The organism is Spongiibacter marinus (genome assembly GCF_016906995.1).
In the GTDB taxonomy this organism is placed as follows: domain Bacteria; phylum Pseudomonadota; class Gammaproteobacteria; order Pseudomonadales; family Spongiibacteraceae; genus Spongiibacter; species Spongiibacter marinus.
In genome coordinates, this window is the sequence record NZ_JAFBBD010000004.1 from 346,030 (window position 1) to 392,873 (window position 46,844).

Consider the following 46,844-nt stretch of genomic DNA (forward strand, 5'->3'; position numbering starts at 1 on the left):
TACATTCTGCCCGAACAGGGCGGCAACCGGGGCAGCGTGATCAGCATACAGTGCCCGCTCCAGTACGTGCCGCTTCTCCTCACCGCAGATTTGCAGCACCAATTCGCTGCAATTGAGTAAACGCGGCAGTGTCAAGCTCAATCGCGGGTAGGGGCTCGCGGCGGTTTCCAGCGCCATACACGGCAGTGCAGAAGCCATATCCAAAGCCGCGTCGAGCTGCGGGCTGTCGGGAAACAATGAGGCGCAGTGTCCGTCACTACCCATGCCCAATACGACGCGATCAAAGCTGGGCATGGCGCCTAAGGTTAGGTTCGCAAGGGCAGCGTCTTGTTCGGCTGACTCAGTGTGCGGCGACTTAAGTGGTACGAAGTGCGCCGCAGCCGCTGGCCCGCGAAACAGCCGCTCCCGCAATAGCCGTTCATTACTATCGCGGTTATCACTATCGACCCAGCGCTCATCGGAGAGCGTCACGGTCACTTTCGACCACTCCACAGCCTCATCGGCCAGCAGTTCCAGCAGACGCTCGGGCGTGGTGCCGCCGGGCAGGACGAGGCTTGCCGCCCCGCTAACGCGAATACCCGCCGCCAGCGCCAGACTGAGGTCGTCACACAATGCCGCGGCCTGAGACTCACGGCAGCTGAAGCTCAACAGCCTTGCCCCTACTTGATTGAGGCGCCGCTCTAACAGGTGCTCATTCATGCCAGCTCCGTCCATCTCTCTCGATCAGCAGCTCGGCCTTAGCGGGCCCCCACGACCCAGCATGGTAGTGCGATACTGGCATGGCCTGGCTCTGCCACGCCTGGATCAGTGCATCACACCACTGCCAGGCCTCCTCAACCTCTTCGCGGCCGACAAAAAGCGAAGGGTCGCCATTAATGACATCCAAAAACAGCCGCTCGTAGGCATCGGGGATACGGTTCATGCCCGACGACCCGAGGAAATCCAAGTTCAAATTTTGGCGAGCCAGGGCCATTTTATTCTTGAGGCTATGCATCTTGGATACCATCTGCATCTCAATCCCTTCATTCGGCTGAAGGCGGATCACCAGTCGATTGGGGATATTTTCGCCAGTGGAAAAGATATTGTGCGGCAGGCTTTTGTAGGTAATCACGATCTCCGTCAATTTTTCCGGCATCCGTTTACCCGTGCGCAGATAAAATGGCACCCCGGCCCATCGCCAATTATCGATATGCGCTTTAATTGCTACGAAGGTTTCGGTATCGCTTTCCGCCCCATCACTATCGGTTTCCTCCATGTAGGCGGGCACCGCCTCTCCACGGTACCAGCCCTGAGCATACTGGCCACGCACCGCGTGCGCGCCGACGCTGGCAGCATCGATGCGGCGCAATGCGCGCATAATTTTGACCTTTTCGTCGCGGATGCTCTCCGCCGTCATGGCATTTGGCGGCTCCATCGCCACTAAACAGAGCAATTGCATCAAATGGTTTTGCACCATATCGCGCAGCTGCCCGACACCGTCGTAGTAGGACCAACGCCCCTCTATGCCGACGGTTTCCGCCACCGTAATCTGGATATGATCGATACAGCTTTGGTCCCACTGGGCATTGATAAAACGGTTCGCAAAGCGCAGCACCAGCAGGTTCTGCACCGTTTCTTTGCCGAGGTAATGATCAATGCGATAGATATTCTCTTCACTGAAAAACTGCGCAACCGTCTCGTTTACGGCCTGGCAACTGGCAAGGTCCTGGCCAACGGGCTTTTCAAGTACCAGACGGCTTTGCGGGTCGATAAGCGCATTGGCGCCGAGCTTCTCGCATATCGGGCCAAACAAACTGGGTGGCGTTGCCAGATAAAATATGGCGCGCCGCCCCGGCGACAGTTGCGCCGCCAACTGCTGGTATTCTTCGCTCTTACCGAAGTCGATACAACAGTAGTCCAAGCGCTGACAAAAGCCCGCCCACTGTTCGGCGGCAGGATCGCCCTCACTGGCCTGGGCCACACGATGTTTGATCGCCTCCAGAAATTGCTGCCGATCCTGGTGGCGCCTCGCTAAACCGATAATGCGCATATCAGCAGGCAACAGATCCGCGCAGTGCAGCTGAAAAAGTGCTGGATAGAGCTTACGCCCCGAGAGGTCGCCAGCGGCACCGAATATCAGCAAGTCGCAATCATTACTCACCATTCACCCCCATCGATGCCCGCAAGGTCTGTGCACGCTTGGCTGCCACAGTCGCTCGCTCGCGAATGGCCGGCCAGTTTTCCTCTGCCTGAAGCGCTGGCGGCGCGATCCACGACCCTCCCATACAGGCCACTGATGGCAGGGCCAGGTAGTCCGCCATATTGTCCAGACTGACACCGCCCGTTGGACAAAAACGCATCATTGGCAGCGGCCCGGCAAGCGCCTGCAAAACCTTCGCTCCGCCCATCGCCTCGGCGGGGAAAAACTTCACAAGATCTATGCCCTGCTCCAGACAGCGTATCGCCTCCGTCGCGGTGGCGACCCCAGGCATATAGGGCAAGTCACTGTCGGCACAGCAAGCCATCAACGCCTCGGTCGCGCCGGGCGTAACAAGAAACTCACTCCCCGCCGCGCGCGCCCGCTTTACATCGTGCGCGTTCAACAGCGTTCCGGCACCAACGCACACGCCGTCGACCCGCTGTCGAATCACATCTATCGCTTCCAGCGCCGCCGATGTTCGCAGCGTCACTTCCAGTACCGGCAGGCCACCATCACGCAAGGCGATAGCCAACGGCTCTGCGTATTCCGGGCGGGGCACGCTCAATACCGGAATAATCGGCGCGCGGCTGACAATCTGCATCATTGTGTTACTCATGGCTACGCCCCTCTTCGCTTGTAAATAGCACCGAGGCTCCCATTTCCGCGCTGGTCACCTGCTGGCGTACCCCGGCAAACATTTCCCGGCCGACCCCGTCCGTCGCCACCGTAGATGCCAGCGGCGTACGCGAGGCCCACTCGTGCTCGTCGACCAGGCAATTCAATTCGCCTGCGTCGGCATCGATGACGACCTCATCGCCATCGCGCAGCCGCGCAATCGCTCCACCGGCTGCCGCTTCGGGCGAAAGGTGAATCGCAGCTGGCACCTTGCCCGAGGCGCCAGACATCCTGCCGTCGGTAAGCAACGCCACGCGGTGACCGCGGTCCTGCAAAACGCCAAGCAGCGGCGTGAGTTTGTGCAATTCAGGCATACCATTGGAACGTGGCCCTTGATAAGGCAGCACGACCACACAGTCTTTGTCTAATTCCCCGGCACGAAAGCGGCTTTGCAAGTCATCCTGGCTTTGAATAACCAGCGCCGGCGCGCGAATCTTGCGCCGTGAAGAGGGTACCGCTGACACTTTGATTAACGCGCGCCCGAGATTCCCTGTTACCAGCCTGAGCCCGCCCTCGGCATCGAATGGCGAACTCATCGACGCAATAACGTCGGTGTCCAAGCTTTTCTCGGCAGCCTGCCGCCAGCGCAGCTCGCCCTGTTCCAGGTAGGGCTCACATACATAATCGCTCAGCGTCTCCGCCCACATCGTTCTGGCATCGCCATGCAATAAGCCGGCGTTTAACAGCTCAGAGAACAGCAGCCCGCTGCCCCCCGCGGCGTGAAAATGATTGATATCCGCCTCACCGTTTGGGTAGGCGCGCACCAACAGCGGGACAAGCCGCGACAGCGCATCCAAGTCATCCCAATTCACTAACACGCCGGCCGCTCGCGCTATCGCCGGTATATGTATGCCGTGATTGGTCGATCCACCAGAGGCGAGTAAAACCACCATGGCATTAACGATCGAGCGCTCATCAATCACCTCGGCCAGCGGGCGGCATCGCGGGCCAGCGCGGCTTATTTTGCAGATATGCTGAGCGGCCTCGCCGGTAAGCGCTTCGCGCAGCGCCGACCCCGGGTTGACGAAAGACCCGCCCGGCAATTGCAAGCCAAGGGCCTCAAGTATTAGCTGGTTACTATTGGCAGTACCGTAAAAGGTGCAGGTGCCGGCGCTGTGATAAGACGCAGCCTCGGCGTCGAGCAGGGCCTCGCGATCTATTTTGCCCTCGGCAAATAACTGGCGAACGCGCTGCTTCTCGCTATTTGGAATACCGCTGGGCATCGGGCCAGCCGGAATAAACAGGGTCGGCAAATGGCCAAAATGCAAGGCACCGATAAGCATACCGGGGACAATTTTGTCGCAAATGCCCAGGCACAATACGGCGTCAAACATCTGATGGGAAAGCGCCACCGCCGTTGCCTGGGCAATCACATCACGACTGAACAAGCTCAGTTCCATGCCCGCCTGCCCCTGGGTGACACCGTCACACATCGCCGGCACACCACCGGCCACCTGGGCGGTGCAACCGAGCTCTCGAACGTAGTTTTTTATGCGCTCTGGGTAATCGCGAAAGGGTTGGTGAGCCGACAACATATCGTTGTAGGCCGTGACAATACCGACATTGGCCGACTCCATCAGCCGAATGCGCGCTTTGTCAGTACTGTCGCAGGCGGCAAAACCGTGGGCAAGGTTGCCACAACTGAGCTGCTGGCGATCGGGCTGTTGCCCCCCTGTCCGACGCTGACGACTCAGGTACGCTGCACGGCAATCGCGACTGCGGTGTGCAATCGCATCAGTAATGCGCAGCAATTCCGGGTGTATGGAAACCATTGCGGCCTCTCCTGTGGCGCTGGCAAGCGCCCGGCACAGCGTATCAAAAGCCCGTTGATACGGGCCGAACAGCCAGCTGTCTATTCACTATAGATGCCATGCGAGAAGCATACCAGCCCCAATATTCGGGCCTGCAGGAGAGCAGCAATACCTATGACTCCGGCGTGCTTAGGTCAATACGCCTTCCGCTCGCAACGCCGCCAATTGCGCCCGATCATAACCGGCCTCGGCCAGTACTTCGTCGGTGTGCTGCCCTTGGCGCGGCGCTGGCTGGGGGACCTCAGGGCGGGAGCGGCTAAACTTCGGTGCAGGACCGGGCTGAACATGGCCGCCGACCTCGACAAAACTTTCCCTGGCTTTATTGTGAGGGTGCAGCGGGGCCTCGCGCATCGATAATACCGGCGCGACACAGGCATCTGTGCCCTCCAATAGTTCACACCAGGCATCGCGCGTACGCGTCTTGAACACCGCCGCCAGTTTTTCCTTCAGTTCCGGCCAGCGGGCCACATCAAACTGACCGCCAAAGGTATCCTCGTCCAGGCCGATCTTTTCTTTGAACAGTTGATAGAACTGTGGCTCGATGGGCCCCACCGACAGATATTTACCATCTTGGGTTTCATACACCTCATAGAAATGCGCCCCAGTATCCAGCACATTCACGCCGCGCTCGTCCTGCCAGTTGAAGGCCTCGGTATTCAAATAGCTGTACATCATATGCATCAGCGCCGCGGAGCCCTCAACCATCGACACATCCACCACTTGGCCAGCACCGCTGCGCTGTGCTTCGAGCATGGCCGACACCACGCCAAACGCCAAAAACATGCCGCCGCCACCAAAGTCGCCTACAAGGTTTAAGGGGGGGACCGGTTTGTCACCCGCACGACCAATCCCGTGCAGGGCGCCGGATAAAGAAATGTAATTGATATCGTGGCCAGCTGCCTGAGAGAGAGGCCCGGTCTGCCCCCAGCCCGTCATGCGGCCGTATACCAGCTTGGGGTTGCGAGCCATACACTCCTCGGGGCCGATACCCAAGCGCTCGGCGACACCGGGGCGAAAGCCTTCAATTAAGGCATCGGCCGTTTCACATAAATTCAGCAGGGCCTCAACCGCCCGCGGATCTTTCAGATTCAAGGCGATCGATTTTTTGCCCCGCTCGCTAATGCTGTTTTGAGGCTGGACGCCTTCAGCCAATGACCGTCGCGTAACCGAGATAACTTCAGCCCCCATGTCGGCAAACATCATCCCCGCGAAGGGGGCAGGCCCTAAACCTTCTATCTCGATAATACGCAGCCCGTGAAGCGGTCCCATTGTTATCCCTCTTAGTATGTGAAACACGTAACGAGCCACCAATAAAAAGGCGGCTAAAGCCGCCCATTATTGCCCCATTTCCACTGCCCTGCCAACACATCATGCGACGAGCATACGGTGCACACTGTCGATAGTTGCCTTAGCCGTGGCGGCCTCGCCACCGTCTCTCTCGGGAGAGTACGAACAGCCAAAGCGCTGAGAAATGGTGTCTAATGCATTGTGCAGCGCCGCGCCAAGCAACAAGTAGGCAATGGCGCGAGCATTCACCTGTCGGGCAATGCGCCCATCCTCCTGCAGACGCTGCAGGCGCTGACACAGCGCATAGTGGACAAGGAAAAGATTATCGGTGGGTGCACCGCCGTTGTTATCGCGATGACTACCCGTCCAAAACGAGGCCGTCAGCGGCGCGCCGGTAATATAAAATCGCTCAGCATGGTGATAAACCAACTCCAGCCACTGGCGCAGATCTTCGGTGGATCCATGCTCAACACAGTCTTTTGCTTCCACCAGCTCCGGTAGACGTTCGTTGATCAGCGCCCGCAACATCCCGGCTTTATCACCAAAATTATTGAATACGCTGGCTTCTGTGGTACCCGCTTTTGCAGCAACGCCGCGCGTGGTCAGCGCTCCCGCCCCCTCATCGCGCAGTAGCATATAGGCCGCGTCCAGCAGCCTTTCTCTTACTCTAGGTCTAGCCACCTTTAATCACTCCATTGATATAGGCTGGCGTTATTACACCCGAGCCATCGCGCAATGTACAAGTCGCTGCGCTAATATCTGGCTGAAATTTCAATAAAAATGCAGGAAACCGCCAATATGAGTATTACCGCGCCCGTTTCATCTCACACTGATGGAGATATTTGCCACATCCGTATACGGCGACCCGCCCACCGCAATGCGGTAGATGGTCCTACTGCCAGAGCCCTGGCCCTGGCAATGCGCAATTTCGACAATGACCCCGAGAGCAAAGTGGCAATTCTCAGCGGCGAAGGCAGCCACTTTTGTGCCGGAGCGGACCTGAAAGCCTTCTCCAGTGAGGACCCTGAGCGGTACAACCCATTAGACGACGACGGCGACGGCCCTATGGGCCCCAGTCGCATGCAGCTACAAAAACCCGTAATCGCCGCCATTGATGGCTATTGCGTGGCGGGTGGCCTGGAGCTGGCCCTGTGGTGTGACCTGAGAGTCGCCACCGAGGACGCCATATTCGGGGTGTTCTGCCGACGGTTCGGCGTGCCGCTCATTGACGGGGGCACCGTTAGACTGCCACGACTGATTGGCCACAGCCGCGCAATGGACATGATTTTAACCGGAAGGCCTGTCGATGCTAATGAGGCGCTGGCCTTCGGCTTGGCCAATCGGGTTGTCCCAAAAAATCAGCTGTTAGACAGTGCCAAGGCACTGGCGCAACAAATCGCTCAAACTCCCCAGCAATGCATGCGTAACGACCGTCGCAGCGCTTTAGAGCAGTGGAGCATGGCCGAAACTGACGCGCTGAAAAATGAATTTGCACTGGGGAAAGCCAGCTTAGCGGCCGGTGAAGCACTGAGCGGCGCAAAGGCTTTTAGTCAGGGTGCGGGTCGCCACGGTCAGTCACGAGAGTGAGCTCGGCAAGGCGGACTCAGGCAGCGGCACTAATGCATCGCCCACAGCAACGCGACCGCCACGCACCACCCGCAGGCAAAGACCTCCGTAGCCGAGCATGGCCACTACGGCGCCGTCTCCTAAGGCCTGTTCCATCCGCGAGCAGGGCTGGCAAAGGGCATTGGCTTGGAAAATTGCCTCGCCAATTTGAAAATACTGATACCGCAGAGCATTGAGATTGATACCTGAGACAACCAAGTTGCGGCGCAGCAGGGCCGGGTCGACACTGTCTCTCCCCAAATGCGCTGCGATACTACGCATAAATTCTCGGCTGATTAGTGACACCTGGCGACCGGAACCGGCGCGGCCGCGCAAACGGCGGTCGCCCTGTAAGCCCATGCCCTCAAGCGCCTGGCACTGTTCCACCACGACCATCGGTGCCTTGCGCTCCGGGCGCACGCCGATCCACTCCAAGCGCCCCTGCGGAAGGTCGGCCAAGTATCGAGATAACAACCGTCCCTGCGCGTTCATGTGTTACTCCTCGGCCCATTACTTTCCCGACGAAACGGCAGAATAAGCAGCGCGAGCAACTGCCCCGCCCGCTGCTGCGCGCCGGGCAGACCCAAACGCACCGCCGCATCCCCCTCTCGGGCGTGCGCCCGAAAACTCCCAAACAACCGGTCCCACCAGGGCACGCTAAAACCGAAATTACTGTTGGTTTCCTCAACGCGCTGAGAATGGTGAATGCGGTGCAGAGTGGGCGTTATCAATACCCGGCGCAGGCTGTGTTCCAACGTGTTGGGTAGGGCGATATTGCTGTGGTTGAACATAGAGCAGGCATTTAGCACCACCTCAAAGATCAGCACAGCCAAGGCCGGAGCGCCAAGCGCCACAATGAAAACGCTTTTTATCACCATGGAAAGCAGCAGCTCGATGGGGTGAAACCGCAGCCCGGTTGTCACATCCAAGGCCGTATCGGCGTGGTGAACGCTGTGCAGCCGCCACAGCCAGGGTAGACGGTGAAACACGCGATGCTGCCAGTATATTGCGCAGTCCAACACCGCAACGGAAATGACAATTTCAAGCAGCGCTGGCCACTCAATCTGATTCAACAGCCCCCAGGATTGCTGTTGCGCCCAGAGGGCAACCCCGGTGGCCGCCAAGGGAAAGACAACGCGCAGGGCGACACTGCCTATGGCCAACAAGCCCAGGTTCGCCAACCAGCGGCGGCGAGAGGCCTTGCGAAAGGGCTGCCACACTTCCAGCAGTGCCAGCACGATAAACAGGCTAGAAAACACCCCTAAGCGCAGCGCGCCCTCCCATTCAGCCACTGACACGCTCCCTATACCTGCGCAGCGGCGGGCAGCATTCAATAAACGCCGCGGGCTGTGCTGAAATGTCCGAGGCGACGTCCAGGTCGGGCAGCGGCGTGTGCTCCTGCCAGCGCAAGCCGGCATCAGCCAAACGACGACGTGTTTGCGCAAGAACCTTGTCCGTACTCCACGCCACGCCGTCAAAGACGGCTGCACATTCCCCGGCCAAGGCCAATAGTACATAGCCGCCATCGGTAGCGGGTATCACCGCAGCGTCAACGTTTTGCAGCGCACTCTCGGCCCAGCGCAAATGTGCGGCGGTCAGCGACGGGCAATCTGTTCCAATCAAAATCACCCCGCTTGCCTCGCGAACGCCACGCGACGCCGCCCGCGCCATCCGCTGCCCCAGATCCCCTTCTCCTTGCTCGACACTGGAAAAAGCCGACAAACCGCGAAACGCTTGCCAGCATGCCGCGTCAGGCCCTGGGCTCAACTGGTACTCCACCGCCATTGTCGGTGGCAGCTGTGAGCATAGCTGCGCATTCCAGGCCAACAGCGACTCCGCCACTTTCGCCGCCGCCCTCTCCCCCAGGGCGGGAGCCAGGCGCGTTTTGGCACGACCGGGTAAGGGCGCTTTGGCGAAAACTTTGACTGCTGTGACTGTCACCCCTCCCTCCTTAGCCTTAACCGTAATAGCGGCGCGCAATATCGTCGGCCGAACGACCCATAAAATAGGCAATTCGCAGTCGCCACATCAGCAGAATTGTCGCCCACACGCCCTTTTCATCCCAGCGCCGCCCAGAGGTAATTACCGGCTGGGATAGACAGTACGGTCGGCCCGTTCGCTTCAGTCGTCGACTGATTTCGATATCCTCCATCAGCGGCTGTTCCGGAAAACCCGACACGGCCGCAAATACCTCTCGGTGGACAAAAATGCCCATATCACCGGTGGCGATACCGGTAATGCGTGACCGGCAGTTCATCATGCTTGCAACCACCTTTAGCATTGACGAGCGCCCGTGTATTCGCACATCAAATCGTCCCCAGCCGGGCGGCCGCTCCTCGCAGTGACGGCGCAACGCCGTTAGCGCCTCTGTGCTGAGTAGCGTATCGATATGCAAAAATAACAACCATGCTCCACTCGCCTGCGCGGCCCCGGCATTCATTTGCCTAGCCCGGCCCGCATCACTGGCAATGACACGCAAGCCCTGCGCTTGCAAATACTCGACAGAGCCATCGCCACTGCCGCCATCGACAAACAGCCACTCTACGGCGCCGTGGCTTTGCTGCAAGCGCAAAATGGTGGGCAGCACAGCAGGCAACAGCGCCCGCTCATTGAGCAGAGGAACGATGATCGACAGCAACGGCGGACCTTGGCAGCTGGACTCAGTCACGCTTATTCAGCGCCCAGTTATAATCGGTATGGCGAATGCGCAAGGCGCCACTGCGCAACTGACGTTGCTGCGCGCTGCTTAAACCGAGCGCGTTACCATAATGGGCAAGAAAATCCGGCAGCGAATTTAAGCCTCGCCAGCCCTTGGCGAAATCCTCTTCGTACCAATCAAATATTGGCGACACCCGTAACGCCCCCTTGCTCAGGCCGTTGCGCTGGCGATCTGATAAAAATCGCTGGGTCGCGGCTTCCAGCTGGCGCTCCAGTTCATCGCCTCGATAAGGCTCCCTGGCCAGCGCAGGACAGCCGATGCTGGCGCAATTTACCGCGAAATGAATGCGAGGCTCAGCGTAACTTTCTCGAATCATTTCATGCTCCAGCTCATCGAGACTGCGACGCTTGCCAAGTAAGTCAAAGAACGACAGCTTCCAGGGCGAGCGAAACCAACCACCAATCTCTCGAATGGAATCGATGCCGGGGTAATGGCGCAAAATCAGCTCCACTGTCCAGGCGTTATAGGCATTGATCAAAAAAGCCAACTGCCGCGCTTCTGACCAGCGATCAAATTCCGCCGGCGACACCGCAGATAACGTTTCGAGGTAACGCGCAAGCACGGCACGGTCTTTGGCAAAGCTGCTGTAATCGACCGTTGTCGCGTAGCCACCCTCAGCCACATAGACATGCTTGGACAACAGGCTTTGCCAGAGCGCGTGCTGATCGTCAGCCCGAGAAAACTGCGCAACAATCGCCAATACCACAAAACCAAGCGTCCGCCACCAAACTGACTTCGCCACGCGATCACCCCCCTCTCTGCCAACGGAAAAAACCCGCCAAGAACCGCAGTATTCGCTCCGGCTGATGGGCCTTGCGCCACTCCCCGGCAAGGTATTTGTTACCCTCTGCCCAAGTGGGGTAAGGGTGAATCGTCGCCAGTATTTTCCCCAAGCCGAGCTTGTGTTTCATCGCCAGCACAAATTCTGCCAGCAAATCACCGCCCTGACTCCCGACAATGCACACGCCCAGAATACGGTCACTGTTCACCGGGGTAAGGACTTTGATAAAGCCCTGCGCGTTGCCGTCGCAAATCGCCCGATCTAAATCGTCTAGCCCGTAGCGCGTGACCTCGTAGTCGATACCCTGCGCTTTGGCTTCCTGCTCATTCAAACCCACGCGCGCCACTTCCGGGTCGACATAGGTCACCCAAGGTATCACTGAATAATCTACGGCAAATTTTTTAAATTGCCCAAACAGGGCATTAACGCTGGCATACCACGCTTGATGCGCTGCGACATGGGTAAACTGATACGGCCCGGCAACATCACCCGCGGCATAGATATTGGGCATCAAGGTCTGCAAGTACTCATTGGTATCCACCGTCCTGTCAGTGGTGATTCCCAATTCTTCCAAACCAAACCCGGTCAATCTGGCACTGCGGCCAACCGCGCAGATCAACAGGTCGTAGGCGACTGCCGATTCGCCCTCCGCATCGCCGTGCTGGACAACCAAACACTTTTCGCCATCGCGCATTTCACAGCGCACGGCCCTGGTATTACACCGCACATCAACCCCGTCGCGGCGCAGTTGCTCGGTAACAAAATCGGCAACATCCTCGTCCTCTTTCAACAACAGGCGCGGCAGCATCTCGACCTGGCTTACGGCGCTGCCCAATCGAGCAAAACACTGGCTTAGCTCGCAGCCAATAGGCCCGCCACCAAGCACGACCACTCGCTGGGGTAGCCGCTCACAGCGCTCCAAGTGATCCCACAGCGTATCGCTAGTAACAAAACCGAGATCGGCCATACCCGGCAGCGGCGGCACAGTCGGCGACGCTCCCGCCGCGATGACAATTGACCGCGTTGTTAACCGCCGGCTGCCGCCATCACGACCACGAATTTCCACCGTCCAGGGATCGACAATCCTGGCGTAGCCCTGAATCACATCAACCCCCAGCTCGGTGTAGCGCTCCACACTGTCGTGGGGGGCAATGGCTGCAATCACGTCTCGTACGCGGGCGATCAAACGCGGGAGATTTAACGCTGGTTTGTGTTCCTCAAAACCATATTCCTCAGCGCGGCGGGCAGTAGCCGCCACCTTGGCTGACTTTATAAGCGCCTTACTCGGCACACAGCCGGTGTTCAGGCAGTCCCCGCCCATCTCGTTTGCCTCTATCAGGCTGACCTTCGCCTTGACCGCCGACGCAATATAGGAAGTCACCAGCCCAGCTGCACCAGCACCAATCACCACCAGGTTTCGGTCAAAGGATGTTGGTCGCGACCACCCGCGGTACACACGCCGTGCCTTGACGAAGGCGATAATACGCTTGGCAATAAGCGGAAAAACTCCCAGCAGGGTGAAGGACAACAACAGCGCCGGAGATAAAATACCGGAAAGGCTTTCCAGGCTGCCCAACTGAACACCCGCATTCACATAGACCGCGGTGCCGGGCAGCATCCCCAACTGGCTCACCCAGTAAAAGCGTCGCGCCGACATAGCCGTTAAGCCCATCAACAGGTTGATTAGGAAAAACGGAAAAATCGGCACCAGACGCAAGGTAAACAGGTAGAAACCGCCCTCTTTACTCACCCCTTCATCAATACGCTGAAGGCGCTGAGGAAATCGCCGCTTCAGGCTGTCGCGAAGCAGGTAGCGCGCGACGAGAAACGCCAGCGTCGCGCCAATCGTCGAGGCGAAAGACACTAACAGCAGCCCCTGGAAAAGGCCGAAAAACGCCCCGCCTGCCAGCGTCATCACCGCCGCGCCAGGCAGAGATAATGCCGTCACCAGTACATAACAGATGAAAAAAAGTGCAAAGAAACCTGCCGGATGAGCCGTTTGAAATGCCGCTACCTGAGACCTTGCCTGCTTGAGGCCATCCAGGCTCAAATAATCCCCGAGCCCGCTGCTTAGCAACAGCACACCGGCTCCAAGCAACAACAGTATTAGCAGTATTTTCTTTTTCATGAATCACCTAGGGCCTGTTTACACTCATTGGCTTTCGTCAAGCATTCGCTCGGCGCTCACCGTTATGACGCACCGAATGCGCTACCGTTACACTCATCGAACGAGCTATGCACGCATGGCACACAATCGAAAAAGTGCGTATTATCCCCCGCTGCCTTCAACGGAGTATGTGGTACCAGCTGGCGGCAAACGAGAGATGGAACCCTCAATTAATAATAATGTTGAATAGACGCTAGCCATGATTCCACACATTCAAAACCTCTTGTTCAGGGTGATCGACCCCTGGATCCCCCCCAGAGTGCCAGTCGGCAGCACCGAGCGATCGCTGTACCGTTTCCTGGCCAGTATTCTGGTTGGCACTTTCGCCTATCTCATTGTCTTGTTAACGGTAAATCAGACATTGCTGCCGCTAACGGAAGACGGTAAACGCCTCATCAATTATTTTTCTCTGGGTCTTACATTTGGTATCACCATAGCACTGCTAACGCTGCGTATTGCCGCAAAACGCCACTTGGCATTACATATATTTATCACCACCCTCACTGGCGGCCTGGTCTATGTTGCGAGCATCACCGGTGGCTTGGGCTCACCCGCGGTAATCTGCTCGGTGATTATTCCCGCGCTCGCGACACTTAGCATCGGTGCGAAGGCGGGCATTGGCTGGAGCCTCTGTGTTGGTTTAATTGGCTCGGGGATGTTCATTGCTGAACAACAGGGGCACACCTATCGCAACATCATTATCGACGCCAATCAAAGCCTGGCCGAATTTTCCTGCCTGGTGACCACCCATGCTTTTATCATTTTCATCGCCGTTTACTATGAGCTGAACAGCAGAAAACTGAGCAAGCAACTCCGTTTCGAGCAAAGCAAGTACTTCCACCTTGCCCACCACGACAGCCTGACCGGAATCGCCAATCGCCGCCACTTTATCGACGCCATCAATCGGGAAATCTCCCGAGCCAAGCGCAAGGGCGATCAATTCAGTGTTCTTTACTTCGACTTGAATAAATTCAAAGAAGCCAACGACAAACACGGCCACCACTTCGGCGATGAGATTTTGATCGCCTTTGCCAACCGGCTTCGTCAGGAAATCCGCGAAGACGACTTTGTTGCTCGACTCGGTGGTGACGAGTTTGCATTACTACTGCGCTCGCTAGGGCGCGCAGAAGTTGTGGAGCAGCGTTTAGATGCCCTGATCCACAACCTGTCCACGCCGCTGCAACTCGGCGGGGTCGACTATCAGGTAAGTGCCAGCGTCGGCTACGCCATTTACCCTCAACACGGCAGCAATGACGAGGAACTGCTGAAGGTCGCAGACCAAAACATGTACCGGGTGAAGCGCGGCGAGCGCGACAATGTTGCCGCGCCCCAATCGGTGTAGCGCATCGCGTCGCTGGCGCAAGGACTGTTAGCGGTTTAAGGCCCGCAACATCCACGCGGTTTTCTCGTGAATGCGCATGCGGTCTCCAACTAAGGCAACGGTCGATTCGTCGTCGGCTTCAGCGGCCGTGCTGAGCACCTCTCGGCAGGTTTTTACCACTTGTTCATGGCCGCGAGTCAGAATGTCGACCATGTCCTCGGCGCTGGGCACGCCATCCACTTCTTGCACTTTGCTCAATGACGCAAAGGCTTTGTAGGTGCCTGGCGCGGCAACATCCAGGGTGCGAATGCGCTCTGCAATATCGTCCACGGCGGTGGCGAGCTCGGTGTAATGCTCTTCAAACATCAAATGCAGGTCGCGAAACCGCGGCCCGGTAACGTTCCAATGGAAATTGTGCGTTTGCAGGTAGAGGGTGTAGGAATCTGCCAACAGGCGGCTCAGGCCGTCGGCGATCTGCTGTCGATTTGCTTCGTTAATACCGATATCTATCTTTTGCATAATGACTCCTATTGTCGTTTTTGACTCCATATCACGCCGCCTGCAAGGCGACGTCTTTTTCCTACGCGAGATCGACCTCAGCCGATTGTTTCGCTGTCAGTATCGACAGTTCTCAGCTTACGCATTCACACCTGATAGGAATATTCGTTTATATCAATGGAGGTCATTGCCAAAAACAATCGCGACTACCGCAAACGCACCCGCCGCATTATGATGACAACACTCTCTTTTTATCGAGCTTATTTATGCAGCGCCCGAACCTTGGACTCTCCGGACTTTTTTTATCGCTCACACTGCTGGGCGCGTGTTCCACCCCACCCGTACAAAGCGACGCATCACGCGAAGGTTTCATCCACTGCGAGTCACCGCGATCGGAAATATGTACTCGCGAGTATCGACCGGTGTGCGGCCACCTCGACAGCCAAATTCAGTGCGTTACTCAGCCCTGTGCGGCGCCCACCCACAAAACCTATGGCAATGCCTGCAGCGCCTGCGCCGACGAGGCTGTCGTAGGCTATGAGTTTGGCAGTTGTGAGTCGTTTGGAAAGGGACGCCTGTAAGGACGCCAGTAGGGACGCCTGTAAGGACGCCTGCGAAGACATATCAAAGCACTGTTGGCCCGCCCCGCCCCTCCCATAAACAAGGGCAAGGACCAGGCCATAAGCAAGGCGGCACCGCAGGAGCAAAAAAAAACGGGGCCGAAGCCCCGTTTAGTGTAACGCGATGGCTATGCCTTAGCGCTCGACAATCGCCGTTACACCCTGGCCACCGGCGGCACAGATCGAAATAAGGCCTCGACCGCTGCCTTTCTCTTCCAGCATTTTCGCCAACGTCGCGACAATACGACCACCCGTCGCCGCGAAGGGGTGGCCAGCAGCCAAAGAGCTACCATTCACATTGAGCTTGCTGCGATCAATGCTGCCCAACGCCCGATCCAGACCCAAGCGCTGTTTGCAGAATTCTTCGTCTTCCCAGGCCTTCAGTGTAGCCAGTACCTGGGCGGCAAAAGCCTCGTGAATTTCATAAAAATCGAAGTCTTGCAGCGTTAAACCAGCGCGAGCGAGCATGCGCGGAACAGCATAAGCTGGTGCCAGCAACAGGCCTTCTTTTTCGCTACCCACATCTTTGCCAAAGAAGTCGACCGCTGCCGTTTCCACAAAGCTCAGGTAGGCCTTGATCGGCAGCCCCCGCTCTTTGGCCCACTCTTCACTTGCCAACAATACCGCCGATGCGCCGTCGGTGAGTGTTGAAGAGTTGCCCGCGGTCAACGTACCCTGGCCGCTCTCTTTGTCAAAGGCAGGCTTCAGGGTCGACAGTTTCTCGATGGTAGTATCTGCGCGCAAAATATTGTCGCGACCCACCCCATTGAAAGGCGTAATTAAATCCTCAAACAAGCCGCGCTCATAGGCAGCAGCGAGATTTTTATGGCTGTTGTATGCCAATTCGTCCTGCTCCTGGCGAGGGATGCCCCACTCTTTTGCAGTCACTTCGGTGTGTTCACCCATCGACATGCCAGTACGCGGCTCTGAGTTGACAGGGATCTGTACACCCAGATCTTTGCCTCGCAGTTGCAAGAAGGGCTTAACGCGCTCACCCAGGCTGCGCGCCTTGTTCACTTGCAACAGAATTTTGCGCAGACCCTCGCTCACGCCAATAGGAGCATCAGAGGTGGTATCCACACCACCGGCGATCGCTGCATCGATCTGCCCGAGGGCAATCTTGTTGGCCACCAAGTTCAGCGCTTGTAAGCCAGTACCACAGGCCTGCTGTACATCGAAGCAAGGCGTTGCGGGGTCGAGAGAAGTACTCAGTACCGATTCGCGAGTAAGGTTGAAGTCACGGCTGTGCTTCATTACCGCACCAGCGGCAACTTCGCCAAGGCGCTGGCCTTGGAGCTGGTAGCGCTGAACCAAGCCCTCAATCGCTGCGGTTAGCATGTCTTGGTTGCTAGCACCGAAATAAGCGGTATTAGAGCGGCAAAAAGGGATGCGGTTGCCGCCGATAATAGCGACGCGCTTGATGGTTTGAGCCATGACAGGTCCTCAGGTGTTTTGTCAGGTGGCGCAGTGTAACAAGCCGCAGCAAGGCCACATTGGCTGAGGCGACACCGCAGCAGCGGCGGCGATGTCAATTCACCACCGGCGGTCTGCGCGTAGAATTGCCGCCCATAACACAGGGCACACCCTCATTCAGGAGTCATTTTATGTCTGATCGTATCGAGAACTTTATTAATTCCAACGCAGGTAAAAAGGTACTTGGCGCACTGGGCGTCAACGCTCCTCGTGAACTCGCCCGCTACACCCCCTCCCAGCGCAGCTTTTTTAAAGGGCGCCTACTGCTCGGCGCTGGCGACAACGCTGCCTTACTGGCACAGGTATCAAAAATTCTCGCCGAGAGCGACGCAGAGGTATTTGGCGACGACAATGCCCGTCTGCAATGTACTGCCCTGACACAAGACAATGGTAGCGATGCCCCCTTTGCCGCACTGGTATTCGATGCGACCGGCATGCGCGACTCACTGGAGCTGGTTGCCGCCTACCGCTTCTTCAATGCCAACATTCGCAAGCTGGCTCCCGGCGGCCGCATCGTTATTCTGGGCCGTCCGCACATGGGCGCCGATAACGCCGAACAGGCAGCCACCCAGCGTGCACTGGAAGGCTTGAGCCGCTCACTGGCAAAAGAAGTGGGCGCGCGCGGCAGCACTGCACAACTGATTACCGTTGCCAACGGCGCCGAGGGAGACTTCGGCAGCAGCCTGCGCTTTGTCTTGTCGCCGAAATCGGCCTATGTCACTGGCCAGGTCATTGCCGTTAACGCCGTCGAGCAATCGGGTAATGTCGATTGGCACAAACCTCTGGCGGGCAAAACCGCTCTGGTGACCGGCGCTTCTCGCGGCATTGGTGAAGCGATTGCCGACACGCTGGCGCGCGATGGCGCCACCGTTATCGGTGTCGATGTTGCGCCAATGGAAGACGACCTTGTGAAAGTGATGACCCGCCTGGGTGGTCAGCCCCTGATCGCAGACATCACCGCTGAAGACGCTCCCGCCAAGATTGCCAGCGCCGCTAAACAGGCAGGTGGTATCGATCTTATCGTCCACAACGCCGGTGTTACTCGCGACAAAACCATTGCCAATATGACCGAGCAGCAATGGCAAATGACGCTGGATATCAACTTGGCCGCCGCACAGCGCATTACGCGTGAACTGCTGAACCAGGGCCTTATCCGCAATGGCGGCAGCATCGTTGGCGTGTCGTCAATGAACGGTATTGGCGGTCAGCGCGGGCAAACCAACTACGCCGCATCCAAAGCGGGTGTCATTGGTTACGTTGACTTCATGAAGAATGACGAGCAGCTACGCGCTCACAATATTACGGTCAATGCCGTTGCCCCCGGCTTTATTGAAACCGCAATGACCGCGGCGATTCCGCTATTCACCCGGATGTTCGGCCGACGCCTGAACTCGCTGTCCCAGGGCGGGCTGCCAGTAGACGTTGCCGAGGCGATCGCCTTCTTCGCCAACCCTCTCTCTCGCGGAGTGAGTGGCAATACACTGCGTGTATGCGGCCAGTCCTGGTTCGGCGCCTAAGACGGCTTCAGTGGGCGGGGCATTGCGCGCCGCCTACTGTTGTTTCTGTTGGCGATACTCTATCGGCGTTAGGCCGGTCCAACGTTTAAATGCCCGATAAAAGGTACTGGGCTCGGAAAACCCCGTCAGATACACCACGTCAGCAATGCTTTCATCGGTGCGCGACAACAAGCGCTTAGCGAGTATGCAGCGATAATCTGCCAACACCTGGTTAAAACTGGTGCCCGCCTCCGTCAAACGCGAGCGCAGCACTCGCTCATTCATTCCCAGGCGTTCTGCCACACTTTCCAAGCTGGGCTGACCCAGCTCAAGCATTTCCGCAATCACTTGCTTAACATCGCCCACAACGTCCTGACGTGAGAGCCGTTCAAGCTGTTTGCTGGCGACTTTTTCATGGAGTTTCAGCAAATCCGGCTCGGCATGGCTAGATGGTGTTGCCAGAATATCAGCGGCAAATACCAAGCTCTGCTCTTTGGCATCGAAATGTACCGGGCAATTGAAGTGCTTTTCATACTCGGCAACATCCCCCTGCAGCGGGTGGCCAAGGTTTATCTCTCGGGTTTGAAACGCGCCGTCGGTCAACGCTTCAAAGTAGCGCTGCATAAAACGCACAAAGCACTCATCGCGGTGGCGCAGCTCTGCCTCACTGTCGCCAATAAAATCCAGTACCACACGCGCTTCATCGCCTTCCACATGCAGCTTAAACTGCATGGCATCGGTCACTAAGCGCTGATAATTTTCCGCCCGGCGCAAACCATCGCCAAAACTCGGGCTACTCAGAAATAGGTATTCCAGTACCTGACCACGGTATACCGGTACATGGTTGGCCAGATGCAAGCCAATGCTTTTGTCGCCGCTGACTTCTTCTAACACGCGCCAAAATTGCACCTGCGCGGCGTGGGGGAAACGCGCGCTGCGATCTTTCAACAACTTGGGAGAAATTTTGCACTCGCTGACGATCCGCTCAACATCCAACCCCAGCTCTTGAATGGCCGGGTAAGCCAGCTGGATCAGGAAGCTGGAATCACTCAGTTCTGAAAAACCTTTTTCCGTGGAATCGCTCATTACACTCGCTATCTATGGCTGTTCTAGACGCTGACTTCATGGCTGGGATTGGCCGGAGCGCAGAATCAATTCTGCCTCATCAGCAAATAATTTACTGCTCAGCATTGATTATACTGTGAAGCTGCACCGAATAAGGAGTAAGAGTAGCATGAGCGTCGCTCAGGAACTAAAAATCAAACGTCTACCGGCCCTCGCCCCCCTCCTCGCCAGAGCGGCATTACCCAAGCGCCAAAGCAAAGCGCTTAACTTCCCTGAGCGCAGCATTGAGCTGGCGCCAGTGCGTTACAGCCAACGACAGCTCAAACGCTATGCCAAATCCTGCGGCTTTAGCCTGGACGGCAACACCCTGCCCGCGAGTTTCTTGCATATTATGGGCTTCCGGTTGCAAATGCAGCTAATGATACAGCGCGACTTTCCCGTTGCGGCAATGGGCTGTGTGCACCTGAACAATGAAATCATTCAGCACCGCGCTATTAACAGCAGCGAAACACTGCGTATGGTGTGCCGCCTGAGCGACCATGAACTCACCGCCAGAGGGGTTGAGTTTACATTTGAATGTCTCGTGTACGCTGGCGATGAGTGTGTCTGGGAAGACCGCAGCCAGTACCTGTCGCGACGCAAGACCGGGATTGCCAAATCCGCCAAGAGCAAGCCTCGCGAGGCCCGGCGCTATGCTAACCAAGAGGCCATGCACATCCCTAACAGCACAGCTCGTCATTACGCCCTTGCCTCGGGCGACTTCAACCCCATTCACTTACACGATCTCAGCGCCAAGGTGCTGGGCTTTAAGAAAATGGTGGTACACGGCATGTGGAGTAAGGCCGCGTGTATGGCGAAGCTCATCGATGGCGGCGACGCCCTGCGCTGTCGCGTGGAATTTAAGACCCCCGTGTTTCTGCCGTCAAAAGCCGAACTTCACTACGAAAAAGGCCCCGACAGCACAGTATTTGAACTGCGTGACGCCGCTAGCGGCAAGCCACACCTGATCGGGGAATTGTCACCAATCAGCGCTTAGGCAAGCAGTAACTCTGGCGCCAGCTGTTCTACCATTTCTCGCAGCCCCTGGCGCCAGTCTTTTTTAGTCGGCCCGATTAATGCGTGCATTTTTTCGGTGTCGATTTGCAAGCTACCAAAGGCTTGTGGGTTGTCTCGAAAGCGCGGCTGCAAGCCACAGAGCTCGCCCAAGTATTCACACCACTGCTCAATACTCACCGCTTCAGAGCCGCCGAAATTTACCGTGCACACCTCTGTGCTGGCCGCCGCCAGCAGGTAGGGCAACTTCTCGATATAGTCACTGCTGTGCAACAAGTTATAGAAGTTCGGCGCCTCCGGGTGGACGTCAATCTCCATGCCCTCTTTCATCATCAGCAGGTGGAAAAACGGCCAACCGCCATTGTTGCCATAGGGGACACTCAAGCGGGCAATCGTCGTTGGAATACCGTATTGGCGAGCGGCGAAGCGACAGACCGACTCAGCAGCAATCTTCGACAAACTGTAGGTCGGGAACATTGCCCGGTGATTATCGCCCAGCGGCGCACTCTCTTCGCGCGGCTCCTGACCGGCGTATTCATAGACGGCCGTTGATGAGAAATGCAGCACGGCTTTGGCACTGCGGCAATGCGCCATCAAATTCCCGATGCCTTCGGCGTTTGCTCTCAGGTCGTAGTCAAAGTCACCACTTTTGACCACCGCCAGGTTAATCACGTAGTCCACATCACTGGGGCAGGCCTCCAAACTGCGGTGATCAGCAAGGTCTCCTTTGACAGTGTTGACGCCCATTGCCTCGAGCTGCTGACGCTGCTTCTCGTCAGAAAAACGCGCCACCGCGGTCAGCTCACACTGCGCAGCAAGCGCTTCGACAATGGGCGCGGCCACTTGGCCACTGGGGCCAGCAAGAAGGATTCGACTACCGGAAATATCAACAGGAGAAAGGGTCATAGCTGCCTCATTATTCATCTTTGAGGCGAGTGTAGCGTGGGAGGGATCTTCAGCCACCCTCCAAACGGGTGGCTGAAAGCAGGCCTTACAAGTAGCTTTGTAGCTGACGCAACCAGTCTTGCAATGACTTCATGTTATCCGGGCCCAAACGCCACAGCCACTTACTGAGCGGGTCGGCATTTTCCAGAACCGGGTCAGCGTATTCATAGAACACTTTTGGGCGGCGCAATTCCGCATCGGCGGGAATCGGCTCAACGATCAGCAAGTGCTCAATCGTGGTACGTAGCTGATTATCAAAGGACTGCGGATTACCTAATTCGTTGTAGCTCGACTCCAGGAAGGGCGACCATTTTTTATAGTAGATCGCGACTTTTTTCGGATCTAAGGCGGTAACCGCATTTACCAGCGGTTCCCAGCGGCGGAAGTTACCGGGGTCGTTTGCCATGCCCTTTTCAGTCTTAATGACCAAAAAGGCCTCTTTGTCGTAACTGATCGGCAGGTGTTTGTTTGGCAGGCGAAAACGCGCCATTTGATCGACCAAAGCGACCCACTTACGAATTTGATGCTGTGGTTGCAGCCACTGCCCCAATGACGGAGACAGTTCCGTTGCCGCGTCTCGCACCTGGTCATCACTGCCATCTATTTCTCGCGGAGGCGCCGGCGCCTTGGCCGCTTGCTCTTGATAGTCTTGCTCCTGCTCGACCGCCAGCGTTTCTTTTATCGCAGATGTTTTCGGCGGCATAGAGGCCTGCAAATCCTCCGAGCTGCTCTCAGGCTCGTTGAATTCACTGTTTGCCGAGCGCTCGACCACAAACCAGACGAAGGCGCCAACAGCAGCAATGATCACGATCGCAGACAGGGATTTCCAGTTCATTTACGCTTCCTGTTATGTTTTTTGATTGTGCAAGAAATAACGTTGTCGCAGCGACAGCCCAATGACGCTGCAACGTGACATTTGCCCATGGTATCCCCGCGGACTATGCGCGGCAACTGTGGGGAAGAATATTCGAGGGAAAATAATGCGCCAGCACCCATCGTAACCGCCGACGGGTGCCAGTTAAGAATGGAGGGCCTACAGGTCGAGGTCGTCTAGCAGTTCCAGCTCCTCCATTAGCCTTTTACGTTCGAGCCGCTCTTCAATACGTCGGCGAATACTGTTGTCTCGCCCCCCCATATCAGGGCCGTCGTCGTAGTTTGCACCACCATCGTCAAAGAAGTTGTCATCGAAGTCGTCAACACTCTCTGACACTGCCATTTCTCTAGCCATATCAAGCTCACTCCAGCACGATTAAATACGGAAGCAACCATCGGCAATTAGCACGGTTGTTCAGCTGACTATTTATGCTGAGATCGGCAGTCTGTCAATGAAAATTTACCCCTACTTTGGTCTCGGTTTATATCAGCCAAGCGCAGAGCAGTCATAGCCTACAGGCGATTAAGGCCATTCAGCGCCGCGGTGCGATAAGCCTCGGCCATAGTGGGGTAGTTAAAGGTGGTTCCCAGGAAGTAACGCAGGCTGTTTCCACCGTTCTTCTGTTTCATTATTGCCTGGCCGATATGAATAATTTCCGCCGCTTCGGCACCGAAACAGTGAATCCCGAGAATCTCCAGGGTTTCTACATTAAACAGCAGCTTCAGCATGCCAACGGTTTCCCCGCTGATCTGCCCCCGGGCGGTGTCTTTAAAAAATGCCCGGCCCACTTCGTAGGGTACGCGTTGCTCGGTGAGCTCGCGCTCATTCAGGCCCACTGAACTAATTTCCGGCAGGGTGTATATCCCTGTGGGTACGTCGTCGACAAACCGGCATTGCTCCTTACCGCGCGCCGACGCCGATGCCGCCCGCCCCTGGTCGTAGGCAGCGCTGGCCAAGCTCGGCCAGCCGATCACATCGCCGGCGGCGTAGATATTCTCGACATTCGTCTGGTAGTGCTCGTCCACGTTTAACTGGCCGCGATGATCCGGCGTGATGCCCACGGTCTCTAGCCCCAGGCGGTCGGTATTACCGCTGCGCCCGTTACACCACAGCAGGGCGTCGGCGTGAAGGCGCTTGCCACTTTCCATTTTTAGGACGACTTCCTTATCACTGGCCTCTACCTCGCTATAGACCTCTCGGTGGCGAATCATCACGCCGAGGTGGCGCAAGTGATAACTCAGTGCATCGGAGATTTCGTCGTCGAGGAATTCCAACAAGCGGTCACGGGTATTGACCAGTTCCACCTTGATCCCGATACCAGAGAAGATTGAGGCGTACTCACAACCAATCACACCAGCGCCGTAAACAATAATTTTACGGGGCGTATTGGTCATCGCCAGGATACTGTCACTGTCGTAAACACGCGGGTGACTGAAGTCGATATTCGCGGGCCGGTAGGGGCGCGAGCCCGTTGCAATCACAATGTTCTCGGCGCTGTAGTGCTCTTGTTTGCCGTCTTCACCTTCCACAGCCAATGTATGCGCATCGACAAAGCTCGCCCTGCCGGGAATCACACGAATATTATTGCGATAGTAAAAGCGGCTGCGCATGGCCACTTGGCGGGCGATCACCTCGTTAGCGTGGCTGAGTAAACGCGGATAAGTGAGCGTTCGCGGGTCGCCAATTTCCCGGAAAATGGGCATGCGATTAAAGCGTATCGCCTGTCGCACCATATGACGCAGGGCCTTGGAAGGAATGGTTCCCTGGTGGGTGCAAGCCCCCCCAACCTGTGACTGCTCCTCGATAACAGCAGCACTTTGACCATGTTTGACCGCGTTCAATGCCGCGCTTTCGCCGGCAGGCCCGCTGCCAATTACCAGTACATCAAAATCATAGTTGGCCAATTTACCCTTCCTTATCGCCGCTGCGCGGGGCGTTAACCACTTTGAGCTATTCAGGCAGTATACTACCGCCATCGTAAGAGAAAGGGGATTCGACCTTGGTCTGTCCCCAAGCCCAAGAGACCGAGCCGTGCCCACAAGCTCCCACCAACGAGAACACTATGGCCTGCGCTATATGATGGCGAGCGCGCCAGCAATGCGCCGCCTCAAGCGCGGCAACAACAGCCGCTTGCATGGCAGCAAAAATTGGGGCGCGGCATTCTTACTGATGGAATACCTGAGTCAGCACCCTCTCCCGCCCAATCGCTCCGTACTCGATGTCGGCTGTGGCTGGGGGCTGGCGGGACTGTATTGCCGCAAACGCTTTCATTCAGCGGTGACTGCCAGCGACGCTGACCCAGCGGTATTCCCCTATCTTCAGGCGCAGGCCGACATTAACGACCTCACTATCGACACCGAGGTCTGGCGCTTTGCCGACGTTCCAGACGACGCGCTTGCCGCGGCCGATACTCTGATCGCCAGCGATATTTGCTTTTGGGACGATATGGCTGAAGAGGTTTACCAGCTTATCGCCCGCGCTGTTGAAGCCGGTTGCGGCAGAATTCTCATTGCCGACCCCGGTCGGCCACCCTTTCTAGCGGTAGCGGAGGCCTGTATTGAGGACTTCTATGCCGAGCTTGTGCCCGTCAAAGCCCATACGTCACGCCCACACCGCGGCTATGTGCTGCGTATCGAGAACGCCTGAACTGTCTCAATACTGCAATATTGCTGTCACGTAACTGAAAGCTGTCAGGGGTAGTGTTTGATTCGAGAGGATTAAACTATGCGCTTGATACAGACAATAAATCAGTTCGATGTGCGGATGTTTCTCGCTTGCGTTAACACTCGCCACCAACAGCAACTCTGCCGGCTCGCCTTTGCCATATCAAAGAGTGGCGATGGCTATACGCAGCTCTTTCTGCCACTCGCGCTCTATGCACTGGGCGTGCACAGCAGCGAGATATTTGTTGCTAGCGTAGCAACCGGATTCGCGGTGTGGCTACCGCTCTACTGGGTGTTGAAAAATACCTGTCGCCGCAAGCGGCCTCCCGCGGCAATCCCGCAATTCAATGCCGCCATCATTGCCTCGGACGAGTTTAGCTTTCCCTCTGGGCATACCGCGGCCGCCTTCCTACTCGCGACCTTAGCCGTACTGTGCTTTGGCGCCGCCGCATCAGTACTCTTCCTTTGGGCGGTGGCCGTGGGCGCTTCGCGAGTGGTACTGGGCGTGCACTTCCCAACTGATACCTTTGCCGGCGCTGGCCTTGGCATTGCCCTCGCGCACCTTGCCCATAGTCTGGTGATCGGTTGATCTTAGCAATCAAAGAGACACGCGCTTTACCATGAAACTACTCTATGGGGTCCAGGGCACTGGCAACGGACACATCTCCCGCGCTCGCATGATGGCGAAGCACTTCGCCGCTCGCAACGTCGATGTGCAATATCTATTTAGCGGCCGCTCGCCAGAACAGTACTTCGACATGGACGTATTCGGCGACTTTCAGCTGCGCCACGGCCTCACTTTTGCAACGCGGGATGGCCGGATAAGCACCCTGCAAACCCTGCGAGAATCGCGGCCGCTACAATTTATAAAAGATGTACGCTCGCTCGATCTCAGCGACTACGACCTTGTGATTACCGACTTCGAACCCGTTACCGCCTGGGCCGGCCGACTGCAAGGTAAAACCGTCATCGGCGTCGGCCACCAATATGCATTTGGCCACCCCGGTGTACCCGAGGACGGCGTAGATTTTCGCAATCGCTTGATCATGAAACTGTTCGCTCCCGTTAAAGTGGGGCTCGGCCTGCACTGGCATCACTTTAGCGGCCCAATTGTGCCGCCAATTATTAACCCCGACGAGAAACGTTTAGCACCGGCGTCGCACACCCTCGTTTATCTTCCCTTCGAGGATCAGCAGCGCGTCACAGCGTTGCTACAAAGTTTCAAAGATCAACATTTCATCCAATATGCACCGACGCTCTCTGACGCTGACCACGGCAACGTTTCACACCGAAAAACCAACCTGCACGGGTTTAAGCACGACCTGTGTAGTGCCCGAGGCGTGATCTGCAACGCCGGCTTTGAGCTGGTTAGCGAATGCTTGCACATGGGCATTCCGGTATTGGCCAAGCCCGTTGCCGGCCAGTCAGAGCAACTGGGTAACGCGGCGTCACTGCGTCAACTCAAACTTGCCGACACCATGGCCGATATTGATCGTGAGCACATCGCGAACTGGCTGCGACAGCCTCAGTCCAGTGCCGCGCAAAACTACCCCGACGTCGCCGGCGCAATTTGCGAGTGGTTGCTTTCCGGGCAATGGCACAATCGCCAGGCTCTCGTGGATGCCCTTTGGCAGAACGAGCAAAACCACGCCGTGACCGCCGACCTGTCCCTTTGAGTAACGACAGCCAGCCATCCGACAGACATTTTGTCGGGCCGCCCCCGCTCAATTTTCATGAATTGATGGACGACTGCCGAGGCCCCCTGCACCGGCGCCTGTCTGAGCTGTTGGCGGTTGAGCAGCTCTGCCGCCAAGCCGGGCCGCTGCTAAAAAGCCGCTGCGAAGCGGTAATTAATGTTGATAATTTTCGGCTGCCCATCGTCTCGCTAACCTTGGGGGATCCACAACGCGCCAGGAGTTGCTTGCTGCTGACCGGAGGTGTGCACGGCGTAGAGCGTATCGGCAGCCAGGTATTGATTGCTTGGTTGGAGTCAGCACTGGAACGCTGCCGCTGGGACACTCACTGGCGGCAGCAATTTGATGAAGACATCGCCATCATCGCCGTACCTATCGTCAACCCCGCGGGTATGCTGCGCGACGCCCGCTGCAACGCCAACGCCGTTGATCTCAACCGCCATGCACCTATAGACGCCGAGGACCGGGTTCCTTTTCTTGTTGGCGGGCAAAGGCTGTCCCGCCATTTGCCTTGGTACCGCGGGCGCTGGGAGAAACAGGTAGAGCCGGAGTTTCAGGCACTGAGCGATATCATCGACCGGCATAGCCGGGGCGGCGACCGGATGATGATGGCGATAGACTTTCACTCAGGCTTCGGCTTTCGCGACCACATTTGGATTCCTCACGCCTACCGCAAACAGCCCATCGATGATATCGGCAGCTATATGTCGCTGAAGCTGCTGTGGGAGCGCAACTTTCCCCACCACAACTACGTATTCGGCCCGCAGGCGATGCACTACCTCAGCCATGGCGACATGTGGGACTACTTTTATCTGCGTTGCCGCGAGCGCGGCTGCCGCCTGCTGCCACTCACCCTGGAAATGGGCAGTTGGCTGTGGGTGAAAAAACATCCCCGCCAGCTGTTTAGCTTCGCCGGTCTATTTAACCCGACCGTGCCACACCGCCATGCACGCGTTTTACGGGGGCACTTATTGTTGATCGACTTCCTGCTGGCCGCCTGCCGAAATAGCGCAGAGTGGCTGACCCACGGCGAACAAGACCGGCAGATGCAGCAAATCGCGCAAACCCTTTGGTATCAGCACCTCAATGACTGAATCATCGCCAAAGCACTGGCTCTTTTTGCGAGGCCTGGCCAGAGAGACCGGCCACTGGCAACTGTTTATCGAACAGTGTCAGAACACCCTGGCCTGGCAGTGCCATAGCCTGGATCTGCCCGGCTTTGGCACGGAGCACAACGACGTATCGCCGCTGTCGATCCGACAAATCCGCCAGAACCTGCAATCCCGGCTCACTCTGCCCGAAGGCGAAGCCATCGGCATTGTTGCGCTGTCACTTGGCGGCATGGTTGCCCTGGACTGGTTAGCCCACGACCCACAGCGTGTGCACCGCGCCATACTCATCAATTCCAGTAGCGCAAATTGCCCGCTCTGGTGGCGCATTCAGCCACGCGCCCTGCCACTGCTTGTACGCGGTGTTTTTGCGCCGTCGGTCGACAGTCAGGAGCGCTGGGCGCTGCGCATGGTGAGCAACCAACACAGCGAGGATGCGTCGGTATTGAATCGGCACAAACAATTGCGCGCGCAGCACCCCGCCCAAAAAAGTAATGTACTGCGACAGCTCTGGGCCGCCTCGCGCTTTCGCGCACCCGCAAAACTGGCCCCACATCAACGCCTGCACCTGCTTGCCAGCCACGGCGATCGCATGGTGTCGTGGCGCTGCAGCAACGCACTGGCTGAGCGTTTTAACTGTTCGCTGGATGTTCACCCCAACGCCGGACACGACCTTCCCCTGGATGCCCCGAACTGGGTAATTCAGCAGTTTGCCGCGCAGCAATAATCCACAGAGTTAAAAAAACCGCGCAAGCCTGTTTAGCCTGCGCGGTCTTCGCCATTACCTTGCTGTTTTTAACGCGCTCAGTAGCCCAAGTAGCGCTTGCGGCGTGCGGGTTTCATTTTCTCTATATCGACGAGTACCAGGCCATCAATACAGTCGGCAAAATCCGGGTCCACATTAAAATCGGCAAAGCTCACGCCACCCGGCTCACATAGCTCTGTATATTGCTTGTAGAGGGTGGGCACCGAACACCCCTGCTGGGCCAGCGATGCCTTGAGCTGCACAAATTCTTCCTTGTAGTCCTTACCGTAACTCACCGGTGTGTTTAGCTCGCTGCGATACGGCATCTTGGCGCTCGCCCACTGTCGCTCATCGGCGAAGTGGCTGCGATAAAAATGCAATAGTTCATCTTTGGCGGCCTTCGGCAACTCGTCACTCAAACTGACCGGGCCAAACAGGTAGCGCAACTCGGGGTACTTCGCCAAATACTGCCCCACGCCCTGCCAGAGATAATCGAGCGCATTGCGGCCCCAATACTTCGGCTGAACGAAGGAGCGTCCTAGCTCGACACCCCGGGCAAAAATCTCACTGGCGGCGTCCGCGTTGTAGTCAAACAGGGTTTGGCTGTAGAGGGTTTGCTCGTCGGTTAAAGTGGCAACCTGTTTCAACCGATACGCGCCGACCAACTCCAGCTGCTCTTCATCCCACAATACAATGTGATCGTAGTAAGCATCGTAACTATCAACATCGCGTCGGTGCCCAGTACCTTCGCCAACGGCACGAAAACTCACTTCACGAAGGCGGCCGATCTCGCGCATGATGGTGCAATCACCACTGTACTGATAGCGGTATATCTCCATGCCGTCTCGGCTGCTCCCCAGGCGCTCACAGCTTCGTATTGCCTTGCGCAGTTCCTGACGGTCCTCGGGGTGTGCCACCGGTTGCGCGTGAGGCATAAAACACGGCTCGCCCCGGCGTTTGCGCTTTCCCAGTTTGTATAAATGCTTTTTAAATAAATGGACTTTTGCCGGGGTAGTAAGCGGCAGTTGCTGGTATACCGAGGGCTCAACTGCCGCCCCAATGCTCACTCTCACTGTGCGGTTATTCTGCTTGAACATTTCACGGATCAACCACAGTGTAGAAAGCGGTTTGGCAAGCAGAGACAGGGCGTAGAAAAATACCGAGTTGCGAGCGCTAATATGCACCGGCAGAATCGGCGCTTCGGCACGCTCGGCGAACTTTAAAAAACCGTTGCGCCAGCGGCCATCGCGAATGCCGGCGGGGCTAAAACGCGAGACCTCTCCAGCGGGGAAAATGATCACAGCTCCCTCGCCTTCAATATGCTCATGAATCGCTTTGAGATTTTCCTTGCGATTGCGTTTGCCGCTCATATTATCCACGGGCAGTAACATTGAGCGCAGCGGTTTCAGGGCATACAGCAATTCATTGGCAACAACCTTAACATCGCCGCGCACTTCCGATACCAGTTTCAACAGCGCGAGGCCGTCGAGGCTGCCAATGGGGTGATTGGATATGATGACCACCCTGCCTGACACAGGGATACGCTCCTTATCCAGCGCACTAACGGCATAGCCGAAGTCGAAGTAATGCAGCACTTGCTCAACAAAGTCCATGCCCTGTAGATGCGGGTAGTCCTTTTCAAACTGCTTAAACTCCGCCTCGTGAAACAGGTAGCGCAACAAAGTGGTGAGCGTGCGTTTTATATGGGGATTGCCACTGGCAATACGCGGAAATCGCTCATTGATAACGGCATCAACGGAGATCATTATTCAGTACCTCTGGCTTAACTGGCGCGTCGCATTGGCAGCACATCTGCGCTTTTCGGTTCGCCGATCTTGTCGAGTGATTGCTGGGTTTCGGTCCACTGAAGCAGCTCAATCTCGCCGTCATGGCTTTCCGACAGCAAGGTGCAGTTCTCAATCCAGTCGCCGTCATTGCAGTACAGCAGGCCATCAATTTCCTTCAGCGCGGGCTGATGAATGTGGCCGCAGATAACGCCGTCCAGACCGCGCCTCTCCGCTTCCTTAACAGCGGCACGCTCGAAGACATCGATCACTTGGCGAGCATTGGGGATTCGTTGTTTGATATACGTGGCAAGCGACCAATAGTGGCGCCCAAAGCGACGGCGGAAAAAGTTGGCCCAGCGGTTGAGGAACAACAGCAAATCGTAGGCGGCGTCGCCGATAAGGCTCTCCCACTTTCGCAGTTGCATATGCTCATCGAGAATATCACCGTGAAACATCAACAGACGCTTACCCTTCACAGTGGTGTAAACGGCTTCTTTGCGAATTTCGATGGGACCGAAAATATTCCCAACATAGTCCCGGAACGGTTCGTCGTGGTTGCCCGGTATATAGACAACACGTGTGCCAGCATTCGCTTTATGGAACAGCGTGCGGAGCACTTCGTAGTGGCTGGGAGGCCAGTACAGGCTACGTTTCATGGCCCATAAATCGACAACATCACCAACCAAGTAAATCGTTTCACAGTCCACTCGGTTTAAGAAATCGAGCAGGTAATCTGCGCGACAATCTTTGAAGCCCAGGTGAATATCAGATAGCCATATGGTTTTGTAATGTGTCTGCGCTGTCACGCGTCGCGCTCCCGCTATGCATTTGTGGCAATGCTACGGCGCGTAAATGACAGCGTTCGGACAATTTAACGACAAAATTATGACAAACGGGGAGGCAATCTAGTGGGAGCGAACGGCAGATGGGTAGTATTTTTTTAGCACAGCTTCGAGCTTCTCGTCATCGAGCGGCTTCAGAGTAAACTCGGATACCAGGCCTCTCTCTTCAGCTCTAGACCGATCGTCAGGGTTCTGCGACGTCGTCAGCATCACAACGACCACGCCGGCCTTCTGCGTAGAGGGGAGGTTTTCATAAGCCTCCAAGAATTCCCAACCATTCATCACCGGCATATTGATATCGAGCAAAATAAGTTCTGGCTGGGGGTGTTTGTCAACGCCGCTGCGCAGATAATCCAGCGCCTGCGCACCGTCTCGGCACTCCACAACAGTCTCAGCGCAGCCGTAATTGTCGATCACAAGGCGGTGGATGAAATTGGTTGCCTGACAGTCGTCCACCAATAAGATTGTTTTAAGTTTTGCCATGCTGCTCTCCAAACAGAGTAAAACAGAAGCAACTACCACCATCCCTCGCGCTTTCGATCCAGATATTACCGCCATGCTGCTCGACAATTTTCTTGCACTGCGCCAAGCCGATCCCCGTTCCAGGGTAGTCTTCCCGCCCATGCAAACGCTGGAAAATCAGAAACACACGCTCTCGATGGGCCTCGTCAATACCAATGCCGTTATCTTTCACACAAAATTGCCAGCCGCCATCACAGGCCTGGGCGGTAATTTCAACACAGGGAACGACACCGCCCTTAACGTACTTCAAACCGTTGCCAATCAGGTTCTGAAACAGCATGCGTAAACTGGCAGCATGGCCAACAATCGTCGGCAAGCCCCGGAAGCGGACGTTAGCACCGCGCTCGCGAATCTGCACGGCTAAATCGTCACAGACCTCAGCAACCAGTGACTGGCAATTCACTAGCTCCCAGGGAGCGTCTTGCCCCAGCCGGCTGTATTCAAGCAGGCCATTAATCAACAACTCCATCCGCGAGGCTGACTGGTTGATGAAGGCTAAAAATTGCTGCGATTGCTCATCAAAATTTTCGGCATTTTTTTGCTCAAACAAGCCGACAAAACTCTTAATCGTACGCAGTGGTTCCTGCAAGTCATGAGACGCAATGTAGGCAAACTGTTCCAGCTCTTTATTTGCTCTGGCCACTCGTCCCAGGTTCTGTTCAAGCTCCGTTTGCACCGCTCTACGCTGAACAACTTCGTTTTCAAGAGCGCGCTGCTGGGTTGTGAGTTCGTCGAGCAGTGCGCTGAACTCGCGGGCCAGGGGCCCGACATCTGCATAGGCATCCACCGGCAAATCTTCAGCGCGCGTCGCCCTGCCTTTTTGCTGAATAACCGTGCGCATATGCTGAAGTGGCGCAACAATTTTCTGCGCGAGGATCGTGGCCAATGCAAGAAACACCAGCAAGGTGGTAACCACAAACACACTTTGTTTCTTTAGCAGCTCGCGACTAACGACCATGGCATCCCGGTAGGGCAAGCTCACAACAACGGCTAGCTGCTGTCCCGTACTACCCAATTGATAGCCCAGTTTTTTGAGTGCAAAAAGGCGGCGCTGGTCGCCTACATTTGTTTGCGTTTGCCAACCTTGACGATTTGCATCGGCGAGAAACTGGTCCGCCTCAGGTAAATCATCGACAAGGGTGCTGCGCTCGCCGTATTCAAAGCGGAAGGTTTTACTGCGATCTGGGTGAAGTAAATAGTCGCCGCCGCTCCGAACAATATAGTGGGCTAACTCGTCCTGGGCCGCCTCGCCGATACGCGAAAACATTTCTTCCAGGCGGTGATTCACAACAATCACGCCACGGCGCTGCCCCTGGCTATCGTAGACCGGCGTCACCGCACGAATAACGGCATGGGGCGGTTGCATTATTTGGTGGTTTTCACGGTTTAAGCCGATGTCAGACAACCAAACGACATCCTCTGGCAAGGCCAGGCCTGCCTGGACATAATCCCGGTGAGCCTTATTCTGCAAGTCGGCGTCTGCGACAATTCTGACCTGTCCACCGCTGCCATAGCGATCCACGCGCACCACTTCTTGGCCGCTGGCGTCTATAAGCCGAATCTGCACGCTCATGGGTTTGGCGGCCAACATTTGCAAAAATGCTTGTTGAAGATGATCGCGCCAGTGCGCCGAGGCCGCCGATTTTGCGTCGACAGCCCGGCTTTCCAGCAAGCCTGCAACAGCGGGAGCATGGCGCAGAAAAGCGACATCGCGAAGCAATTCGCCGATATAGGCATCAAATTGCAAGCTCAACCGCTCCGCCTCTGCACTCAACTGCTGCTGTCGCCGGTCGAGCAGCTGCTGTTCAAGAGTGGAAACGGTACTGAAAATCACCACCGCATTGCTGAGCACAACTGCGGCAAGCAATACCAGCAGGACGCGCCGAGCAATAGAGCTACCTTTGACGAGATTTAGGAATCGCTGCTTTTTCATCGAGCCTCTGAAAGCCGGCATGCAGAATCGCCCCCTCTCCCTGGAAGCCGTCGATACATACTAGTCTAGTCACCGTGGCCGCGACTTGGTATTAACCCCTACTCACCCTCGGCAGCACTGGGCATAGTGGGGCGCCGAATAAGCTGCAACATACTCTGCTGTACATCCGGCCCAAGGAGACTCACCCAACGCTGACTAAATACCGCCAGCCGCGGATTGCACCAAATACGCGGCTCTCCATCCTCTTCATCCTGCGCCAGTAACTCTTGCGAAATCAGGGTATCCAGGTAAACCCTGAACAGGTTTTTATCAAAGTACTCCGGCGCCTCCCGACCACTGACAATTGCCAGGCGTTGCGCCATGTCGATAATGGTCTTCTCGATATCGCTGCGCGGCGACGGCGTCTCACCTGGGGCGTGCACCAGGAGCAAACTGGTCATGGTATAGCGCTCAAAGGTTTCCCGCAGAATCCGCCCCAGTCCGGTCAGTACGGCATAGGCTTCTGTGCCCACTTCAGGCCGCGATAACACGCCTTCACCACAGCGCTCTAACAAGCCAAGCGCAACGAGATTATCGATATGAGACTCAACGAGCGCCTCGCCCTCCTGCTCGTCAACGCGCAAAAATAACTCGCGCTTGAGGAAGGGCAGGAGTTGCGCGCAAGACTCTTTCAATTCGGCCTCATTCACGCGCTCACTGTGGCGGAAAAAGCGCGCGATCAAACTCGGTGTGGCCAAAACGTGCATGACCGAGTTGCGGTAGTAGGTCAGCATCACCGCCTCTTTGCCGGTAGCGGTGATAATTGGCCCCCAACTGTGATCTATGCGCGACAGACCCGCCGTGCGCGCCGCCGCATCGAGGATTTCTCGGGCACTCCCCTCCGGCAGGATCACATCATCGCTGTAGGGCAGGCGCTGCAACAGCGCGATAAAATGGTCGATCTGCGCCAACAGCTCATCCTCAGCCATCGCACGCTGCGGACTGGACAGCAGGATCATGGCCACCAAGCCTATCGGATTAATCACTGCCGCGGCATTGATACGCTCCATATTCTCCTGGGCGATGTGGTCGACAACACCGGGTATAAAGCTCTTATCACCGGCCTGCAGCTTACTGCGCCACTCCGGCTCAACCCGGCTCAAACATTCATCCAGACTAATCGGCTCACCGAAGGAGACATGAGGGCTGCCATACGATGACTTGAAAATTCGCGTGGCCTTCAACAAGCCACCGGCAGATTCACTCTGCTTGGCTGCGCCGCGCAATTCCTTCACATAGGACGCGCCCTCCACCAGTTTGTCATAGCCGACATACACCGGAACCAGGGCAGCCTTGCGCGCAGGTTGCGCCAAAAAGCTCTCCACCGTCATGCGCAACATGCCTTTCTTCGGCGGCAATAATCGCCCGGTTCGCGAGCGGCCGCCTTCGGGAAAGAATTCCACCGGGTAGCCGCGCCCGAGAATAACATCGAGATAGTTGCGGAAAACGGCTGTATATAGCTGCTGGCCCGCAAAACTACGGCGGATATAAAAGGCGCCGCCGCGACGCAGCAAACCACCCACTGGCCAAAAATTAAGGTTTACCCCCGCCGCAATATGGGGCGGCACCAAACCCTGGGTATACAGGCCGTAAGAAATGAGCAGGTAATCCAAATGGCTGCGGTGACTGGGCATGTAAATTAGCTGGCGGTCGTTGGCGGCGCGATTAAGGCGGTCAACATGGTGCAGGCGGATGCCACTGAAGATCTTGCGAAATACCCAGCTCAGAATCAGGTCCAACACCCGCAGCATTCGAGAGTCGAAATTCGCAGCGACCTCGTCTGCCATTTTTCGCGCTTGTTTTGTCACCTGCGCATCAGTTAGCTGCTTTTCCTGCTGGTGCTGGGCCATCGCCGCTTTAACTTCAGGGCGGCGCAATACCAGGCGAATAATCGCCGGGCGCGATAGCAGGCTTGGGCCAAGTGCAGCCGTTTTTCGGCGGCTATAGTAGAAACTCAGGGTGCGAGCCAGCAGCTCCGCCGCCGACGCCGGCTCTTGGGTGCGGGCAACCAGTGTCTGAAAGTTAATGGGCATGGCGAAGTGCAAAATCACATTCTTGCGCTGCGCTATGATCACCATTAGCTTGCGAAAGGCCCCGCCGCGTTCACCATCGCCGAGCAGCAGTTTCAGAAATGATGTTTCACTGCCGGGGTCACGTCCCCAAAACATCGACACCGGTACAATTTGCATTTCCTTGGCCAGGGCACTGGCCGTGTCATCACCGAGGCGCGCGATAAGCGCCGACATGGTCGCCTTACCGCGGTCATTGCCGCGCTCGCCGCGTAACACCGGCAAATACAGACACGCGGCGCGGCTGCTATCGGGCAGCTTACCTGGTGTAGCGCGCAGCAGTGGCAGCCCCTCAGCTTTAAGAATCCGCTCGAGCAAAAACCGGTCAGTCCAGCTGTGCTGGCGCAGTACATAGCACACCGGTCGACCGTCAATGGCCTCGCGCAGCCCCTCGTCTACCTGCACAATATTCGGTCGAACAAGTGCGAACACGGGGGCCGAGACGAATCGACACAGCAAAAAAAACAGTTTGGTAAACCAGGGCATGGGTCTATGGCTTCCTGAAAGCATCGCCAAGCGTCAGTGAGAACTGTGCTCGGTCACTATGATTATCAAATCGAGTTTGAAAAATGGTAATTTTACCGCGTTAATGCGCCGAGGTCGCGCCTCGCTAAAAGAAATCCACGCATTGGCGACCCGAGCGGGCAGTGAACGTCGCGGCCACGTACAATGGTTGCCCGCCAAACGTCAGACGAGAGCCCGAACACCATGCGCCCGATTCCCTTCGATAACAGCTACCAAACTCTGGCGGACAGCCTGTTTCATCGCCAGCAGGCAGAGCCGGTGTCCTCGCCCCAAGCCCTGCTGATTAACACCGAGTTGGCTGAAGCGCTGAATATCGACAGTAAATGGCTGGCCTCGCCGGCAGGAATTGATGTTCTGTCGGGCAATGCGCTGGCCGCTGGCAGCCAGCCCATTGCCTGCGTTTACGCCGGTCATCAGTTTGGCAACTACAATCCGCAACTTGGCGACGGCCGCGCATTGCTGCTCGGTGAAGTCATTGACCGCCAGGGCCAACGCAAAGATATTCAATTGAAGGGGTCCGGGCGCACGCCCTACTCTCGCGGTGGCGACGGCCGCTCACCACTGGGGCCGGTTATTCGCGAATACTTGCTCAGTGAGGCCATGCACTGCTTGGGCGTACCGAGCACGCGGGCCCTGGCTGCGCTGGCTACCGGCGACCCGGTTTTTCGCGAACACGGCCCTCTGCCCGGCGGTATTCTATGCCGAGTTGCCAGCAGCCACTTGCGCGTGGGTACGGTTCAGTTTGTCGCAGCGCAGCAGGATCCCGAACTACTGCAGCAACTAATGGATTACGTTATTGACCGCCACTACCCTGAGTGCAAGCAGAGCGAATCGCCCTATGAGGCGCTGTTTAACGCGATCCTCAATGCCCAGGCAACGCTTATCTCGCGCTGGCAGGCCCTGGGGTTTATCCACGGCGTGATGAACACCGACAATATGTTGCTGTGCGCGGAAACCATTGACTACGGCCCGTGCGCATTTATGGAGGCGTATCACCCCGGCACGGTGTTCAGTTCGATCGACCAACAGGGGCGATATGCCTACGGCAATCAGCCAGCCATCGCCCAATGGAACCTCGTGCAACTTGCCCAAGCCATGCTGACGTTGATGCAGCAGCCGGGCGAGTCGGACCTAAAGCCGGCCGTGCAGCGCGCGCAGGACGCCCTCAACACCTTCCCGGACACCTTCCTCCAGGCGTATCGACAGCGCATGGCCGAAAAACTCGGCTTCTCCCATATCAACGATGACGACGAAGCCCTGTACCGCGATTTCCTAGCACTACTGGAAGAGCATGACTGCGACTTCACCCTGAGTTTCCGCAGCCTGAACGACCGCGCAGCGGTAATGGCCAACTGCGAAAGGGGTGGTGACAGCATCGCTGGGCTTTTCCAATTGCCGAATGCCTTCGCGCCTTGGTTAGAACGCTGGCAACAGCGCTTCAATGCCGACGCCACACCAGCCGAGCAGCGCTACCTCACCATGCAAAAGGCCAACCCGGTATTTATTCCGCGCAACCACTTGGTGGAAAACGCTATAGAGAAGGCCTATGAGGGTGATATGAGCGTGTTCTTTGCCCTGCAAACGCGATTACAAGACCCTTTTGAATACCAGTGCGATGCGGCCGAGTTCGCCGCACCCGCTACCGACGGCAACCGAGTAACGGCAACCTTTTGCGGAACCTAGTGCTGCCCGAGTAACTAGTGCTGCCCGAGTAATTGGGCCCGCGAAGGCGGGCCCGTGCGGAACGGCAATCAAAGGCCGAGTTTTGCCCGAACCTTCGGCGCTACGTTTGCCTGAGATAAGTCGCCGTTGTAGTGCGCCTTCACACGGCGGTCCATCACCCAGCGCCACAGCGGCGGGAAGTACGCCAGCGGCACCATCCCCGCATAACCACTGGGTAACTGGGGAACATCCTCGTAGTGACGCAGGGCCTGATAACTGCGCGTGGGGTTGGCGTGGTGATCAGAATGACGCTGCAATTGATACAGCAGAATGTTCGTCACCAAGTGATTGCTATTCCACGAATGCTCGGGCTGACAGCGCTCGTAGCGCCCAGAGGACAGCTTTTTGCGGCACAAGCCGTAGTGCTCCAGATAATTGATCACTTCGAACAGGGTCATGGAATAGAGGGATTGGGCCGCCATAAATGGCAGTACCGCCCAGCCAAAGACCGCAGCAATAATGGCGTACAGCACCACACTCATCGACCAGGCCTGAAGATTGTGGTTCTGCCAATGCCATACTGGCTTGCCCTGACGCTCAAGTCGCTTCTTCTCCAACGCCCAGGCACTGCGGAGACTGCCTGTCATCGTGCGCGGCAAAAACTGCCAAAAGCTTTCCCCATACCGGGCACTGGCTGGATCTTCTGGCGTTGCCACCCGCACGTGGTGACCGCGGTTGTGCTCAACGCAAAAGTGGCCATAAAAGGTCGGCGCCAACGACAACATGCCCAGGTACTTTTCAACCTTGCTATTTTGGTGACCGAGCTCGTGGGCAGTATTGAACGCTACCCCGCTGACAATGCCGACCGATACCAACAGCCCGCTGATTCCCACCCAGCCCAGCTCGCCGCCGGCCAACACCGACATTGCCCAAAATAAGGTGGCAAATTGCAGGGGGAGGAACGCGTACACACAGTAGCGGTAGTAGCGGTCTTGCGACAACGCCGCAACCACCTCCTCGGGGGGATTGTGCGGATCGTTACCAATTAGGTAGTCCAACGCGGGGATCACGGTATACAGAAACAGGGGCGCAAACCACCACCCCCATTCCGACCCCGTCAGTGCTGCCATGCCCCCACTCATCAGCGGAAATAACGGCACGATCATGCCAAATAGCCACAAATACCGTTTGCCATCGACCCACTTTGCTGCGGACGACGGCGTGTTGATCTCAAGCTCACTAGCCATTTCACCACCTAATCTACTTATTGGATTTATTTACCTACTAATTTGTAGATTATTGGCGAAACAATGCCGTGTCAACATCTGGTAGACTTAATCCTACTATTTTGAAGATTATGGACTCACCATGGCGCGGCCTCGCACACAACCCAACGCTCCCAGTACCCGCAGCAAAATTCTCAATGCCGCGCGCATTGAATTCTCCACCCAGGGTATCGCCGCGCCGCTGGACGCTATCGCCAAGCGCTGCGGCATCCGGCGCCCCTCCCTGCTACACCACTTCCCCTCCAAGCAAGCACTGATTGCCGCGGTTACCGACGATATTTTGGGAAAGGCGCGAGAGCGACTGATTCAGGCAGTTGGCGCCAAAGGCGGCGACTATGCACAGACCATGCAGGCCATTATCCGTGTGCTGAGAGACCTGGAGGCCGAAGAACAGGGGGTAGCCGGTGTGCTGCTGCACGCACTGATGAGCAGTGACACCGACAACCCGGTGTCGGGCAAAATGACCGAGTTTATCGATATTATTTTTGCCACCGTATTAATGGCGGGAAACCCCTCGGGCAAGCCCAAGGTCGAACTGCGCGCCGCTATCGCCCACCTGGTGATGGGCGAGTTGACCCGCGTGGCGCTGGCTAGCAGCGCCGATGCTATTTGGGGAGAAGGCGACGGCGTCGACCAGTTGTTTCGCAGCTATTTCCTTCCATAATAGCGGGCTCGTTGGGCGTCACTGTCGCTATAGTCTTGCGCGGCAATCAGGTAAACTCTCTGACAAGATGAGTTTGCCGCAAACTCAAAGGAAGACCGACACCAACAGAGAACTCCCGAGGTCGCAACATGGACAATGCACAAGAGAAAACGGAACCCGCAGAGAACAACCAAAAACCTTTGAGCTTCTTCGAGGTTTTCAAGCAGGCCATTTCACTAATGTTTGCCCTGCAAAATCGCTCCGGGCAAAAACGCTTAATGGACTTGGCAGAAACCAATCCCATGCCGCTGATCTTCGCCGGCGTGACGGCGATGGCGATTTTCTTCTTGTTCTGCTTTATCAGCTCGCAAATTGTGATCAGCCTGCTGACCTCGTAACCGTCACACAGGGCTGCGCTGCCAGTGCAGACCAGCCCTCTGGTTATGCTTTGCCATCTGCCGCGCTCGTGACTTGCTGATGGGGCTTGGCGCCAAACAGCCACGCTAACGCGGGAAGAACCAGCAAGGCACCCACCATATTCCAGAAGAACATAAAGGTTAGCATTAGCCCCATATCGGCCTGGAATTTAATGGGCGAGTAGATCCACGTCCCTACCCCGACGGCCAGGGTTAAGCCCGTAAAGGCCACCGCGGTACCACTGGTTTTCAGTGCAGAAAAATACGCGCTGCGAAGGTCCTGACCCTCGCGCAAGAAATGCGCTAAAGCGGTATAAATATAGATGCCGTAGTCGACCCCAATTCCCACCCCAAGCGCGATCACAGGCAGTGTTGCGACCTTGACGCCGATGCCCAGCATCGCCATCAATGCCTGACCGAGTAAAGAGGTCAGCATCAGCGGCAGGATGATGCAGGCAGTGATTTTTAGCGAGCGGAAATTGAGCAGGCACAGCACAATCACCACGCCATATACCCAGATCAGCATACGGTTCTGCGCGGTGCGAATCACAATATTCGTTGCCGCCTCAACACCGGCATTGCCAGCCGCTAAGCGGAAGCTTATGTGTTCGCTATTGTACTGCTCGGTAAAGCCCTCTGCGGCAGCAATCACTTGATCAAGGGTGTCCGCCTTGTGATCCTCAAGGAATAGAATCACCGGCACCATCGAACAATCGGTATTCAACAAGTTGCTGGGCACGCGGCTCAGGGAGTTATTCAAAATATATTGATTGCGACTCAACGCATGCCACTGAGGGTTACCCTCGTTCATGCCCATGATCACCAGCTTGGAAATATCAACCAGCGACAACGCCGATTGCACCCCCGGCACATTTTCCATAACCGCTTGAAAATGGTCTATTGCCGCCAGCGACTGGTAGTTGCCACATTGCTGAGGCGGGGTATGCGCCATCACAACAAAGACATCGGTACTGGTCGAGTAATTATCGGTAAGAAAAGCGGTATCGAGATTGTAACGAGAGTGCGGGCGCAGCTCGGGCGCGCCGGGGTCGAGATCGCCAATCTTTTGCTGCTGGGCCAACCACCAGCCGCCTGCGAAAAGCACAGTGCAGGCCGCAACAATCAATTTGGCATTGCGCGGTAGACTCGCCGCCGACAGCTGGTGCCAATGACGATATTCGCTGTTGAGTTTGTCGTCGCGGTAGCGGTGACAGCGTTGACTGATTCCGGTGTAAGACAACACCAACGGGAGTAAGATCAGGTTGGTTAACACCAGCACCGCAATGCCGGTACTGGCGATCAGAGCCAGCTCTTGAATAACCGGAATATCAATTACGCGAAGAGTAAGAAAGCCCACACCATCGCTAAGCAGGGCAATAAAGCCCGGCTTGCTCAACCGAACGAAGGTCAACTTAGCGGCTTCCCGCGTGTCGACGGCGCTGTGGCTTAGGTGTGCAAAGCGGTTGATGATCTGCACCGAGTGGCTGATGCCCACCGCAAAGACCAAAAACGGCACCAGCATCGAATAGGGGTCTAAGCCGAGGCCCATAATGGGCAACAACCCCAGCTGCCAGACCACCGCAACCGTTGAACACAGCAACGCGGCAAACGTGCTCCAATGGCAGCGACTATACAAAAACAGCATCACTGCGGTGATCACAAAGGCAACCGCGAAGAAGGTCCCTACCAGTGAAGCCCCGTCGATCAGGTCCCCCACCAGTTTGGCAAAACCGGTAATGTGGATACGCAGGTCTTCTGTCTGATATTTGTCGCGCACCAACGCTTCAAGGTCAGCCGATAGTTGCTGGTAGTCAAGGCGCTCGCCCGTCTTCGGGTCGCGCTCAACCAGCGGCGCAACAATAATAGTGGAGCGGAAATTGTTGGCCACCAAGCGACCGATCTGGCCCGACTTAAGTGTGTTAGCGCGAAGCTTTTCCAAAGCCTGAGGCGAACCGTCGTAATCGTCTGGAATAACTGCGCCGCCGACAAAGCCCTCTTCGGTCACCTCCAGCCAGCGCACGTTAGGCGTCCACAAAGACTGAAGGCCGGCGCGATCGACGCCGTTTATATAAAAAACCTCGTCGGTGATCTCTTGAAGGGTTTGTTGAAATTCCCGGCTAAATATATCGCCGTTTTTATTCTCAACGATGATGCGCACCGCATTACCGAGCCCGGACAGGTCTTCGCGGTTTTCCAGAAAATTAACAATATAGGGATGAGATACCGGGATCATTTTTTCGAAGCTGGCATCCGGTCGCAACCCCCGCAACTGCCAGCCAAAAAATGCCGTCAGGATCACAAATAGCAGTATTAGCGGCGCTCGGGCGCGCAGTAACAGCGCCCCCAAAAACGGGCGTAAACGGCCATCCTCTTCCGTTAGGGTCAAGCTTTCTTCGCTACTCACTGGCCTCTCCTTGGGGAAGCGCCGCGGCGCCATTCATACCCACTGCAACGACTCTGCCACTGCCGTCGCCGCTCACCGACGAGAAGCTGCTGCGACTGGGGTGTAGCTTTGACGTGAAGGGGGCGCCCTCTGGGCCAAGCAGATAGCCGCCTCCAGCGCCGACCAAAATCACCGTTCCATCGGCCAAGCGCGTACCGCCATACAGACTGAAAGGCGCAGCAGGCAGAGACTGCCAACGCGTGCCGCCATCCACACTTTTAAAAATATGGCCGCGCAAGCCGTAGGCCATTACCTCCTCGCCCCGCGTAACTACGCCGAATAGACTGCCATCATAAAACGGCCCCAGGCGCTGCCATTGGCGACCACCATCCAGCGAGCGATACATCAGTCCCGCCTCGCCGCTAAGGTAAAGGCGGCCACTGCGATCGGCATCGACATCGTAATAGTGATAGCGGTCAGGGTTCTCAATTCCCGCCGCAGCGATCACCCAGTTTTCGCCGCCGTCTTCGGTGCGATAAATCATGCCGTATGCGCCAACGGCGACGCCGTTTTTGGCATCACCAAACCAAATATCAAGAAAGGGGTCCACCGGGCCGGTCTGCAACGCGAGGGCGGCATCCTCCAGCGCGTACTCAGCGTCGTCCAGACGATATTCAAGGTCGTCGCGCTCCGCCTGTTGCGAGTCGTCCAGCTCCTCGATTGTCTCGGCCAGCGAGTCGCGACGTTGCTGAATAAAGTTCAACCACTGCCGGTTGGCCTGGTTACCATCGAACTGCTTGTGCCACGTTTGGCCGCCGTCACCGCTGTGCAGGATGATGCCACCATGGCCCGCCGCCCAACCGTTTTGGGCATCGATAAACGTGACCGAAGTCAGCGTATTGCTGTGAGGCACAACGGCTTGCTGCCACGTATCGCCGCCGGTGTCTGAGTACAGAACAACGCCGCGCTCACCCACCGCGACCAGTCGGCCACCCGCACGGGTGATATCGAGCAGAACACGCTTTCCCGCCTCGGCCACGGTCAACGCGGGAAGCGCCTCAAAGTCGTTGGCATAAGCGCTGCTGCCAGTGACTACACCAGCCAAACTCAAGGCTATGGCAGCGCAAACCTGACGGACGATGCGCGGCCAATGCCGCGCAGTGACTTGTTTATTATTGTTTGTCATAAGCCGGACTTAACGTCGCCCAGCCCGGCGCAAAGCCGCCGGTGTGAAGTCTCTAAATTTACCCTGGTAATTAAAGTCGTACTGGTAGCCCTCTTCCTCATTATCGAGGCCAGTAACCAAATAGCGACCGGAGTTCAGGTCATACAGCGACTCGCACGCCAACCAGGGCACGGCCACTTGATAATGCATCACTTCATGACCTTCTTTTACCTTCCACAACTCGCCGCGACCGTCGTAATGATCTGCGATGGCGATCTGCCAGGTGTCCTCGTCAACAAAGAAGGTACGACGAGCATAAATATGTCGGGAGCCCTCTTTCAATGTGGCCTCAACCACCCACACCCGGTGCAACTCATAGCGCAAATGCTCGGGATTCATATGCCCTTTATTGAGAATATCTTTGTATGCCAGCTTGCCGTCTCTCAGGCGATAGCTGTTGTAGGGGATATATAACTCGCGCTTGCCTTTTAATTCCCAGTTGTAGCGATCCAGGGCGCCATTGAACATATCGAGGTCGTCGGAGGTGCGCAAACCGTCCGAGGCAGTGCCCGGGACATCATAGGCAATGGTCGGTGCCAAGCGCACGCGACGCTGCCCGGCATTGTAGAGCCAGGCGGAACGCGGCTCCTTAATTTGGTCAATATTTTCATGCACCAGCAATACATCGCCCTCTAAGCGCGCTGGCGCCAAAATACGCTGCAAGAACACAAACAGGCGATTGGGATTGGGGTTATCCGCGAAGCGGTTGGCAAACAATACCGACTCCTCGAATAACACTGGCGTAAAGCCGCCACTGGCCTGCACCGGGATCTGGGTATAGCGCCGCGACACACCCAATGGAGTGCGGTAGCGAGTGATATGATTCCAGATCACCTCCTGGCCACTTTGCGGAATAGGGAACGGTACACTGGCCGAGAAATTCACCAAGCCATTCCCGCCCTCGACCATATCGGTTTGGGTAGCCCCGGTTTTAATCCGCTGGTACTCGGTATCCGGCAGGCGAGCGCTACGGTGGCTGGGATAGACATTCATCTTAAAGCTATCGGGGTATCGATTGAGCAATGCCAGTTGCCCCGGCGACAACTTGTCCTTGTGTTGATTGGCATTTGCTGCGGTGATCGCAAACAGTGGCGCTTCCCCGGCATAGGGGTCAACCAACCGTTCACCGGGCTTGTACGCGGCCGGCAATTTTTTTAGGCCGCCCGTCCAAGCCGGAATACTGCCATCGGCATTTGCCGCTCGCTCTGCGCCCATCGGCGTCAGCTGGGCACCGCCTAACTGTGCGGCTTTCTCAGGAGAAACCTTGGCAGAGGCGACGCTCGCCCCCAAGGCCGCAACGACGGTGGTGTAGAACAAGCCGGTCGTGATCGAGCGAATGCTGTGCTTGAAGCTCTGCATAGTAGCCCCCTCTTAAAATGCAACGGAAAAACTCAGCGAGATAAAATCCCTATCCTGCTGATCGTTATAATCGGCACCAAAGTAATTGGTGTATGAAATATCAGCCTGATAGGTGCTCAAGTAATCGGCACTCAGGCCAATACTCAATGCCTGACGGCCTTCAATAAAATTCGGTGGTGGTGAATAACCGCTCACATCGTGAGACCACGCCATATTTGGTGTTAGGTTCACCCCCTTGAAAACATCGGAATAGGTCAGACGCGCTCGCACTCGGTAGCCCCAGGAGAAGTCCTCGACAAATCCGTCGTCGGTGCAGTTTTGCGGCTGTGAATTCGGCTGGACACCCGCTAACAGGCTCAACACAGGGTGCGAGTCACAACTCACCGGAATAATCCCCGGTAGCGGCGGTAATAAGTTGAGGATGGCAGGCGGTAGCGGCAGCCCGCTGTTTATTGGCTCAAAGTCACCGATGCCAAAGGTTGCCGAACGACCATAGTTAATCGCCTCGTTCATCCCCCCTATCCACACCCCACCTACTTCGGCGGCGATCGCCAAGCGGTCTGCGCCCATTACCTGCTCAAAGAAGCGGATAAAGGTCATCTGCGCCTGGGTGTATTCAATATTATCGAAACCATGCACCACGCCGCCGGGACCAGCGGCAGCGCCACGATCAGCAATCCGCGACCATTCGTTAAGCGAACCCAGCGCCAGTGTCTGGCTGATTTCTACGGTATTAATCTGCAAGGGAAGCTCAGGCCGGTAACTGACCTCACCCGACACCGCCCACAGGCCGAGGTTGGTTGCGAAGGTCAGCGCGTAAACTTCGATATCTTCAGGAAACTCGAAAAAGTACTGCGGATTTTCAGGCTGGCCGGTCAGCGGGCTGAAGCTGGTCGCATTAATACCGCTCAATATCGGCGTGCGGCTGTGATAGTTGACGTAATAGGCACCAATTTCCGTGCCGCCCAACCAGTCAAAGAAGTACCGACCCGCAATACCCCACTGCCCGGAATCGCCCGCCTCGTCATCGGCAGCGCGTGGCATAAAGCCCCCGGCAGCGACCTGATCAGCGTCGGGCGCCGCCGTCGACAACGTCAGCTTGTCGCACCCCCCGCCATAGACATCCGCACTACTCCAGTAGGTGCCGCAGCCTTCAAGAACCGTTCGCTTCCATTCGTATTGATAAAAAGGTTCATCGTAAATCAGGGTGGAACGCCGCCCTGATCTTCATGAAGAAATAGTCGTTATCCCGATACCCGTATGCCATTCGCTTGATCGCCTTTATCTTGTTGTTCATTCCCTCCAGCTTGCTGGTACTGAGTGGGTGGATGGCTGAGGCAAGAATACCGGGAAGGTAAGGCTTTAGCTTTCTC

The 46,844-nt window shown here is 56.5% G+C and carries 42 protein-coding genes (1 of these 42 running past the window's edge); 12 read left to right on the forward strand and 30 right to left on the reverse strand.

What is annotated here, in order from left to right; all coding sequences use genetic code 11:
* From pgl to HNR64_RS08215, 6 genes are all read right to left on the reverse strand, one after another.
* Positions 1 to 699 carry the 5' portion of a 6-phosphogluconolactonase gene (gene pgl, locus HNR64_RS08190; RefSeq protein WP_204996007.1) on the reverse strand. The gene continues 27 nt to the left of window position 1, outside the view, so only the first 699 of its 726 coding nucleotides appear in the window; the start codon lies at positions 697 to 699; its stop codon lies off the left edge, out of view.
* Positions 692 to 2,143 carry a glucose-6-phosphate dehydrogenase gene (gene zwf, locus HNR64_RS08195; protein WP_204996008.1) on the reverse strand — a complete coding sequence of 484 codons (1,452 nt, stop codon included), beginning with the start codon at positions 2,141 to 2,143 and terminating at the stop codon, positions 692 to 694. The genes pgl and zwf overlap by 8 nt, the downstream gene beginning before the upstream one ends.
* Positions 2,133 to 2,795 (reverse strand): bifunctional 4-hydroxy-2-oxoglutarate aldolase/2-dehydro-3-deoxy-phosphogluconate aldolase, encoded by a 663-nt coding sequence (locus tag HNR64_RS08200; protein WP_239547695.1) that lies wholly within the window; start codon positions 2,793 to 2,795, stop codon positions 2,133 to 2,135. The genes zwf and HNR64_RS08200 overlap by 11 nt, the downstream gene beginning before the upstream one ends.
* Positions 2,788 to 4,626, reverse strand: coding sequence for a phosphogluconate dehydratase (gene edd, locus HNR64_RS08205; RefSeq protein WP_204996009.1), 1,839 nt, complete (start codon positions 4,624 to 4,626; stop codon positions 2,788 to 2,790). Before edd ends, HNR64_RS08200 begins: the two co-directional genes overlap by 8 nt.
* 168 nt (positions 4,627 to 4,794) lie before the next feature.
* Positions 4,795 to 5,934, reverse strand: coding sequence for a CaiB/BaiF CoA transferase family protein (locus tag HNR64_RS08210; protein WP_204996010.1), 1,140 nt, complete (start codon positions 5,932 to 5,934; stop codon positions 4,795 to 4,797).
* A 99-nt stretch (positions 5,935 to 6,033) separates the two neighbouring features.
* Positions 6,034 to 6,633: a TetR family transcriptional regulator gene (locus tag HNR64_RS08215; RefSeq protein ID WP_204996011.1), complete on the reverse strand. Its 600-nt coding sequence runs from the start codon at positions 6,631 to 6,633 to the stop codon at positions 6,034 to 6,036.
* A 117-nt stretch (positions 6,634 to 6,750) separates the two neighbouring features.
* Here HNR64_RS08215 and HNR64_RS08220 point away from each other — a divergent pair, with 117 nt between their 5' ends.
* Positions 6,751 to 7,539, forward strand: coding sequence for a crotonase/enoyl-CoA hydratase family protein (locus tag HNR64_RS08220; RefSeq protein ID WP_204996012.1), 789 nt, complete (start codon positions 6,751 to 6,753; stop codon positions 7,537 to 7,539).
* On the opposite strand, the gene HNR64_RS08225 is transcribed toward HNR64_RS08220, so the two are convergent.
* Genes HNR64_RS08225 through HNR64_RS08245 form a run of 6 tightly spaced genes read right to left on the reverse strand, consistent with a single transcriptional unit; the run spans position 7,528 to position 13,185 of the window.
* Positions 7,528 to 8,049 (reverse strand): MOSC domain-containing protein, encoded by a 522-nt coding sequence (locus HNR64_RS08225; RefSeq protein ID WP_204996013.1) that lies wholly within the window; start codon positions 8,047 to 8,049, stop codon positions 7,528 to 7,530. The two genes, HNR64_RS08220 and HNR64_RS08225, sit on opposite strands and share 12 nt — an antisense overlap.
* Complete coding sequence (locus HNR64_RS08230; protein WP_338061832.1) at positions 8,046 to 8,849, reverse strand: sterol desaturase family protein; 804 nt, start codon at positions 8,847 to 8,849, stop codon at positions 8,046 to 8,048. The genes HNR64_RS08225 and HNR64_RS08230 overlap by 4 nt, the downstream gene beginning before the upstream one ends.
* The gene (locus HNR64_RS17135; protein ID WP_338061833.1) at positions 8,842 to 9,498 is read right to left on the reverse strand and encodes a TIGR04282 family arsenosugar biosynthesis glycosyltransferase; all 657 of its coding nucleotides are present in this window, start codon (positions 9,496 to 9,498) and stop codon (positions 8,842 to 8,844) included. The genes HNR64_RS08230 and HNR64_RS17135 overlap by 8 nt, the downstream gene beginning before the upstream one ends.
* Before the next feature lie 16 nt (positions 9,499 to 9,514).
* The gene (locus tag HNR64_RS08235; protein ID WP_338061834.1) at positions 9,515 to 10,225 is read right to left on the reverse strand and encodes a TIGR04283 family arsenosugar biosynthesis glycosyltransferase; all 711 of its coding nucleotides are present in this window, start codon (positions 10,223 to 10,225) and stop codon (positions 9,515 to 9,517) included.
* A complete protein-coding gene (locus HNR64_RS08240; RefSeq protein WP_338061835.1) occupies positions 10,218 to 11,018 on the reverse strand; it encodes a DUF547 domain-containing protein in 801 nt (266 codons plus the stop codon). The genes HNR64_RS08235 and HNR64_RS08240 overlap by 8 nt, the downstream gene beginning before the upstream one ends.
* A gap of 4 nt (positions 11,019 to 11,022) precedes the next feature.
* The gene (locus HNR64_RS08245; RefSeq protein ID WP_204996014.1) at positions 11,023 to 13,185 is read right to left on the reverse strand and encodes an FAD-dependent oxidoreductase; all 2,163 of its coding nucleotides are present in this window, start codon (positions 13,183 to 13,185) and stop codon (positions 11,023 to 11,025) included.
* A gap of 238 nt (positions 13,186 to 13,423) precedes the next feature.
* Between HNR64_RS08245 and HNR64_RS08250 the strand changes: the two genes are divergently transcribed.
* Positions 13,424 to 14,566, forward strand: a complete 1,143-nt coding sequence (locus HNR64_RS08250) for a GGDEF domain-containing protein (protein WP_204996015.1) — start codon at positions 13,424 to 13,426, stop codon at positions 14,564 to 14,566.
* 27 nt (positions 14,567 to 14,593) lie between these two features.
* On the opposite strand, the gene HNR64_RS08255 is transcribed toward HNR64_RS08250, so the two are convergent.
* The gene (locus tag HNR64_RS08255; RefSeq protein ID WP_204996016.1) at positions 14,594 to 15,064 is read right to left on the reverse strand and encodes a Dps family protein; all 471 of its coding nucleotides are present in this window, start codon (positions 15,062 to 15,064) and stop codon (positions 14,594 to 14,596) included.
* Between the two features lie 734 nt (positions 15,065 to 15,798).
* Positions 15,799 to 17,097: an acetyl-CoA C-acetyltransferase gene (locus HNR64_RS08260; RefSeq protein ID WP_204996017.1), complete on the reverse strand. Its 1,299-nt coding sequence runs from the start codon at positions 17,095 to 17,097 to the stop codon at positions 15,799 to 15,801.
* Between the two features lie 170 nt (positions 17,098 to 17,267).
* Here HNR64_RS08260 and HNR64_RS08265 point away from each other — a divergent pair, with 170 nt between their 5' ends.
* Positions 17,268 to 18,653 (forward strand): 3-oxoacyl-ACP reductase, encoded by a 1,386-nt coding sequence (locus HNR64_RS08265; RefSeq protein ID WP_204996018.1) that lies wholly within the window; start codon positions 17,268 to 17,270, stop codon positions 18,651 to 18,653.
* A gap of 33 nt (positions 18,654 to 18,686) precedes the next feature.
* On the opposite strand, the gene HNR64_RS08270 is transcribed toward HNR64_RS08265, so the two are convergent.
* Complete coding sequence (locus HNR64_RS08270; protein WP_204996019.1) at positions 18,687 to 19,718, reverse strand: AraC family transcriptional regulator; 1,032 nt, start codon at positions 19,716 to 19,718, stop codon at positions 18,687 to 18,689.
* A 148-nt stretch (positions 19,719 to 19,866) separates the two neighbouring features.
* On the opposite strand from HNR64_RS08270, the gene HNR64_RS08275 reads away from it, so the two are divergent.
* Positions 19,867 to 20,733 carry a MaoC family dehydratase gene (locus HNR64_RS08275; RefSeq protein ID WP_204996020.1) on the forward strand — a complete coding sequence of 289 codons (867 nt, stop codon included), beginning with the start codon at positions 19,867 to 19,869 and terminating at the stop codon, positions 20,731 to 20,733.
* Here the strand turns inward: HNR64_RS08275 and HNR64_RS08280 are convergent.
* From HNR64_RS08280 to sthA, 4 genes are all read right to left on the reverse strand, one after another.
* A complete protein-coding gene (locus tag HNR64_RS08280; RefSeq protein ID WP_204996021.1) occupies positions 20,730 to 21,656 on the reverse strand; it encodes an NAD-dependent epimerase/dehydratase family protein in 927 nt (308 codons plus the stop codon). The genes HNR64_RS08275 and HNR64_RS08280 overlap by 4 nt on opposite strands.
* 85 nt (positions 21,657 to 21,741) lie before the next feature.
* Entirely contained in the window at positions 21,742 to 22,530 is a 789-nt protein-coding gene (locus HNR64_RS08285) for a DUF3014 domain-containing protein (protein ID WP_204996022.1), read from the reverse strand.
* A 198-nt stretch (positions 22,531 to 22,728) separates the two neighbouring features.
* Positions 22,729 to 22,923 (reverse strand): hypothetical protein, encoded by a 195-nt coding sequence (locus HNR64_RS08290; protein WP_027873520.1) that lies wholly within the window; start codon positions 22,921 to 22,923, stop codon positions 22,729 to 22,731.
* 158 nt (positions 22,924 to 23,081) lie between these two features.
* Positions 23,082 to 24,473, reverse strand: coding sequence for a Si-specific NAD(P)(+) transhydrogenase (gene sthA / locus HNR64_RS08295; protein WP_204996023.1), 1,392 nt, complete (start codon positions 24,471 to 24,473; stop codon positions 23,082 to 23,084).
* Between the two features lie 127 nt (positions 24,474 to 24,600).
* Between sthA and HNR64_RS08300 the strand changes: the two genes are divergently transcribed.
* The 5 genes from HNR64_RS08300 (at position 24,601) to HNR64_RS08320 (ending at position 28,762) form a co-directional block, all read left to right on the forward strand.
* Complete coding sequence (locus HNR64_RS08300) at positions 24,601 to 25,215, forward strand: class I SAM-dependent methyltransferase (protein ID WP_338061836.1); 615 nt, start codon at positions 24,601 to 24,603, stop codon at positions 25,213 to 25,215.
* A 78-nt stretch (positions 25,216 to 25,293) separates the two neighbouring features.
* The gene (locus tag HNR64_RS08305) at positions 25,294 to 25,821 is read left to right on the forward strand and encodes a phosphatase PAP2 family protein (protein ID WP_204996024.1); all 528 of its coding nucleotides are present in this window, start codon (positions 25,294 to 25,296) and stop codon (positions 25,819 to 25,821) included.
* Between the two features lie 31 nt (positions 25,822 to 25,852).
* Positions 25,853 to 26,908: an MJ1255/VC2487 family glycosyltransferase gene (locus HNR64_RS08310; RefSeq protein WP_204996025.1), complete on the forward strand. Its 1,056-nt coding sequence runs from the start codon at positions 25,853 to 25,855 to the stop codon at positions 26,906 to 26,908.
* A gap of 65 nt (positions 26,909 to 26,973) precedes the next feature.
* The gene (locus tag HNR64_RS08315; RefSeq protein WP_239547696.1) at positions 26,974 to 28,020 is read left to right on the forward strand and encodes a DUF2817 domain-containing protein; all 1,047 of its coding nucleotides are present in this window, start codon (positions 26,974 to 26,976) and stop codon (positions 28,018 to 28,020) included.
* A complete protein-coding gene (locus HNR64_RS08320) occupies positions 28,013 to 28,762 on the forward strand; it encodes an alpha/beta fold hydrolase (protein WP_204996027.1) in 750 nt (249 codons plus the stop codon). Before HNR64_RS08315 ends, HNR64_RS08320 begins: the two co-directional genes overlap by 8 nt.
* A 77-nt stretch (positions 28,763 to 28,839) precedes the next feature.
* Here the strand turns inward: HNR64_RS08320 and olsF are convergent, their stop codons facing one another.
* From olsF to plsB, 5 genes are all read right to left on the reverse strand, one after another.
* Positions 28,840 to 30,546: a bifunctional ornithine lipid synthase OlsF gene (gene olsF / locus HNR64_RS08325; RefSeq protein ID WP_204996028.1), complete on the reverse strand. Its 1,707-nt coding sequence runs from the start codon at positions 30,544 to 30,546 to the stop codon at positions 28,840 to 28,842.
* A 17-nt stretch (positions 30,547 to 30,563) separates the two neighbouring features.
* Entirely contained in the window at positions 30,564 to 31,373 is an 810-nt protein-coding gene (locus HNR64_RS08330) for a metallophosphoesterase (RefSeq protein WP_204996029.1), read from the reverse strand.
* A gap of 99 nt (positions 31,374 to 31,472) precedes the next feature.
* Positions 31,473 to 31,892 (reverse strand): response regulator, encoded by a 420-nt coding sequence (locus tag HNR64_RS08335; protein WP_027873511.1) that lies wholly within the window; start codon positions 31,890 to 31,892, stop codon positions 31,473 to 31,475.
* Complete coding sequence (locus HNR64_RS08340; RefSeq protein WP_204996030.1) at positions 31,879 to 33,864, reverse strand: ATP-binding protein; 1,986 nt, start codon at positions 33,862 to 33,864, stop codon at positions 31,879 to 31,881. Before HNR64_RS08340 ends, HNR64_RS08335 begins: the two co-directional genes overlap by 14 nt.
* 98 nt (positions 33,865 to 33,962) lie before the next feature.
* Entirely contained in the window at positions 33,963 to 36,458 is a 2,496-nt protein-coding gene (gene plsB / locus HNR64_RS08345) for a glycerol-3-phosphate 1-O-acyltransferase PlsB (RefSeq protein WP_204996031.1), read from the reverse strand.
* A gap of 222 nt (positions 36,459 to 36,680) precedes the next feature.
* Here plsB and HNR64_RS08350 point away from each other — a divergent pair, with 222 nt between their 5' ends.
* Positions 36,681 to 38,180: a protein adenylyltransferase SelO gene (locus HNR64_RS08350; protein WP_204996032.1), complete on the forward strand. Its 1,500-nt coding sequence runs from the start codon at positions 36,681 to 36,683 to the stop codon at positions 38,178 to 38,180.
* A gap of 68 nt (positions 38,181 to 38,248) precedes the next feature.
* Here the strand turns inward: HNR64_RS08350 and HNR64_RS08355 are convergent, their stop codons facing one another.
* Entirely contained in the window at positions 38,249 to 39,406 is a 1,158-nt protein-coding gene (locus HNR64_RS08355; protein WP_204996033.1) for an alkane 1-monooxygenase, read from the reverse strand.
* A 121-nt stretch (positions 39,407 to 39,527) separates the two neighbouring features.
* On the opposite strand from HNR64_RS08355, the gene HNR64_RS08360 reads away from it, so the two are divergent.
* Both HNR64_RS08360 and HNR64_RS08365 read left to right on the forward strand, forming a co-directional pair.
* Positions 39,528 to 40,109 (forward strand): TetR/AcrR family transcriptional regulator, encoded by a 582-nt coding sequence (locus tag HNR64_RS08360; protein WP_204996034.1) that lies wholly within the window; start codon positions 39,528 to 39,530, stop codon positions 40,107 to 40,109.
* A 128-nt stretch (positions 40,110 to 40,237) separates the two neighbouring features.
* Positions 40,238 to 40,486, forward strand: a complete 249-nt coding sequence (locus tag HNR64_RS08365; protein WP_204996035.1) for a DUF2970 domain-containing protein — start codon at positions 40,238 to 40,240, stop codon at positions 40,484 to 40,486.
* Positions 40,487 to 40,529: 43 nt separating this feature from the next.
* On the opposite strand, the gene HNR64_RS08370 is transcribed toward HNR64_RS08365, so the two are convergent.
* The 5 genes from HNR64_RS08370 to HNR64_RS08390 form a co-directional block, all read right to left on the reverse strand.
* The gene (locus HNR64_RS08370) at positions 40,530 to 42,908 is read right to left on the reverse strand and encodes an MMPL family transporter (RefSeq protein WP_204996036.1); all 2,379 of its coding nucleotides are present in this window, start codon (positions 42,906 to 42,908) and stop codon (positions 40,530 to 40,532) included.
* Positions 42,901 to 44,073 carry a WD40/YVTN/BNR-like repeat-containing protein gene (locus HNR64_RS08375; protein WP_204996037.1) on the reverse strand — a complete coding sequence of 391 codons (1,173 nt, stop codon included), beginning with the start codon at positions 44,071 to 44,073 and terminating at the stop codon, positions 42,901 to 42,903. The genes HNR64_RS08370 and HNR64_RS08375 overlap by 8 nt, the downstream gene beginning before the upstream one ends.
* Positions 44,074 to 44,082: 9 nt before the next feature.
* Positions 44,083 to 45,471 (reverse strand): DUF1329 domain-containing protein, encoded by a 1,389-nt coding sequence (locus tag HNR64_RS08380; protein WP_204996038.1) that lies wholly within the window; start codon positions 45,469 to 45,471, stop codon positions 44,083 to 44,085.
* A 12-nt stretch (positions 45,472 to 45,483) separates the two neighbouring features.
* Positions 45,484 to 46,677: a DUF1302 family protein gene (locus HNR64_RS08385; RefSeq protein WP_204996069.1), complete on the reverse strand. Its 1,194-nt coding sequence runs from the start codon at positions 46,675 to 46,677 to the stop codon at positions 45,484 to 45,486.
* Positions 46,664 to 46,844, reverse strand: a 181-nt coding sequence (locus HNR64_RS08390) for a transposase (RefSeq protein WP_204996039.1), incomplete at its 5' end; no start/stop codon positions are given. The genes HNR64_RS08390 and HNR64_RS08385, both read right to left, overlap by 14 nt.

Coding starts and splice junctions, on each gene's coding strand:
- olsF (WP_204996028.1), bottom strand. CDS start 30,546: ATGATCTCCGTTGATGCCGTTATCAATGAGCGATTTCCGCGTATTGCC.
- HNR64_RS08280 (WP_204996021.1), bottom strand. CDS start 21,656: ATGACCCTTTCTCCTGTTGATATTTCCGGTAGTCGAATCCTTCTTGCT.
- HNR64_RS08380 (WP_204996038.1), bottom strand. CDS start 45,471: ATGCAGAGCTTCAAGCACAGCATTCGCTCGATCACGACCGGCTTGTTC.
- HNR64_RS08360 (WP_204996034.1), top strand. CDS start 39,528: ATGGCGCGGCCTCGCACACAACCCAACGCTCCCAGTACCCGCAGCAAA.
- HNR64_RS08210 (WP_204996010.1), bottom strand. CDS start 5,934: ATGGGACCGCTTCACGGGCTGCGTATTATCGAGATAGAAGGTTTAGGG.
- HNR64_RS08270 (WP_204996019.1), bottom strand. CDS start 19,718: ATGAGCGATTCCACGGAAAAAGGTTTTTCAGAACTGAGTGATTCCAGC.
- HNR64_RS08340 (WP_204996030.1), bottom strand. CDS start 33,864: ATGAAAAAGCAGCGATTCCTAAATCTCGTCAAAGGTAGCTCTATTGCT.
- HNR64_RS08305 (WP_204996024.1), top strand. CDS start 25,294: ATGCGCTTGATACAGACAATAAATCAGTTCGATGTGCGGATGTTTCTC.
- HNR64_RS08320 (WP_204996027.1), top strand. CDS start 28,013: ATGACTGAATCATCGCCAAAGCACTGGCTCTTTTTGCGAGGCCTGGCC.
- HNR64_RS08200 (WP_239547695.1), bottom strand. CDS start 2,795: ATGAGTAACACAATGATGCAGATTGTCAGCCGCGCGCCGATTATTCCG.
- HNR64_RS08350 (WP_204996032.1), top strand. CDS start 36,681: ATGCGCCCGATTCCCTTCGATAACAGCTACCAAACTCTGGCGGACAGC.
- HNR64_RS08220 (WP_204996012.1), top strand. CDS start 6,751: ATGAGTATTACCGCGCCCGTTTCATCTCACACTGATGGAGATATTTGC.
- HNR64_RS08335 (WP_027873511.1), bottom strand. CDS start 31,892: ATGGCAAAACTTAAAACAATCTTATTGGTGGACGACTGTCAGGCAACC.
- HNR64_RS08250 (WP_204996015.1), top strand. CDS start 13,424: ATGATTCCACACATTCAAAACCTCTTGTTCAGGGTGATCGACCCCTGG.
- HNR64_RS08275 (WP_204996020.1), top strand. CDS start 19,867: ATGAGCGTCGCTCAGGAACTAAAAATCAAACGTCTACCGGCCCTCGCC.
- HNR64_RS08265 (WP_204996018.1), top strand. CDS start 17,268: ATGTCTGATCGTATCGAGAACTTTATTAATTCCAACGCAGGTAAAAAG.
- HNR64_RS08355 (WP_204996033.1), bottom strand. CDS start 39,406: ATGGCTAGTGAGCTTGAGATCAACACGCCGTCGTCCGCAGCAAAGTGG.
- HNR64_RS08225 (WP_204996013.1), bottom strand. CDS start 8,049: ATGAACGCGCAGGGACGGTTGTTATCTCGATACTTGGCCGACCTTCCG.
- HNR64_RS08365 (WP_204996035.1), top strand. CDS start 40,238: ATGGACAATGCACAAGAGAAAACGGAACCCGCAGAGAACAACCAAAAA.
- HNR64_RS08315 (WP_239547696.1), top strand. CDS start 26,974: ATGGACGACTGCCGAGGCCCCCTGCACCGGCGCCTGTCTGAGCTGTTG.
- HNR64_RS08290 (WP_027873520.1), bottom strand. CDS start 22,923: ATGGCTAGAGAAATGGCAGTGTCAGAGAGTGTTGACGACTTCGATGAC.
- HNR64_RS08255 (WP_204996016.1), bottom strand. CDS start 15,064: ATGCAAAAGATAGATATCGGTATTAACGAAGCAAATCGACAGCAGATC.
- HNR64_RS08375 (WP_204996037.1), bottom strand. CDS start 44,073: ATGACAAACAATAATAAACAAGTCACTGCGCGGCATTGGCCGCGCATC.
- zwf (WP_204996008.1), bottom strand. CDS start 2,143: ATGGTGAGTAATGATTGCGACTTGCTGATATTCGGTGCCGCTGGCGAC.
- HNR64_RS08285 (WP_204996022.1), bottom strand. CDS start 22,530: ATGAACTGGAAATCCCTGTCTGCGATCGTGATCATTGCTGCTGTTGGC.
- HNR64_RS08245 (WP_204996014.1), bottom strand. CDS start 13,185: ATGAAAAAGAAAATACTGCTAATACTGTTGTTGCTTGGAGCCGGTGTG.
- HNR64_RS08310 (WP_204996025.1), top strand. CDS start 25,853: ATGAAACTACTCTATGGGGTCCAGGGCACTGGCAACGGACACATCTCC.
- edd (WP_204996009.1), bottom strand. CDS start 4,626: ATGGTTTCCATACACCCGGAATTGCTGCGCATTACTGATGCGATTGCA.
- plsB (WP_204996031.1), bottom strand. CDS start 36,458: ATGCCCTGGTTTACCAAACTGTTTTTTTTGCTGTGTCGATTCGTCTCG.
- HNR64_RS08260 (WP_204996017.1), bottom strand. CDS start 17,097: ATGGCTCAAACCATCAAGCGCGTCGCTATTATCGGCGGCAACCGCATC.